55 protein-coding genes and 1 tRNA gene (2 of these 56 cut by a window edge) are annotated in these 55,622 nt (G+C 70.7%); 15 read left to right on the top strand and 41 right to left on the bottom strand.

What is annotated here, in order from left to right:
• Together CSIV_RS10270 and CSIV_RS10265 are read right to left on the bottom strand one after the other, a co-directional pair.
• Positions 1–1,910, bottom strand: the 5' portion of a protein-coding gene (locus CSIV_RS10270; protein ID WP_077051255.1) for an ABC transporter ATP-binding protein. The gene continues 115 nt to the left of window position 1, outside the view; only the first 1,910 of its 2,025 coding nucleotides appear in the window; the start codon lies at positions 1,908–1,910; its stop codon lies beyond the left edge, outside the window.
• The gene (locus tag CSIV_RS10265; RefSeq protein ID WP_077051416.1) at positions 1,907–3,634 is read right to left on the bottom strand and encodes an ABC transporter ATP-binding protein; all 1,728 of its coding nucleotides are present in this window, start codon (positions 3,632–3,634) and stop codon (positions 1,907–1,909) included. The genes CSIV_RS10270 and CSIV_RS10265 overlap by 4 nt, the downstream gene beginning before the upstream one ends.
• A gap of 141 nt (positions 3,635–3,775) precedes the next feature.
• Between CSIV_RS10265 and CSIV_RS10260 the strand changes: the two genes are divergently transcribed.
• On the top strand, positions 3,776–4,369 hold the full coding sequence (locus CSIV_RS10260) for a hypothetical protein (protein ID WP_077051254.1): 594 nt from the start codon (positions 3,776–3,778) through the stop codon (positions 4,367–4,369).
• 37 nt (positions 4,370–4,406) lie between these two features.
• Here CSIV_RS10260 and CSIV_RS10255 read toward each other — a convergent pair whose 3' ends face one another.
• Entirely contained in the window at positions 4,407–5,129 is a 723-nt protein-coding gene (locus CSIV_RS10255) for a potassium channel family protein (protein WP_083735097.1), read from the bottom strand.
• Between the two features lie 179 nt (positions 5,130–5,308).
• Here CSIV_RS10255 and CSIV_RS10250 point away from each other — a divergent pair, with 179 nt between their 5' ends.
• Complete coding sequence (locus CSIV_RS10250) at positions 5,309–6,316, top strand: GlxA family transcriptional regulator (protein WP_077051252.1); 1,008 nt, start codon at positions 5,309–5,311, stop codon at positions 6,314–6,316.
• 7 nt (positions 6,317–6,323) lie between these two features.
• Here CSIV_RS10250 and CSIV_RS10245 read toward each other — a convergent pair whose 3' ends face one another.
• Positions 6,324–7,220, bottom strand: coding sequence for a helix-turn-helix transcriptional regulator (locus CSIV_RS10245; protein WP_077051251.1), 897 nt, complete (start codon positions 7,218–7,220; stop codon positions 6,324–6,326).
• A 142-nt stretch (positions 7,221–7,362) separates the two neighbouring features.
• Here CSIV_RS10245 and CSIV_RS10240 point away from each other — a divergent pair, with 142 nt between their 5' ends.
• On the top strand, positions 7,363–7,959 hold the full coding sequence (locus tag CSIV_RS10240) for a TetR/AcrR family transcriptional regulator (protein WP_077051250.1): 597 nt from the start codon (positions 7,363–7,365) through the stop codon (positions 7,957–7,959).
• A 25-nt stretch (positions 7,960–7,984) separates the two neighbouring features.
• Here the strand turns inward: CSIV_RS10240 and CSIV_RS10235 are convergent, their stop codons facing one another.
• The 7 genes from CSIV_RS10235 to CSIV_RS10205 form a co-directional block, all read right to left on the bottom strand.
• Entirely contained in the window at positions 7,985–9,031 is a 1,047-nt protein-coding gene (locus CSIV_RS10235) for a helix-turn-helix domain-containing protein (RefSeq protein ID WP_077051249.1), read from the bottom strand.
• Between the two features lie 144 nt (positions 9,032–9,175).
• The gene (locus CSIV_RS10230) at positions 9,176–10,012 is read right to left on the bottom strand and encodes an alpha/beta fold hydrolase (RefSeq protein ID WP_077051415.1); all 837 of its coding nucleotides are present in this window, start codon (positions 10,010–10,012) and stop codon (positions 9,176–9,178) included.
• A gap of 192 nt (positions 10,013–10,204) precedes the next feature.
• Complete coding sequence (locus CSIV_RS10225) at positions 10,205–10,648, bottom strand: heat shock protein transcriptional repressor HspR (protein WP_077051248.1); 444 nt, start codon at positions 10,646–10,648, stop codon at positions 10,205–10,207.
• A 67-nt stretch (positions 10,649–10,715) separates the two neighbouring features.
• Positions 10,716–11,708, bottom strand: coding sequence for a DnaJ C-terminal domain-containing protein (locus CSIV_RS10220; RefSeq protein WP_077051247.1), 993 nt, complete (start codon positions 11,706–11,708; stop codon positions 10,716–10,718).
• Between the two features lie 8 nt (positions 11,709–11,716).
• Positions 11,717–12,325, bottom strand: a complete 609-nt coding sequence (gene grpE / locus CSIV_RS10215) for a nucleotide exchange factor GrpE (RefSeq protein ID WP_077051246.1) — start codon at positions 12,323–12,325, stop codon at positions 11,717–11,719.
• Between the two features lie 12 nt (positions 12,326–12,337).
• The gene (gene dnaK / locus CSIV_RS10210) at positions 12,338–14,206 is read right to left on the bottom strand and encodes a molecular chaperone DnaK (RefSeq protein ID WP_077051245.1); all 1,869 of its coding nucleotides are present in this window, start codon (positions 14,204–14,206) and stop codon (positions 12,338–12,340) included.
• A gap of 321 nt (positions 14,207–14,527) precedes the next feature.
• The gene (locus CSIV_RS10205) at positions 14,528–16,273 is read right to left on the bottom strand and encodes a DEAD/DEAH box helicase (protein WP_077051244.1); all 1,746 of its coding nucleotides are present in this window, start codon (positions 16,271–16,273) and stop codon (positions 14,528–14,530) included.
• 138 nt (positions 16,274–16,411) lie between these two features.
• On the opposite strand from CSIV_RS10205, the gene CSIV_RS10200 reads away from it, so the two are divergent.
• A complete protein-coding gene (locus tag CSIV_RS10200) occupies positions 16,412–17,794 on the top strand; it encodes an MFS transporter (protein WP_077051414.1) in 1,383 nt (460 codons plus the stop codon).
• Positions 17,795–17,947: 153 nt separating this feature from the next.
• Here the strand turns inward: CSIV_RS10200 and CSIV_RS10195 are convergent, their stop codons facing one another.
• A complete protein-coding gene (locus CSIV_RS10195) occupies positions 17,948–18,463 on the bottom strand; it encodes a MarR family winged helix-turn-helix transcriptional regulator (RefSeq protein ID WP_077051243.1) in 516 nt (171 codons plus the stop codon).
• Between the two features lie 111 nt (positions 18,464–18,574).
• Here CSIV_RS10195 and CSIV_RS18400 point away from each other — a divergent pair, with 111 nt between their 5' ends.
• Entirely contained in the window at positions 18,575–19,324 is a 750-nt protein-coding gene (locus CSIV_RS18400; protein ID WP_077051242.1) for a MarR family winged helix-turn-helix transcriptional regulator, read from the top strand.
• A 201-nt stretch (positions 19,325–19,525) separates the two neighbouring features.
• Here the strand turns inward: CSIV_RS18400 and dcd are convergent, their stop codons facing one another.
• Complete coding sequence (gene dcd, locus CSIV_RS10185; RefSeq protein WP_077051241.1) at positions 19,526–20,131, bottom strand: dCTP deaminase; 606 nt, start codon at positions 20,129–20,131, stop codon at positions 19,526–19,528.
• A 181-nt stretch (positions 20,132–20,312) separates the two neighbouring features.
• Here dcd and CSIV_RS10180 point away from each other — a divergent pair.
• Positions 20,313–20,386 (top strand) — tRNA-Gly (locus tag CSIV_RS10180).
• Positions 20,387–20,392: 6 nt separating this feature from the next.
• Here CSIV_RS10180 and CSIV_RS18395 read toward each other — a convergent pair.
• On the bottom strand, positions 20,393–20,641 hold the full coding sequence (locus CSIV_RS18395) for a hypothetical protein (protein ID WP_175627592.1): 249 nt from the start codon (positions 20,639–20,641) through the stop codon (positions 20,393–20,395).
• A gap of 134 nt (positions 20,642–20,775) precedes the next feature.
• Here CSIV_RS18395 and CSIV_RS10170 point away from each other — a divergent pair, with 134 nt between their 5' ends.
• On the top strand, positions 20,776–21,456 hold the full coding sequence (locus tag CSIV_RS10170; protein WP_077051239.1) for an SGNH/GDSL hydrolase family protein: 681 nt from the start codon (positions 20,776–20,778) through the stop codon (positions 21,454–21,456).
• A 24-nt stretch (positions 21,457–21,480) separates the two neighbouring features.
• On the opposite strand, the gene CSIV_RS10165 is transcribed toward CSIV_RS10170, so the two are convergent.
• From CSIV_RS10165 to CSIV_RS10145, 5 genes are read right to left on the bottom strand one after another with little or no spacing between them, the layout of a single operon-like run.
• Positions 21,481–22,743, bottom strand: coding sequence for a metal-dependent hydrolase family protein (locus tag CSIV_RS10165; protein ID WP_077051238.1), 1,263 nt, complete (start codon positions 22,741–22,743; stop codon positions 21,481–21,483).
• A complete protein-coding gene (locus CSIV_RS10160) occupies positions 22,743–23,540 on the bottom strand; it encodes an ABC transporter ATP-binding protein (RefSeq protein ID WP_077051237.1) in 798 nt (265 codons plus the stop codon). Before CSIV_RS10160 ends, CSIV_RS10165 begins: the two co-directional genes overlap by 1 nt.
• Entirely contained in the window at positions 23,537–25,234 is a 1,698-nt protein-coding gene (locus CSIV_RS10155) for a dipeptide/oligopeptide/nickel ABC transporter permease/ATP-binding protein (protein ID WP_077051236.1), read from the bottom strand. The genes CSIV_RS10160 and CSIV_RS10155 overlap by 4 nt, the downstream gene beginning before the upstream one ends.
• Entirely contained in the window at positions 25,221–26,249 is a 1,029-nt protein-coding gene (locus CSIV_RS10150) for an ABC transporter permease (RefSeq protein WP_077051413.1), read from the bottom strand. The genes CSIV_RS10155 and CSIV_RS10150 overlap by 14 nt, the downstream gene beginning before the upstream one ends.
• A 17-nt stretch (positions 26,250–26,266) precedes the next feature.
• Complete coding sequence (locus CSIV_RS10145; protein WP_077051235.1) at positions 26,267–27,826, bottom strand: ABC transporter substrate-binding protein; 1,560 nt, start codon at positions 27,824–27,826, stop codon at positions 26,267–26,269.
• 127 nt (positions 27,827–27,953) lie between these two features.
• Between CSIV_RS10145 and CSIV_RS10140 the strand changes: the two genes are divergently transcribed.
• From CSIV_RS10140 to CSIV_RS10130, 3 genes are all read left to right on the top strand, one after another.
• Positions 27,954–28,976 (top strand): Lrp/AsnC family transcriptional regulator, encoded by a 1,023-nt coding sequence (locus CSIV_RS10140; RefSeq protein ID WP_077051234.1) that lies wholly within the window; start codon positions 27,954–27,956, stop codon positions 28,974–28,976.
• A gap of 173 nt (positions 28,977–29,149) precedes the next feature.
• Positions 29,150–29,401: a helix-turn-helix domain-containing protein gene (locus CSIV_RS10135; protein WP_238592364.1), complete on the top strand. Its 252-nt coding sequence runs from the start codon at positions 29,150–29,152 to the stop codon at positions 29,399–29,401.
• Positions 29,394–30,578 carry a type II toxin-antitoxin system HipA family toxin gene (locus tag CSIV_RS10130; protein ID WP_083735094.1) on the top strand — a complete coding sequence of 395 codons (1,185 nt, stop codon included), beginning with the start codon at positions 29,394–29,396 and terminating at the stop codon, positions 30,576–30,578. The genes CSIV_RS10135 and CSIV_RS10130 overlap by 8 nt, the downstream gene beginning before the upstream one ends.
• A gap of 16 nt (positions 30,579–30,594) precedes the next feature.
• On the opposite strand, the gene CSIV_RS10125 is transcribed toward CSIV_RS10130, so the two are convergent.
• The 14 genes from CSIV_RS10125 to CSIV_RS10060 all read right to left on the bottom strand — a co-directional run bounded on the left by CSIV_RS10125 (position 30,595) and on the right by CSIV_RS10060 (position 43,928).
• Positions 30,595–31,035 carry a BLUF domain-containing protein gene (locus CSIV_RS10125; protein ID WP_077051231.1) on the bottom strand — a complete coding sequence of 147 codons (441 nt, stop codon included), beginning with the start codon at positions 31,033–31,035 and terminating at the stop codon, positions 30,595–30,597.
• Complete coding sequence (locus CSIV_RS10120) at positions 31,035–31,316, bottom strand: hypothetical protein (protein WP_077051230.1); 282 nt, start codon at positions 31,314–31,316, stop codon at positions 31,035–31,037. Before CSIV_RS10120 ends, CSIV_RS10125 begins: the two co-directional genes overlap by 1 nt.
• A gap of 84 nt (positions 31,317–31,400) precedes the next feature.
• Positions 31,401–31,799: an ester cyclase gene (locus CSIV_RS10115; protein ID WP_202401110.1), complete on the bottom strand. Its 399-nt coding sequence runs from the start codon at positions 31,797–31,799 to the stop codon at positions 31,401–31,403.
• A gap of 75 nt (positions 31,800–31,874) precedes the next feature.
• Complete coding sequence (locus tag CSIV_RS10110; RefSeq protein ID WP_077051228.1) at positions 31,875–33,440, bottom strand: GMC oxidoreductase; 1,566 nt, start codon at positions 33,438–33,440, stop codon at positions 31,875–31,877.
• A 33-nt stretch (positions 33,441–33,473) separates the two neighbouring features.
• The gene (locus tag CSIV_RS10105; protein ID WP_077051227.1) at positions 33,474–34,973 is read right to left on the bottom strand and encodes an MDR family MFS transporter; all 1,500 of its coding nucleotides are present in this window, start codon (positions 34,971–34,973) and stop codon (positions 33,474–33,476) included.
• Between the two features lie 130 nt (positions 34,974–35,103).
• Positions 35,104–35,880 carry an SDR family NAD(P)-dependent oxidoreductase gene (locus tag CSIV_RS10100; protein ID WP_077051226.1) on the bottom strand — a complete coding sequence of 259 codons (777 nt, stop codon included), beginning with the start codon at positions 35,878–35,880 and terminating at the stop codon, positions 35,104–35,106.
• Complete coding sequence (locus CSIV_RS10095; protein ID WP_077051225.1) at positions 35,877–36,878, bottom strand: fumarylacetoacetate hydrolase family protein; 1,002 nt, start codon at positions 36,876–36,878, stop codon at positions 35,877–35,879. Before CSIV_RS10095 ends, CSIV_RS10100 begins: the two co-directional genes overlap by 4 nt.
• Positions 36,875–37,885, bottom strand: coding sequence for an amidohydrolase family protein (locus CSIV_RS10090; RefSeq protein WP_077051224.1), 1,011 nt, complete (start codon positions 37,883–37,885; stop codon positions 36,875–36,877). Before CSIV_RS10090 ends, CSIV_RS10095 begins: the two co-directional genes overlap by 4 nt.
• Positions 37,882–39,015 (bottom strand): FAD-dependent monooxygenase, encoded by a 1,134-nt coding sequence (locus tag CSIV_RS10085; protein WP_077051223.1) that lies wholly within the window; start codon positions 39,013–39,015, stop codon positions 37,882–37,884. The genes CSIV_RS10090 and CSIV_RS10085 overlap by 4 nt, the downstream gene beginning before the upstream one ends.
• A gap of 36 nt (positions 39,016–39,051) precedes the next feature.
• On the bottom strand, positions 39,052–40,044 hold the full coding sequence (locus CSIV_RS10080) for a cyclase family protein (RefSeq protein WP_077051222.1): 993 nt from the start codon (positions 40,042–40,044) through the stop codon (positions 39,052–39,054).
• Positions 40,041–40,988, bottom strand: coding sequence for a fumarylacetoacetate hydrolase family protein (locus CSIV_RS10075; RefSeq protein WP_077051221.1), 948 nt, complete (start codon positions 40,986–40,988; stop codon positions 40,041–40,043). Before CSIV_RS10075 ends, CSIV_RS10080 begins: the two co-directional genes overlap by 4 nt.
• A gap of 34 nt (positions 40,989–41,022) precedes the next feature.
• Positions 41,023–42,039, bottom strand: a complete 1,017-nt coding sequence (locus CSIV_RS10070) for a VOC family protein (RefSeq protein WP_077051220.1) — start codon at positions 42,037–42,039, stop codon at positions 41,023–41,025.
• A 105-nt stretch (positions 42,040–42,144) separates the two neighbouring features.
• Positions 42,145–42,885 (bottom strand): hypothetical protein, encoded by a 741-nt coding sequence (locus CSIV_RS10065; RefSeq protein WP_139340667.1) that lies wholly within the window; start codon positions 42,883–42,885, stop codon positions 42,145–42,147.
• On the bottom strand, positions 42,882–43,928 hold the full coding sequence (locus tag CSIV_RS10060) for a Gfo/Idh/MocA family protein (protein ID WP_077051218.1): 1,047 nt from the start codon (positions 43,926–43,928) through the stop codon (positions 42,882–42,884). The genes CSIV_RS10065 and CSIV_RS10060 overlap by 4 nt, the downstream gene beginning before the upstream one ends.
• 110 nt (positions 43,929–44,038) lie before the next feature.
• Here CSIV_RS10060 and CSIV_RS10055 point away from each other — a divergent pair, with 110 nt between their 5' ends.
• From CSIV_RS10055 to CSIV_RS10035, 5 genes are all read left to right on the top strand, one after another.
• A complete protein-coding gene (locus tag CSIV_RS10055; RefSeq protein ID WP_077051217.1) occupies positions 44,039–45,313 on the top strand; it encodes an ROK family protein in 1,275 nt (424 codons plus the stop codon).
• A 43-nt stretch (positions 45,314–45,356) separates the two neighbouring features.
• Complete coding sequence (locus tag CSIV_RS10050; RefSeq protein WP_077051216.1) at positions 45,357–45,770, top strand: hypothetical protein; 414 nt, start codon at positions 45,357–45,359, stop codon at positions 45,768–45,770.
• Positions 45,767–46,759 carry a restriction endonuclease subunit R gene (locus CSIV_RS10045; protein ID WP_077051215.1) on the top strand — a complete coding sequence of 331 codons (993 nt, stop codon included), beginning with the start codon at positions 45,767–45,769 and terminating at the stop codon, positions 46,757–46,759. The genes CSIV_RS10050 and CSIV_RS10045 overlap by 4 nt, the downstream gene beginning before the upstream one ends.
• A gap of 86 nt (positions 46,760–46,845) precedes the next feature.
• Complete coding sequence (locus tag CSIV_RS10040; RefSeq protein ID WP_077051214.1) at positions 46,846–47,805, top strand: sugar phosphate isomerase/epimerase family protein; 960 nt, start codon at positions 46,846–46,848, stop codon at positions 47,803–47,805.
• Positions 47,802–48,773 carry a sugar phosphate isomerase/epimerase family protein gene (locus CSIV_RS10035; RefSeq protein ID WP_077051213.1) on the top strand — a complete coding sequence of 324 codons (972 nt, stop codon included), beginning with the start codon at positions 47,802–47,804 and terminating at the stop codon, positions 48,771–48,773. The genes CSIV_RS10040 and CSIV_RS10035 overlap by 4 nt, the downstream gene beginning before the upstream one ends.
• A gap of 82 nt (positions 48,774–48,855) precedes the next feature.
• Here the strand turns inward: CSIV_RS10035 and CSIV_RS10030 are convergent, their stop codons facing one another.
• The 8 genes from CSIV_RS10030 to CSIV_RS09995 all read right to left on the bottom strand — a co-directional run.
• Positions 48,856–49,842 carry a Gfo/Idh/MocA family protein gene (locus CSIV_RS10030; RefSeq protein ID WP_077051212.1) on the bottom strand — a complete coding sequence of 329 codons (987 nt, stop codon included), beginning with the start codon at positions 49,840–49,842 and terminating at the stop codon, positions 48,856–48,858.
• 145 nt (positions 49,843–49,987) lie between these two features.
• The gene (locus CSIV_RS10025) at positions 49,988–50,851 is read right to left on the bottom strand and encodes a ThuA domain-containing protein (protein ID WP_238592363.1); all 864 of its coding nucleotides are present in this window, start codon (positions 50,849–50,851) and stop codon (positions 49,988–49,990) included.
• Positions 50,852–50,854: 3 nt separating this feature from the next.
• Positions 50,855–51,859, bottom strand: coding sequence for a sugar phosphate isomerase/epimerase family protein (locus CSIV_RS10020; protein WP_077051411.1), 1,005 nt, complete (start codon positions 51,857–51,859; stop codon positions 50,855–50,857).
• Between the two features lie 11 nt (positions 51,860–51,870).
• A complete protein-coding gene (locus tag CSIV_RS10015) occupies positions 51,871–53,061 on the bottom strand; it encodes a Gfo/Idh/MocA family protein (RefSeq protein ID WP_077051211.1) in 1,191 nt (396 codons plus the stop codon).
• On the bottom strand, positions 53,058–53,474 hold the full coding sequence (locus tag CSIV_RS10010) for a C-glycoside deglycosidase beta subunit domain-containing protein (protein ID WP_077051210.1): 417 nt from the start codon (positions 53,472–53,474) through the stop codon (positions 53,058–53,060). The genes CSIV_RS10015 and CSIV_RS10010 overlap by 4 nt, the downstream gene beginning before the upstream one ends.
• Positions 53,475–53,482: 8 nt before the next feature.
• Positions 53,483–54,265, bottom strand: a complete 783-nt coding sequence (locus CSIV_RS10005; RefSeq protein WP_077051209.1) for a nuclear transport factor 2 family protein — start codon at positions 54,263–54,265, stop codon at positions 53,483–53,485.
• Positions 54,266–54,291: 26 nt separating this feature from the next.
• Entirely contained in the window at positions 54,292–55,326 is a 1,035-nt protein-coding gene (locus CSIV_RS10000) for a sugar phosphate isomerase/epimerase family protein (RefSeq protein WP_077051208.1), read from the bottom strand.
• Between the two features lie 13 nt (positions 55,327–55,339).
• On the bottom strand, positions 55,340–55,622 hold the 3' portion of the coding sequence (locus tag CSIV_RS09995; protein WP_077051207.1) for a sugar phosphate isomerase/epimerase family protein. 818 nt of this gene lie beyond the right edge of the window; the window shows 283 of its 1,101 coding nt (coding positions 819–1,101); its start codon lies beyond the right edge, outside the window — the gene reads right to left on this strand; it ends in the stop codon at positions 55,340–55,342.

Raw genomic sequence — 55,622 nt, 5'->3', positions numbered from 1 at the left:
GATCCCTGCTCGACGATGTCGCCGTGCTCCATCACCAGGATGAGGTCGGCGTCGCGGATCGTCGACAGGCGGTGCGCGATGACGAACGATGTGCGCCCCTCGCGGAGGGCCGCCATCGCCTGCTGCAGCAGTAGTTCCGTTCGCGTGTCGACCGACGACGTCGCTTCGTCGAGGATCAGCACGGACGGCCGCGCGACGAACGCGCGCGCGATCGTGATGAGCTGCTTCTCGCCCGCGGAGACGTTCGCGGCATCCTCGTCGAGGACCGTGTCGTACCCCTCGGGCAGGGAATGGACGAACTGTTCGACGCGCGTCGCGACGGCGGCCTCGACGATCTCTTCGTCGGTGGCCGACTCGCGCCCGTACCGGATGTTGTCGCGGATCGTGCCGGCGAAGAGCCACGGGTCCTGCAGCACCATGCCCGTGCGCGAGCGCACGTCGTCGCGGCGGAGGTCGGCGATGTCCTGCCCGTCGAGGAGGATGCGTCCGCCGTCCAGCTCGTAGAACCGCATGATGAGATTCACGAGCGTGGTCTTGCCCGCGCCGGTCGGCCCGACGATCGCCACCGTCTGGCCGGGCTCGACGCGGAACGACAGGTCGCGGATGAGCGGCCGGTCGGGCGTGTACGAGAACCGCACCGACTGGAACTCGATGACACCGCGGCCCTCGACATGGGCCGGGGCGTCGTCGGCATCCGGGTCCTGCTCGTCGGCGTCGAGGAGCGCGAACACGCGCTCGGCCGAAGCGGTGCCCGACTGCACGACGGCGGCCATGCCGCCCAGCTGCGACAGCGGCTGAGTGAACTGCTGCGAGTACTGGATGAAGGCCTGCACGTCGCCGAGGCGGATCTGTCCTCCGGCGACCATCAGGCCGCCCAGCACCGCGATGCCCACGTAGGTGAGGTTTCCGACGAACATCATGCCGGGCATGATCATGCCCGAGAGGAACTGCGCCTTGAAGCTCGCCTCGAACAGCTCGTCGTTCTCGACCTCGAACTTCTCGCGCGCGTCCTTCTCGCGGCCGTACACCTTCACGAGCGCGTGGCCCGAGAACGACTCCTCGATGCGGGCGTTGAGGCGGCCGACCTTCTTCCACTGCTCGCCGAAGGCCTTCTGCGACTGGGGTCCGATGACGCCGAAGATCACCGCCATGAGCGGCAGCGAGACGAGGGCGACGAGGGCCAGCTGCCACGAGATGCTGAACATCATGATGAGCACGCCGACCACCGTCAGCACCGAGGTGAGGGCGCTGGAGAGCGATTGCTGCATCGTCTGCGTGATGTTGTCGATGTCGTTGGTCACGCGCGAGATGAGCTCGCCGCGCTGCACCTTGTCGAAGTACGACAGCGGCAGGCGGTTGATCTTGGCCTCGACGTCTTCGCGCAGGCGCCACATGGTGCGCACCATGATCACGTTGATGACGTAGCCCTGGATCCACGACAGCAGCGACGAGCCGACGTAGATCGCGAGGACGGTGACGATGACGATGCGGAGCGCGTCGAAGTCGACCCCGGCCCCGACCTGGAAGTTGTCCATGGCGGAGACGATGTTGGCGACGTCGCCCTGCCCGGCGGAGCGGAGCGCCTCGACGACGGTGTCCTTCGGGGTGCCCTCGGGGAAGCCCTGGGCCAGGGACTTCGAGACGACGCCCTCGAAGATGATGTTCGTGGCGTTGCCGAGGACGCGCGGGGCGAGCACCGCGAGCACCACGCCGATGGCCCCGAGGAACGAGACGAAGGCGAAGGCCCACGCGTAGGGCCGCAGCAGACCGATGAGACGGCGGAAGCTCGGGCCGAAGGCCGCGGCCTTGCCCGGTGCGACGCTGTTCCAGTCGCCGGAACCCTGGCGGGCCTGCTCGGCGAGTTCGAGCTCGGCGCGTTCTTCCTCGGTGAGGGCGTCGGGCGTGCTCATGCTTCCACCCCCAGCTGCGACTCGACGATCTCGCGGTACGTGGCACTGGTCTGGAGCAGCTCGTCGTGGCTGCCGAGCCCGACCATGCGCCCGTCTTCGAGCACCACGATGCGGTCGGCTCCGGTGATCGTCGAGACGCGCTGCGCCACGACGATCTTCGTCACGTCCGGCAGTTCCTCCCACAGGGCTCTGCGCAATCGCGCGTCGGTGGTGAGGTCGAGGGCCGAGAACGAGTCGTCGAAGACCAGGATGCGCGGGCGGTGCACGATCGCGCGGGCGATGGCCAGGCGCTGGCGCTGCCCGCCGGACACGTTCGTGCCACCCTGGGCGATGCGGGCTTCGAGGCCGCCCTCCATCTCTTGCACGAAGTCGCGGCCCTGCGCGATCTCGAGCGCGCGCCACAACTCGTCGTCGGTCGCGTCTTCCCGACCGAATCGCAGGTTCGAGGCGACCGTGCCGCTGAAGAGGAACGGACGCTGCGGCACGAGCCCGATGCCGCGCCACAGCTCGTCGAGGTCGGCCTCCCGCACGTCGACGCCGCCGACGCGCACGGAACCGTCGGTCACGTCGAACAGACGCGGGATGAGCGAGACGAGCGTCGTCTTCCCCGCTCCCGTGGATCCGACGATCGCGACGGTCTCGCCGGGAGCCGCGGTGAAGCTGATGCCCGAGACGACCGGCGACTCGGCCCCCGGGTACGCGAACGCCACGTCGTCGAAGACGACCTCGCCCGGAGCGGGGAAGGCTGCGACGGGGTTCTCGGGTCGACGGAGGGTGGAGGTGCTGTCGAGCACCTCGGTGATGCGCTCGGCCGAGACCGCGGCGCGCGGGATCATCACCGTCATGAAGCTGGCCATGAGCACGCCGCCGAGGATCTGGGCGACGTACTGGATGAAGGCGAAGAGCGTGCCGATCTCGACCCCGCCGGCGTCGACCTGGATGCCGCCGAACCAGATGACCCCGACCACGGTGACGTTCAGCACGAGCATCGCGAGCGGGAACAGCAGGACGAAGAGCGAGCCGACCTTGCGACCCACGACGAGGATGTCGGTGTTCGCTCCGCGGAAGCGCTCTTCTTCGATGCGCTCGCGCACGAACGCGCGCACCACGCGCACGCCGGTGAGCTGCTCGCGCATGATGCGGTTCACCGCGTCGAGCTTGGTCTGGTAGCTCCGGAAGAGCGGCACCATCCGCGCGATGATCAGCGCGACCAGGACCAGCAGCACCGGCACCGCGACGCCGATCAGCCAGCTGAGGCCCACGTCTTGCTGCAGGGCCATGATTATGCCGCCGATCGCGAGGAGCGGGGCGCTGACGAGCATCGTCGCGCCCATCATCGCGAGCATCTGCACCTGCTGCACGTCGTTCGTGTTGCGCGTGATGAGCGATCCGGCACCGAACTGCGAGAGCTCCCGCTCCGAGAATCCGCTCACGCGCTCGAAGACGTCGCGACGGATGTCGCGCCCGGCGGCCATCGCCGCACGCGCGGCGAAGTACGTGGCGATGACGGATGCCGTGATCTGCCCGAGCGAGATGACGAGCATGATCGCGCCGCGCGACCAGATGTATCCGGTGTCGCCCTGGGCGACGCCGAGGTTGATGATGTCGGCGTTCAGGCGGGGCAGGTACAGCGTCGCGACGGCGGACGCGGCCTGGAACGCCAGGATGGCGACGAGGAGCCAGCGGTATCTCGAGAGATACCGGATGAGGAGCTTTCCGAGCACGACGTTCTCCGGGAGTCCGATCGGGGCGGCACGACCACCGCGGATCAAGAGTGGCACGAACCTCCGACATCGCGGGAGCGCTTCCGCCGTGGGCGTACGACGACCCCGGCATCGTGGCATCCGGACTCGTAGGCTGGAGCCATGCCCCGACTCCAGGCAGACGCCCCCACCGACCTCTGGGTGCCCGTCACCGGCTCGCTCGGGCTGCGCGGCAGACGGCATCGCAAGGCCGCGATCCGGATGCTGCTGACGCAGGCGAACCGCGCGGTCGGCGCGACCGAGCGCCCGGGCAGCGGGCTTTTCGCCTGGGTGGCGAGTCAGGCCGCGCCGCTCCTCATGCGCCGCGCGGCCGGCCGCGTGCTGGTGTGGGTGTGGCGCAGCGACCCCGACCTGCTCGTCGTCATGGCGCAGCTGCAGGAGGCGACGTCGCAGCTGCGCGCCGCGCGCGCGATGATGCCCATGGAGTACGACGACACCGAGTCGTTCCCCAACCCGCACCTCGGGGTCGGCGAGAAGCTCGCGATGCCGCTGCCCGCCGACCCGCGCACGCCTCCGTTCGCGACCTACACGTGGGACACGGGCGCGCACTTCGTCACGGTCACCGCCGTGTGCGCCGACCGGGAACGGTTCGGCACCGTGATCGCGGCCGTCGACGACGTCGCGCGGACGCTCCGGGTCGTGGACGACCTGCGCGTGGGCGAATCGGCCACGGTGCTGCGGCTCGGTCCGGCCTGACGACGCGACCCCGTCCGACGGTGCGGACCGCGGGCCCTCACCGGTCGGGGTGCGCGCGATCGACCGCGTCGTCGGGCTGAACCCGACGCCGGTCGTGCGCCTGGGCGACGCGCTCGCTCGCCCACGACGAGATCGTCGCGACGATGAGACCGACGAGCACCACTCCCCCGGCCATGAGCACGACGGCGGCGAGCCGACCGACGACCGTGACGGGCGCGTAGTCGCCGTAACCGACCGTCGTCACGGTGCAGACGGCCCACCACAGGGCGTCGCCGAACGTCCGGATGCTCGCCCCCGGGGCGTGCCGTTCGGCCTGCAGCACCACGAGGGCGACCTGCCAGATGAGCAGCAGCACGCTACCGAGACCGTAGATGATCAGCTGCGCGCGTACCGAACTGCCGGCCGTGCGGGTGAAGCTCGTCAGCCGGGTCAGGGCACCGAGCAGCCGCACCGGCCGGAGGATCGGCACGAACACCACGGCGAGATCGAGCAGATGGCTCCGGAACCAGACCCCTCGCGGCCGCGCCCACAGCAGTCGCACGAGGTAGTCGCCGGCGAAGACGATCTGCACCGCGAGCATGAACGTGAAGGCGATGCCCTCCCAGCTCCCGCGGATGTCGCCGATCACCTGCGCGGTGTAGACGACCACCCACAGCAGGGCGAGGACGGTGAGCGGCCAGTAGGTCCAGGCCTCCCACCGCCGCGTCGCGGCGCTCTCGCCGCGCTGGCCCACCGGGGGAGGAACGGTTGCGAGCGTCATGCTCGCACTCTAGGACCGGCGATCACGCGCTGGCGAGGAGCGCCGGGCGCGCCCCCACCGAGCGCGAGCGCCTCAAGCGGCCGCTGCGACACCTGTCGGAAGAGATCGCCGTGTGCCGGAGCCCGATCGGTGGAAGGGTGGGGGCATCCCTCGCCCGTGCATCACCCGGAGGACACGACATGGATGCCGAACGCCGCCGCATCGGCTTCCTCCTGTTCGACGGGCTGAAGGCGTTGGACTTCGTCGGCCCGGCCGAGGTGTTCTCCGAGGCGAATCTCGCGACCGACGCGTACGAGATCCTGTTCTTCTCGCCCACCGGCGAAGGCGTCGAGGCGTTCATGGGGCTGCGCCTGGGCGTCGATGGCGCGGCCGCGGACAGCGGGCCGCTCGACACGGTGATCATCCCGGGCAGCGAGCTGGCTCCCGCCGTCTTCGACGACCCCGAATTGCGCGCGGCGATCCTGTCGCTCTCGCAGAGATCGCGGCGGGTCGCCTCGATCTGCAGCGGCGCGTTCGGACTGGCGGCGACGGGCCTGCTCGACGGCTTCCCCGCGACCACGCACTGGAAGTTCGCCGACATGCTCGCCGACCGGTACCCGCTCGTCGCGGTGGACTCGGAGCGCATCTACACGCGGCAGGGCGACATCTACACGTCGGCGGGCGTGGCCGCCGGGATCGACCTCGCGCTCGCCCTGCTCGAGGAGGATCTCGGCACCGACGTCGCGCGCAGCGTCGCGCAGCACCTCCTGGTGTACATGCGCCGCTCGGCGGGGCAGTCGCAGTTCTCCGCGGCGCTGAAGCTCCCGGCTCCGCGGACGCCCCTCGCGCAGGCGGTGGCCGAGTACGTCTCGAACGATCCGACCCGGCCGACGATCGTGACCGGACTGGCCGCGCACGTGAATGTCAGCCCGCGGCATCTGACCCGTGTCATCCGCGAAGAACTCGGCGTCACGCCGAGCGCCTACATCGCGTCGCTGCGGCTCGAGCTCGCCGTGAACCAGCTCGAGAACGGGCGGACGGTCGCCGAGTCCGCCGCGGCGGCGGGATTCTCGTCCGCCGCCGCGCTCCGCCGCGCGTTCGTGGACCGGTATCGGACGACACCGTCGGCGTATCAGCGGCGGTTCCGCGCATCGAGCGTCACGGACGCACCGTCCCCCGTGGAGGACGACCTCCCGTCCCCCGCCTGACCCGGGGTCAGAGCGCCTGCCGCCGGGGCACCCCGGACGCGGACGCGAGGGACGGGGATGCCACGTACTCGGCATCCCCCTCTTCCTCCGCCCGCGCGCGGGCGACGAGGTCGCGAAGAGCCGCGACGCCCGGGGTGCGCGGTTCTGCGAAGAAGACCGTGACGGTGTAGCCGGACGTGCCGGGGACGGCGAGGGTCTCGCTGCGGAGGTGCACCCAGCCGTGCGGCTCGATGTGCACCATCGGCCGTGAGCTGCGGTGCGGGCGGATCTCGCACCGGCTCCAGATCTCCGCGAAGCGCGGGTCGCTCGCCGAGAGCCCCGCCACGAGCTTCCGCAGGCGCGGGCTCCGGGGATCGGCGTAGTACCGCAGAGCAGCGGCGAGCGTCTCGGCCGTCCGACGCCAGTCCGGCTCGGAGTGCGGGTCGGGGAAATGCTCGAACACCGAGACCAGGAGGTTGGAACCGACGCGCAGCTGGTCGGGTGCGAGCAACCGGCCGGGGGCGTTCACGGCGACGACGTCGAGGGTGCCGTTGAGGGCGTAGGCGGGGGTGTCGGCGTACAGGTCGACGAGCGTCGCCACGCCCTCCGGGAGGTCGTCCTCCTCGGCCGACGGTCGGCCCTCGCCGGAAAGATCGGCGATGCGGTGGAGATACTCCTCGCCGGGGCCGTCGAGGAGCAGCGCACGGCCGAGCGCCGACAGCACCTGCCGTGACGGCTGGTGCCCGCGGCCCTGCTCGAGCCGCAGGTAATAGTCGCTGCTGATGCCGGCGAGATCGGCCACCTCGGTGCGCCGCAGGCCCCGCACGCGTCGGCGCGGCTCCCGCGCGATCCCCACTTGCTCGGGCGTCAACGACTCGCGGCGGTCGCGAAGGAACACGGCCAACGGCCCCGCGGTGTCGTTCACATCAGCCTCCGGCGAGTAGTGGAATGCTCCCTCCAATTCTCCGTGGGAGCGGTTCCTCTCGTGCTGCACGAACGGACACGAGTACGTCGCAACCGGACGAGTGCATTGAGGGCCCCCGGGGGCGACGGGATAGCGTTGGCTCATGGGTCGGCCTCGGCAGTACGACGAGCAGAATCTGCTCGACACGGCGCAGGAGCTGTTCTGGACGCGCGGGTACGACCGGACCTCGCTCGAGGAGGTCGCCCGTGCGTCCGGCGTCGGCACGAGCAGCCTCTACGCCCGCTACGGCAGCAAGCTCGGACTCTTCCTCCGGGTCTTCGGCCGCTACTGCGCGGCCCGCGTCGAGCTCGCCTCGGGCGGTCCGGCGGGACCCAGCGCCGACCTCGAAGCCGCCGCCTCCGAGTACCTCGACCGCGTCGTCTCCGACTGCCTCTCCTACGCGGACCGACGTGGATGCCTCATGCTCAACAGCATCGCCGAGCTCGGCGACCGGTTCCCCGAGGTCCTCGCGGTGGCGGATGCCGCGATCGACGAGATGGAGTCCGCGCTCACCGCACGGCTGTGCGAGACCGCTGCCGCCCACCACATCGCCCTCTCGCCCGCAGACGCACGGCGCGCGGCCGAGACCACGGTGCTCGCCTCCCAGGGCATCGTGCAGCTCAGCCGCCTGCGTGTGCCGCCCCGGCGGTTGCGCGAGCTCGCGGCGCGTTCGTCGCGGCTGGTCGCACGCCCGGCCTGACGCCCGGGCGCCCGGGCCGTCGGTTCTACGCCAACAGACGCTCCGCGGTGCGCTCGCGCGGCAGCGGCACCGGCGTCGCCGCGGCCGGCTGCTCGCGGCGCAGCTCCTCGTCCCACAGCCGCAGGAGCTTGAGGGTCAGGTGCAGCGTGCTCCGCTGCAGGCCGTCGGCCAGGGCCTCGCGGACGACCTCCGGCATCTGCTCGAGCCGGTAGTACAGCGTCGTGCGGTGGATGTGCAGGCGCTGGCAGGCGACGGAGGCGCGCCCCGCGGCATCCAGGTACGCCTCGACGGTGTCGCGCTGCGTCGAGTCCTCCGACGACGCCAGCACGAAGGCCGCCGGGCACGCCTGCACGAGGAGCGAGCGCGAACGGGGCAGCGTCTGCACGAGCGCCCAGCCGCCGAGGTCCTCGGCGCGCACCGAGGTCACCTGGTCGGGGAGGGTCGCGCGCAGGTGCGCGGATCGAATGGCGCGCGAGACCGCGTCATCCACGTCGCCGTCGTCGAGCGACCCCGCCGCCAGCGCGAACCCCCGGGCGGTCATGCCCTGCGCGGCGGCCTCGGCATCCACCGTCCTGTTCAGGGCGTCGAGGTCGAGGGTGCGGGATGCCACGAAGATCGCGGCCCCTCGGTGCGCGCCGACGAACTGCACGGCACCGTGGAGGACGGTCGCCAGGCGGCGCCCGAACGCGACGATGCCCAGTTCCGGTGCCGGGTCGAGCACCACGGCGAGCAGCTCGATGCCGTCGGCGCGGCCGTCGATCCAGCGGCGGGAACGGAGCTCCCACAGCGCATCGCGACGCACGCTCGAGTCGTCGTCGATGAGGTTCGCGAACACGCGGTCACGACGCGCCGCGGGACTCGCGCCGGAGGCCGTCTCGAGCAGGTGAACCGCGGCGTCGACCACGGCCCACTCGCGCGGCGAGAGGTCGGCGCGCGCCGTCCCGCCGATGCGCAGCGCACCACCGCCGAACGCGATGTCGGCGTCGGCATCCGCGGGCTCGTCGGCGCGGCGGAGGGTCACGCGTCGCCCGAGGGCGTGGGACAACTGATCGATGATCTGCGGCGGGTGCATCGTGCGGCTCCTCACGTGCGGTCCGGGGTGGGTACGGCCCACCGTACGGACGCCCGCCGCGACGCGCGTGGCCCTCTGAGACCCACGGTGGAACGACGACGGCGCGCCCCGGGCGGGAGCGCGCCGTCGGATGCGGAGGACCGATCACTCCTGGATGAACGCCAGGATGTCGGGGTTGATCACGTCGGCGTGCGTCGTGAGCATGCCGTGCGGGTAGCCCTCGTAGATCTTGAGGGTCGAGTTCTGCAGCAGCTCGTGCTGCAGAAGCGCGGCGGCCTTGTACGGCACGACCTGGTCGTCGTCGCCCTGGAGCACGAGCACCGGGACCGTGATGGCCTTGAGGTCTTCGGTCTGGTCGGTCTCGGAGAACGCCTTGATGCCGAGGTAGTGCGCCTGCGCGCTGCCGGTCATGCCCTGACGCCACCAGTTGTCGATCACGGGCTGCGAGGGGGTGACACCCTCGCGGTTGAAGCCGTAGAAGGGGCCGGATGCCACGGCCTCGAAGAACTCCGCACGGTTGGCGGCGAGCGCCTCGCGGAACCCGTCGAACACCGACAGCGGGGTGCCCTCGGGGTTGGTGTCGCTCTGCAGCATGATCGGCGGCACGGCGGCGACGAGCACGGCCTTGGCGACGCGACCCTGCGGCTGACCGTACTGCGCGACGTAGCGGGCGACCTGGCCGCCACCGGTCGAGTGACCGATGTGGATGGCGTTGTGCAGGTCGAGGTGCTCGACGACGGCGCTGACGTCGCTGGCGTAGTGGTCCATGTCGTGGCCGGTGCCGATCTGCGACGAGCGGCCGTGACCGCGGCGGTCGCTGGCGATGACGCGGTAGCCCTTGTCGAGGAAGTACAGCAGCTGGGCGTCCCAGTCGTCGGACGACAGCGGCCATCCGTGGTGGAAGACGATGGGCTGGGCGTCGGTGCTGCCCCAGTCCTTGTAGAAGATCTCGGCGCCGTCGGTCGTGGTCACAAATGGCATGTCAGCCTCCGCTCGGATGTTCGACGAGCGCCCTCCGGGGGTGTGTTCCGGGGCGTCGCCGGTGAACACGCCTCACTGTAGGAGCGGGTGGGGGAACCGGCATCCGACAATCGTCCGAGAATCGTCCGACCGGCGGCGAGACGCGGGTCACGCGTCGCCGCGCACCCTCAGCGCGTCCCGGCGCGTCGGCCGTCAGTCCTCGTCGTCGAGCAACCCGCCCGGGCGCCAGAGCACCACGTCGGTCGCCCGCCGCACGCGCGCCCCGTGGCGCAGCGTCACCACCGAACCCGTGGCCCCCGCGGCGAAGACCCGGGCGCCCGGACGCGACTGGCGCTCGGCCATCAGCTGACGCTCCAGGTCGGTGACGCGCCGCGCGAGTTCGTGCACCCGCTCCTCGAGCGCCAGGAGACGCGCGATCGCGGGGAGGCTCATCCCCTCGCTCGACAGGCGCGCGACCTCGCGCAACTGCTGCACGTGACGGCTGGAATACCGCCGCGATCCGCCCTGCGTGCGGGCGGGCACGACCAGGCCGAGCCGGTCGTACTGCCGCAGCGTCTGCGGGTGCATGTTCGACAGCTCGGCGGCCACGGCGATCGCGAAGATCGGCGCATCCTCATCGAGTTCCTTGTCGGACACGGCCTCTCCTCTCTCGTGGATCGCGTGCTCCTGGCATCCGATTGTGGCGGATGCCAGGAGCACGGCGTCACTGACGCGCCTTGGCCATCAGGTCGGCGCGGGGATTCTCTTTCGGTTCGAGCGCGTGGAAGCGCTCGAGGGCCTCGCGGGCTTCGTCGCTGAGGTGCTGCGGAACGGCCACCTGGACTTCGGCGAGCAGGTCGCCGGTGCCCTTGGACGAATGGATGCCGCGCCCCTTGACCCGCAGGACGCGCCCGGAGGGGGTGCCCGGTGCGACACGCAGCCGCACGGGCTCGCCCCCGAGGGTGGGCACCTCGATCGTGGCGCCGAGGGCCGCCTCGGTGAAGGTCACGGGGACCGTCAGCCGCAGGTTGAGCCCCTCGCGCGAGAACACCGGGTGGGGCCGGACCGCGACCGTCACGACGATGTCGCCGTTCTCGCCGCCGTCCGGAGACGGACGGCCGCGACCGCGCAGTCGGATCTTCTGGCCGTCGGCGACCCCCGCGGGGATCTTCACCTTGAACGGGACACCGTCCTCGCCCTGCAGGGTGATCGTCTCCCCCTTGGCTGCGGTGACGAAGTCCAGCGTCGTCCGGGCGGTGACGTCGGCTCCGCGCTGCGGTCCGCCGAAGCCGCGGTAGCCGCCCGTGGTCTGACCGAACCGGCCGGAGCCGAAGCCGCCGCCCTGCTGGTCGAACATCGAGAAGAAGTCCTCGAAGCCACCGCCGGGAGCGGACGCGCCTCCGCGCTGCTGCCCGAACCGGCTGAAGACGTCGTCGAAACCGCCGCCCCCGCCGGCCCCGGGTGCCGAGAAGCGCGCCCCCGAGCCCATGGCCCGGATCTGGTCGTACTCCTCGCGCTGCTCGGGGTCGTTGAGCACCGCGTAGGCCTCGCTGATCTCCTTGAACTTCGCCTCGGCCTTGGCATCACCCGGGTTCGAGTCGGGGTGGTACTGGCGCGCGAGCTTGCGGTACGTCTTCTTCAGATCGGCAGCGCTCACGCCCTTGTCGACACCGAGGACCTTGTAGAAGTCCTTGTCGAACCAGTCCTGACTCGCCATGTGTCCTCCTACTCGACCGGCACGGCGACGACGACCTTGGCCGGTCGCAGCTCGACGGAGCCGAGGCGGTACCCCACCTCGACGACCTCGAGCACCGTGGCCTGGGTCACGCCCGGGGTGGGCGCTTGGAAGATCGCCTCGTGCTGCTGCGGGTCGAAGGGCTCGCCGGCGGTGCCGTACGAGACCACGCCGAGTCGCTCGGCCACGGCCCGCACCTTGTCGCCAATCGCCGCGAAGGGCGTGCCCTCGACGAGGTCGCCGTGCTTCTCAGCACGGTCGAGGTCGTCCATGACGGGCAGGAGGCCCTTCACGGCCTCGCCCTTCGCGCGTTCGATCTCGCGCTCGCGCTGCTCCTCGGTGCGCCGACGGTAGTTGGCGTACTCGGCCTGCAGGCGCTTGAGGTCGATCAGGAGCGAGGCCTCTTTGTCGGAGGACGCCCCCTCTGCGGCGGCCTCGGGGGTCTGCTCGGCGCCGAGGATGTCCTCGATCGTGAGGCCCTCGGCATCCGGGGTCTGCTCGCCCGACGGCGCGGGGCCGGAGGTGTTCTCCTCCGGCCCCGTCGTCTCGTCAGGACCGGCGCCCGAGCCCTGGGGCTGTTCGTCGTCCTTGTGTGCCATCAGTTCTGTCGCTTACTTCTTCTCGTCGGTCTCGTCGTCGACGACTTCGGCGTCGATGACGTCTTCCTCGGGGTTCGGCGTCTCACCGTTGCCGGGCTGGCCGACGTTCGGGTCGGCCTGCTCGCCCTGGGCCTGCGACGACGCGTAGATCGCCTCGCCGAGCTTGCCCTGGCTCGCGTTGAGCTTGTCGAACGCGGTCTTGACCGCGTCGTCGTCGTCACCGGCGAGCGCCGTCTTGAGGGCGTCGACGTCGGCCTGGACCTCGGTCTTGACCTCTTCGGGCAGCTTGTCCTCGTTGTCCTTGATCAGCTTCTCGATCGAGTACGACAGGGTCTCGGCCTGGTTGCGGGTCTCGGCGGACTCGCGGCGCTTCTTGTCCTCCGCCGCGTTCTCCTCGGCCTCGCGGACCATGCGCTCGATATCCTCCTTGGGCAGCGACGAGCCGCCCGTGATGGTCATCGACTGCTCCTTGCCCGTGCCCTTGTCCTTCGCGGACACGTGCACGATGCCGTTGGCGTCGATGTCGAAGGTGACCTCGACCTGCGGGATGCCACGGGGAGCCGGGGCGATGCCGGTGAGCTCGAAGGTGCCCAGCGGCTTGTTGTCGCGGGTGAACTCGCGCTCGCCCTGGAAGACCTGGATCGCGACCGACGGCTGGTTGTCGTCGGCGGTGGTGAAGGTCTCGCTGCGCTTGGTCGGGATGGCCGTGTTGCGCTCGATGAGCTTGGTCATGATGCCGCCCTTGGTCTCGATACCGAGGCTCAGGGGGGTGACGTCGATGAGCAGCACGTCCTTGCGCTCACCCTTGAGGACACCGGCCTGGAGCGCTGCGCCCACGGCCACGACCTCGTCGGGGTTGACGCCCTTGTTCGCGTCGCGACCGGTCTCCTTCTTCACCAGCTCGGCGACCGCGGGCATGCGGGTCGAGCCACCGACGAGCACCACGTGCGCGATGTCGTCGACCTTGACACCGGCCTCGCGGATGACGTCCGAGAAGGGCTTGCGAGTGCGGTCGAGGAGGTCCTTGGTGAGGTCCTCGAACTTCGCGCGGGTGAGCGTCTCGGACAGCGAAACGGGGCCCGAGTCGGTCAGCGAGAGGTAGGGCAGGTTGATGGAGGTCGAGGTCGAGCTCGACAGCTCCTTCTTGGCCTGCTCCGCGGCCTCCTTGAGGCGCTGGAGGGCGATCTTGTCACCCGAGACGTCGACACCGGTGGTGTCCTTGAACTGCTTGATGAGGTAGTCGACGACGCGCTGGTCCCAGTCGTCTCCACCGAGGCGGTTGTCACCGGCAGTGGCGCGCACCTGGATGGTCGAGAAGTCGTCGTCCTTGCCCACCTCGAGCAGCGACACGTCGAACGTTCCGCCACCGAGGTCGAAGACGAGGATGAGCTCGTCCTCCTTGCCCTTGTCGAGGCCGTACGCGAGAGCGGCGGCGGTGGGCTCGTTGATGATGCGCAGGACGTTCAGGCCCGCGATCTCGCCGGCCTCCTTCGTCGCCTGACGCTCGGCGTCGTTGAAGTACGCGGGCACCGTGATGACGGCATCCGCGACGCTGTCGCCCAGGTACTCCTCGGCGTCGCGCTTGAGCTTCTGGAGGATGCGCGCGGAGATCTCCTGCGGCGTCCACTTCTTGCCGTCGACGTCGAACGTCCAGTTCGTGCCCATGTGGCGCTTGACGGACGAGACCGTGCGGTCGACGTTGGTGACGGCCTGGCGCTTGGCGGTCTCGCCGACGAGCACCTCGCCGTCCTTGGTGAAAGCGACGACCGAGGGGGTCGTGCGGAAGCCTTCGGCGTTGGCGATGACCTTCGGCTCGCCGCCCTCGAGCACGCTCACGACGGAGTTGGTCGTCCCGAGGTCGATTCCCACTGCACGTGGCATATGTGTCTCCTTGATCATGAGCCGGGCGGATGCCACGACTCGGGGTTTCGTAAAGTCTGCTGCGCGGGTTGAGCCGCGATGACTCAAGGCTAACGCAGGCGACTCGAGGCGTCAAGCAGACTTGATATGAATTGGCTCAACTTCTGCACTGGCGGGTCGGGACGTCTGGAGCCGGCATCCACGGGTTTGGGGCGCGTTTGTGCGGTTGGGGCGCGAAAATCCACGCCCCGAACGCACAAACGCGCCCCAAAGCGGCCGCGAACCACGACGCCCCCGCGACCGGGCAGGTCGCGAGGGCGTCGAAGGAGGGATGCCGCGGGCTCAGTCGCGATCGTACGAGCGGCGCTGCGGACGCTCGGTGCGCTTCGCGGACCGGCCGCCCTGATCCAGGCGCAGGTCGATGAGGACGCCGGAGATGCGGGTGTCGGTGAGCCGGTTGAGGGTGTCGCGCGAGAGGTCGGCCGGAAGCTCCACGAGCGAGAAGTCCTGGCGGATCTGGATGGCGCCGAAGTCGTTGCGGCGGAGGCCCCCCTCGTTCGCGAGCGCCCCGACGATCTGGCGCGGCTCGACCCGCTGCCGACGCCCGACGGCGATCCGGTACGTGGCGAACCGGCCGTCGCTGTCACGGCGTTCGCGGCGCTCCCCGCCCTCGCGGGGCGCGCGGTCGCGGTCGCGATCCCGGTCGAAGCGCGGCTGCGAGATCGTCTCCTCCTCCATCAGCAGCGGCGTGTCGCCCTGCGCGACCACGGCGAGCGCCGCGGCCACGTCGGCCTCGGGCACGTCGTGGTGCGCGACGTAGTGGGCGACCACGTCGCGGAAGGTCGCGATCGCGGCGGTGTCCTCGAGCGCAGTGGTGATCGCGTCGTCGAACCGGGTGAGGCGCGTGGCGTTGACGTCGTCGACGCTCGGCAGCGACATCTCCGTCAGCGGCTGGCGGGTGGCCTTCTCGATCGCGGTCAGCATGCGACGCTCGCGCGGGGTCACGAAGCTGATGGCATCCCCGGTTCGTCCGGCACGTCCGGTGCGGCCGATGCGGTGCACGTACGACTCGGTGTCGATCGGGAGGTCGTAGTTGACGACGTGGCTGATGCGCTCGACGTCGAGGCCGCGCGCGGCGACGTCGGTCGCGACGAGGATGTCGAGCTTGCCCGACTTCAGCTGGTTGACCGTGCGCTCGCGCTGCACCTGCGCGACGTCACCGTTGATGGCGGCGGCGGTGTAGCCGCGGGCACGCAGCTTCTCGGCGACCGTCTCGGTCTCGTTCTTCGTGCGGGTGAAGACGATCATGCCCTCGAAGTTCTCGACCTCGAGGATGCGGGTGAGCGCATCGATCTTCTGCTGGTACGACACGACGAGGTACCGCTGCGTGATGTTCGCCGAGGTCGTGGTCTTGGTCTTGACCGTGATCTCTTCGGGGTCATTGAGGTACTGCGCCGAGATGCGGCGGATCTGCGCCGGCATCGTCGCCGAGAACAGCGCGACCTGCTTGGTGGACGGGGTGTCGGCGAGAATCGTCTCCACGTCCTCCGCGAAGCCCATCTTCAGCATCTCGTCGGCCTCGTCGAGCACGAGGTACTTCAGCTCGCTGAGGTCGAGGGTGCCCTTGTCGAGGTGGTCCATGATGCGACCGGGCGTGCCCACGACGATGTCGACGCCGCGGCGGAGCGCCGACAGCTGCTGACCGTAGCCCTGACCGCCGTACACGGGGAGCACCGAGACGCCCTTGATGTGCGCGGCGTACTTCTCGAACGCCTCGCACACCTGTAGCGCGAGTTCGCGGGTCGGGGCGAGCACGAGGGCCTGCGGGTTCTTGTGCCCGGTCTCCATCTGCGACAGCACCGGGAGGGCGAACGCGGCGGTCTTGCCGGTACCGGTCTGGGCGAGGCCGACGACGTCGCGCCCCTGCAGGAGGACGGGGATCGTGGCGGCCTGGATGGCCGACGGGGTCTCGTAGCCGACGTCCTTGAGGGCCTTGAGCACGGCGGCATCCAGTCCCAGGTCGGCGAAGGTGAGCTGCTCGGGGGCGGTGTCCGCCTCTTCGGAGGGGACGGGGTTTTCGGATGCCATGACTCCACGGTAGTGCGCCACCCCGGGAAACCCCCGTTCGAGGCCGCACGAGGGTCTACCCTGAGCCCACGCGCCGCCGACGGCGCGTCCGCGCCGAACGTCTCCGCGCGTTCACCGAAGGGTCCTAGCGTGAGCGACATGTCCACTCCCGGCGCCGCCCCCGCGGCATCCCTCCCCTCCACCGACGGCAAGCGCCCCGTCCTGGCCTGGGCGCTGTGGGACTGGGGTTCGGCGGCGTTCAACGCGGTCGTCACGACCTTCGTCTTCAGCACCTACCTGTCGAGCTCGCTGTTCGTGGACCCCGCGATCGTCGCGGCCGCCGGCGACGACGACCGCAACCCCGCGCTGGTGAAGGCGCTGGCCGAGAACGCGAGCCTCGTCGGCACCGCGCTGATGATCGCGGGCATCGCGGTCGCGCTCCTCGCCCCGGTGCTCGGTCAGCGCAGCGACGGCTCGGGTCGGCGCAAGCTCTGGCTCGCCGTCAACACCGGCGTCATCGTGCTGGCGATGGCGGCGATGGTGTTCGTCCAGGGCACTCCGCAGTACCTGATCCTCGGGGCGACGCTGCTGGCCGTCGGCAACGTCTTCTTCGAGTTCGCGAGCGTCAACTACTACGCGATGCTGTCGCAGGTCTCCACGCGCGAGAACATCGGCCGCGTCTCGGGCTTCGGCTGGGGCATGGGTTACGTCGGCGGGATCGTGCTCCTCCTCCTGCTGCTGATCCTGTTCATCCAGGGGTTCGGGAACCCGGATGCCGCGGGCCTGCTCGCCGTGCCGAAGGACGGCGGCCTCAACGTGCGACTGGCGGTGCTGGCATCCGCGGTGTGGTTCGCGGTGTTCGCCATCCCGGTGCTCGTGCGCGTGCCCGAGATCCCGGCGCAGAACCGGAAGGTGCGGGTGGGCTTCTTCCAGTCGTACGTGCTGCTGTGGGGGACGCTGCGCTCGCTCTGGAGCGACAGCCGCCCGGTGCTGCTGTTCCTCATCGCCAGCGCGATCTTCCGCGACGGCCTGGCCGGCGTGTTTACGTTCGGGGCGATCATCGCGGCGCAGGTGTTCGGGTTCTCGTCGACCGAGGTACTGTATTTCGCCGTCGCCGCGAACGTCGTCGCCGGCATCAGCACGATGTTCGCCGGACGCCTCGACGACCGCTTCGGCCCGAAACGCGTCATCGTCGTCTCGCTCGCCGGACTCATCGTGCTGGGCTGCGCGATGCTGCTGATCGGCACCTCGCAACCGCTGTTCTGGGTCGTGGGCCTCGGCCTCGGCCTCTTCGTCGGCCCCGTCCAGTCGGCGGGCCGCACCTATCTCTCGCGGGCGACGCCGGAGGGCCGCGAGGGTGAGATCTTCGGCCTCTACGCCACGACCGGCCGCGCGGTGTCGTTCCTCGCGCCCGGGCTGTTCGCGCTGTTCGTCGGGCTCACCGGCGACACCCGCCTCGGCATCGTGGGGATCGTGCTGATCCTCGCCGTGGGCCTGGCGCTGATGATCCCCGTGCAGAACCGCGGCGCCGAGATCCGCTGACACGCGGCCTGCGGGCGGCCTGGGTTTGAGCTTCGGCGTCGGCGTCGGCGTCGGCGTCACGAGAACAGGCCATGCGCCGAGAACAGGGCGATTCCGTCGAGATCGGCCTGTTCCGGCGGCATCCCCTGTTCTGGTGTCTGGGATGCCGCGGAGTCAGTCCTGCGGCCAGGCGTCGGCGAATTTCGCCAGGAGGCGGGCGAAGTCGGCGCGCTCGGCGTCGGTGAAGGACTCGAGCGCGGAGCGCACGGCATCCCGCCGCCTGCCCCGGAGGCTCGAGACGAGGCGCTCGCCCTCGGCGGTGAGCCGCACGCGCGTGCGGCGAGCGTCGTCGGGGTCGGGCTCGCGTTCGACGAGCCGCATCTGCACGCCCTGCTGCACGAGGCGTGACGCGCGGGGCTGATCGACGCCGACGGCGTCGGCGATCTCACTGACCGACAACGGACCGGATGCCGAGACGAGGGCGTCGAGCATTCGCAGGCGTGCGACGCCGGCGAACCGCCCCTGGCCGGGGTCGGCCCACGGCGGGCCGCCGTGGAACGGGTGCGGACCGTGGCCCCGGTGTTCGTGGGCGTGGGGGCCGCCGAAGCCTCCGGCGAACGGGGGGCGCGGCCGCCGACCGCGGAGTTTGGCGAGGGCAGCGGCGATCTCGTCGGCGGGGTCGGCGATCATGGACTCGATTTTACATGTCGCTTGACAAGCATCCGGAATACATGTCACAGTACATCCGTTGTCACATGACATGTAAGCGGCGGATCTCCCGTCACACGAAAGGACCACCCCATGAACACCTCCACACCTCTGGACCCCCGCAGCCTCGCCCATCGCCTCACCACGGTCGGGCACGCGCTGCACCACCGCCTGTTCGCGCAGCTGCGCGACAGCGACCTGCACCCCAAGACCGTCCTCGTGCTGCGCGCGATCGACGGCCGCATCGACGCTCCCTGGATCGCCGAGCGCCTGGCCCGCGGCGGCAAGCGCGTCACCGCCCTCGCCGAGCGGGGATGGATCGAGCGCGCCGACGACGGCTGGTCGCTGACCACCGAGGGTCGCGAGATCCTCGACCGCCTGGATGCCGACCGCTCGGCGCTCCTCGCCGACGTCCCCGCCGAAGAGCTCGAACGTCTCGTCGCCGCCCTCGACGCCGTGTCGGCGGCGCTCGGCCTCGACGACTCGGACGCGGCGCCGTTCGGCCCCCGCGGACGCGGCGGGCGTGGCGCGGGCATGCGCGGCTTCGGCCCGTTCGGGCGCGGCTTCGGCCCGGGCTTCGGCCCCGGCGCGCGCGGCGACGCGGACGGCTTCGGCCCCCGCGAGCGCGGCACCGAAGAGCACGACCGTCCCCACCACGGACGCGGATGCGACCCCCGCCACGGCGGGCACGCGCACCACGGACGGCACGGGCACGACGACCGGGGCCACCGGGCGGCGCAGCGCGCCTACGAGCGCGGCTTCGACGCCGGGTTCAGCCGCGGCCGCGAAGGTTCGGCATCCGCTGAGCCCGCGGCATCCGGTGAGCCCTCGGCATCCGAGTGAACCGGCGGCATCCGGCGAATCCGCGGCATCCGAGTGATCGGCGATAAACGCCCTCCGCGACGAGAAACACGTGGACGTCGCGTTTCTGCGCGGGAATCGCGTTTATCGCCGCGCACGGCGCCGCGCGCACTAACCGCGCCGCGCCAACACGACGGAACAGCCCCGTCGAGGTCACCTCGACGGGGCTGTTCCGCGTGCGCTTCAGCGTCCGGCGGAGCCGGCGTCGGTCGTGCCGACGTTCGTGCGGTGGAAGTTCAGCGCCGAGCGCGATGCCGTCGGGCCGCGCTGGCCCTGGTAGCGGTTGCCGTAGGGCCCCGAACCGTACGGATTCTCGGCGGGGGAGGTCAGGCGGAAGTAGCAGACCTGCCCGATCTTCATGCCCGGCCAGAGCTTGATCGGCAGGGTCGCGACGTTGGAGAGTTCGAGCGTGACGTGCCCCGAGAACCCCGGGTCGATGAACCCGGCGGTCGAGTGGGTGAGCAGCCCCAGGCGTCCGAGCGACGACTTGCCCTCGAGACGCGCGGCGACGTCGTCCGGCAGCGTGACGCGCTCGAACGTCGATCCCAGCGCGAACTCGCCCGGGTGGAGGATGAACGGCTCGTCCGGCTCGACCTCGATGAGGCGGGTGAGCTCGGGCTGCTCCTCGGCGGGGTCGATGAACGGGTACTTGTGGTTGTCGAACAGCCGGAAGTATCGGTCGAGGCGCACGTCGACGCTCGACGGCTGCACCATGGCCGGATCGAAGGGGTCGAGCCCCAGGCGTCCGTCGGCGAGTTCGGCTCGGATGTCGCGGTCGGAGAGCAGCACGCGCCCAGCCTAGGGCGTGGGGTCGGCGCGCACCGTCGAGTGCACACGTTCCGTGCGAACGCACACGTTCCGTACGACCCTGACGTGTGCTCTCGCACGGATCGTGTGCACTCGACGCAGAACCCCGACCCGGATGCCACGGGAGACGCTGTTATGCTGGCGGAAGTGCCTCACGGCGCTCGGGGCTGTAGTTCAATGGCAGAACTTCTGCTTCCCAAGCAGACAGCGCGGGTTCGATTCCCGTCAGCCCCTCCACAGCCCTCACGGGCGGTCATCGGCCGCACGCGAGGGCTTTCGTGTCCCGGCGCGCGCGGCGGCTTTCCGGTCGTTGACGGACCACGCACATGCGATGACGACGAGCACCACGAGAGGCGCGATAGCGGAAAGCGCCATCATTCCGAGTCCGACGGCGACGCCTTCCCTGACGAAGACGGGTGCCGCCGCGATGGCCAAGATGAACAGCGCCGCAGCCGCGGCCATCGTCAGGCGCCTGCGGTGTCGAGAGGTCACCCCTCCGACGCTGCCCCGTCAGCCGGAGATGCGCCAGCGAACTCAGGGGTTGTGGAGGCAATGCCCACCCGCCGGGTGCCCGGCAGGAGCCCCGGTCCGGCCCGATCTCCCGGGTCGCCACCGAGAATGGACGCATGCGTCGCTCGCTCGGCATCCTCCTCAGCGCAGTGCTCGCGCTCGGGCTCACGGCGTGCGGGCCGTCCGCGCAGCCGGAGCCCACGACGGAGCCCGGCGAGACCACCGTCGCGTTCTACGGCGACTCCTACACCCGCGGCACCGGCGCGAGTTCGTCCGACAGGCGCTGGTCCACGATCATCTGCGCGGAGCGCGGGTGGACCGAGATCAACCGCAGCGAGAACGGCCTGGGGTTCGTCAACCGGCGCGCGAGCATGGGGCCGGGGCTCGATGACATCCCCGCCCAGATCATCCGTGACGACCCCGACATCGTGTTCGTCACCATGGGACTCAACGACAACTTCAGCTACGACGGCGCCGCCGCCGAGATCCGGGCGACGATCGACAGCGACCTCGACCGGCTGCGCCAGGGCCTTCCCCGCGCGCGCCTCATCGTGGTCGAACCGTTCTGGTACACCGCCGACCGGCCGGCATCCGTCGACGTCATCATCGGGTGGGTGCACGACGCGGCCGAGCGGATCGGCGCCGATTACATCGCCGGAGCGAGCCGGTGGCTCGACGGTCACTACGCCGACGACGACGACAGCTGGATGGCCGGCGACGGACTCCACCCCGACGACGTCGGCTACGCGCACATCGCCGAGCGAATGGATGCCGAGCTCCAGACGCTCGGCCTCTGACACCGCCGCGACGCGAGCGGGACGTCAGGCCCCGACCGGCACGCGCTCCGAAACCAGGAGATCCTTGACGATCCGGCCCGCCTTGGCCACGACGACCACGTTCTCGGGGGAACCCAGTGCGGACATGTCCGCCAGCGGGTCGACGTCGGCGACGACGAAGTCGGCGATCTTGCCGGCTTCGAGCGTGCCCAGTCGGTCGCCGACGCGAAGGAGCTCGGCCGCGTGCGCCGTGCCCGCGCGCAACGCGTCCATCGGTGACATCCCGAGCTCGACGAGGTGCGAGAGCTCGGCGAGGTTGCGCCCGTGCGCGCAGATCCCCGAATCGGTGCCCATCGCGAAGCGCGCCCCCCGCTCGATGGCGCGGGCGATGTTCACGCGCGTGATCTCGACCCAGCGCACCTTCTTCTCGTAGTGGAACGGCCGCATGCGCTCCTTCACGAGCGGCGTGAAGACGGTCGAGAGCGTCGGCACGAGGAACGTGCCGTTCTCACCGGCCAGGTCGATCCCCTCGTCGTCGATGCCGTAGGCGTGCTCGACGCTGTCGACGCCGCCGCGCAGCGCCGCGAGGATGCCGGCGGTTCCCTGCGCGTGCGCGGCGATGGGCCGACCGCCATGACGGTCGACCTCGTCGCGGATGGCGCGGATCTCGTCCGCCGTGATCCCCTCGTCGGTCGGCTGGTCGTGAGGACTGGACATCCCGCCCGTCGTGCAGACCTTGATGACGTCCGCGCCGTCGCGCAGCAGGCGGCGGGTGGCCGTCCGCACCTCGTCGACGGTGTCGGCGATCTCGTCGGCCGCGGAGACGTGGTACTTCACGTGACCGCCGGGAAGGTGAAAGTCGGAGTGCCCTCCCGTGTGACTCATGATGCGGACGGCCGTGTGCAGGCGCGGCCCCGCCACGAGCCCCTGCTCGACCGCGGCCTTGTGGCCCAGGGTCAGCCCGGCGAGGTCGCGTGCCGTGGTCACCCCCGCGTGGAGGGTCTGCTCGAGTCGCCGCCCGGTCTCGAACACCACCTGCACCGGGTCGGTGGTGAGGTCGTGGAAGGGGCCGTTGCCGGCGTCGAAGCCGAGGTGCACGTGCGCATCGATGAAGCCGGGCAGGAGCGTGCGTCCCCCGAGGTCGCGCGTGACCGTCGCCGCAACGACGGGCGCGTGGGCGGCGGGGCCCGCGAAGAGGATGCGTCCGTCCTCGTCGACGTGCAACTCGGCGTCGGGCACCGGGCCCGCACCGGTGCCGTCGATCAGCCGGGCACCAGTCAGGCGGAGGGAGACGGAGGAGATCGTCATCAGTGGATCCTTTCGAGGGCGGTCTCGAGCGTGAAGTCGGGGGAACCGGGGACGGAAGCCAGCAGCTCGCGGGTATAGGGATGCCGCGGTGCCGCGAAGACGTCGCGGACGGGCCCGCTCTCGACGACGTCGCCGGCGCGCATGACCGCGACCTCGTCGCACACGACGTTGACCACCGCGAGGTTGTGGGAGATGAACAGCATCGTCAGCCCCAGGTCGCGTCGGAGTTCCGCGAGCAGGCGCAGCACCTCGGCCTGCACCGAGACGTCCAGTGCCGACGTGACCTCGTCCGCGACGAGGACGCGCGGCTCCACGGCGAGGCCGCGCGCGATGGCGATGCGCTGACGCTGACCCCCGGAGAACTCGTGGGGGTGACGCCCGACGGCGTCGCGCGGGATGCGCACGCGATCCAGCAGTTCGTCGATCCGTGCGCGCGAACCTCGCACCGACGGGCGGACGGGGTCGATCGCCTCGGCGAGGGCCTGGCCGATGGTCCGGCGGGGATTCAGCGACGAGTACGGGTCCTGCGGAATCAGCTGGACGCTCCGGTGCAGCCTCCGGCGGCTCGCGCGATCGGCCGCGCCGACATCGATGCCCGCCACCTCCACGACACCCGACGTGGGGGCGACGGAGCCGACGAGCACTTTGGCGAGCGTCGATTTGCCCGAGCCGGACTCGCCCACGAGACCGACGGCGGAGCCGGGTGCAACGTCGAGATCGACGCCGTGCAGCACTTCGGTCCGACCGAACGAGACGCGCAGATCCCGCGCGCGGACGATGGAGCCGACATCCGTCATGCGGACACCTCCGGGCGGGCGACGTCGAACGCAGGATCGGCCTCGAGCAGGCTTCGCGTGTAGGGGTGGCGGGCGTGCTCCAGGTCGAGATGTCCGGCCGACAGCTCCTCGACGATCTCGCCGTCTTTCATCACGAGCACGCGGTGGCAGAGGGCGCGCACCACGGCGATGTCATGGGAGATGAACAGCAGTGCGCACCCGTTCTCGATGCTCACCCGGCGGAGCTCCCGCAGGATCTCGCGCTGAACGGTCACATCGAGGGCCGTCGTCGGCTCGTCGGCGATGATCAGTTCGGGCGTGGCGGTGAGGGCGGACGAGAGCATCGCCCGCTGCCGCATCCCCCCGGACCACTCATGAGGACGTTGGCGCATGCGCCGCGGCGCGTCGGAGACCCGTACCGCCTCCAGTGCTTCCCTCACGGCGGAGTCGGCCTGCGAGCGGCTTCGGCCGAAGTGGGCGCGAAGAACCTGACCCAGTTGAGCGCCCATCCGCAGAGCCGGGTTGAAGGTCGTTCCCGGATCCTGGTACACCAGCGCGATCGCCCGTGCCATGACCGCGGGCGGCTGCCGCCGGAGCAGGTCCTTCTCCCCCAGCGTGAGCCGCCGGGCACTCGCTTCCAGACCGTCGGGGAGGAGGCGGGCCACGGTCAGGGCGGTGAGCGACTTGCCCGACCCCGACTCCCCGACGATGCCGAGCGTCTCGCCTCGCCCGATGCTGAACGAGACGCCCTTGACCAGCGCGACGCCGTCCGCGCGCGAGACCACGACGTTCTCGGCGTGCAACAGCGCGTCGCCGGGCGCGTGCAGCTCGGTCGGCCGCACGGGACGGACACGACGCGGCACGGATCGGCGCGGATCCGCGCGAGCGGCGAGGCCGTCGCCGATGAGCATGGCCGCGACACCGGCGAGCACGATGAGCGCCGCGGGACCGACCACCTGGTACGCGCGACCCGCCAGGAGCGAGGGAAGCGCCTCGTTCAGAAGCTTGCCGTAGTCGTAGGCGGGCGATTGGACGCCGAGCCCGACGAAGGACAACGCGGAGATGGCCGTCAACGACGCGGCGAAGGTGGAGGCCGTCAGCACCAGGATCGGCTCCGCGATGTTCGGCAGGACGTGTCGGCGCAGGACGGCGAGCGGCGGTGCACCGAGCAGCCGGGCGGTCTCGACGTAGTCGCGATGCAGGACGGATCCGGCGAGGTTGGCGGCGAGCCGGGCGAAGTACGGGATGCCGGAGACCCCGATCGCGACGACGGCCGAGGGGGCGCTCGCACCGAGGATCGCGGCGACGACGAGAGCGAGCAGAAGGCCCGGGAAGGCGACGAGGCTGTCGATCGCGCGCAGGGCGAGCTCCCGCGGCCGTCCGGGCAGGAGCTGCACGACTCCGCCGAACACCACGCCCCCGACGACGGCGATGAGGGTGGCCCCCGCGGTCATCAGCAGCGTGAGACGGGTCGCCACCAGGCTTCGGGCGAACATGTCGTGCCCCACGGCATCCGTCCCCAGCCAGTGCTCGGGGCTCGGTGGCTGCGACCGCGCACCCAGGGCATCGGCTTGGCTCTGGAGAACGAGGGGAGCGACCACGGCGATGATCAGCAGAATCGTGGCGAGCACGAGCCCGGCGAGGAGTCCGGCGCTGCCGGCATGTCGTCCGGGGGCGCTGCGCGGCGTGGATGCGACAGGGTCAGGAATCTGCATGACGTCCTCCGAGGGTGCGCGGGTCGACGATGCCGAGCAGGACGTCGACGAGCAGGTTGACCAGAGCGGCGACGAGGCCGATGACGAGCACCATCCCCTGGATGACGGGGAAGTCGCGGTTCAGGATGGCCTGGATGATGCCGGTACCGAGGCCCGGAAGCGCGAAGACGCTCTCGATGACGAGGGCGCCCCCGAGCATGCCGCCCAGGATCAGGCCGCTCAGGGTCAGGGTCGAGGTGAGCAGGTTCGGGAGCGCGTTGCGGAGGTACAGCGCGGCGGTGCCCAGACGCCAGCCGCGCGCGGTGCGCATGTAGTCCTCGGCCAGCGCCACCGCCGTCTCCCGGCGCACGAGACGCGACACCATGCAGATCGGCCCGACCGAGAGGGCGAGCACGGGGAGGACGAGCGAGGCGACCGGGGCCGAGGCGAGGTATGCCGGCGGGAGAAGCCACAGGACACCCACCCCGGTGCCGAGGAGCACGACCAGGAGCGTCGCGAAGATGTAGCCGGGGAGCGAGTCGAGCAGACCCGTGACCGCGCCGAAGCCCGTGTCGAGCCAGGAACGTCGTCCACCCCGGGTGAGCACACCGATCGTCAGACCGAGGGGGATCGAGACGAGCAGCACGAGGACGATGCTCGACAGCGCTATCGCCGCGGTGAAGGGGAGGCGCGCGGCGATCAGCTCCGCGACCGGGCGCCCGTACATGAACGACTGTCCGAGATCGCCCTGGAGGAGTCCGCCGACGTATACGGCGAACTGCTCGCACACCGGCAGGTCGAGTCGCAGCCGCGAGCGGAGCGCCTCGATCTGCGCGGTCGTCGCGTCGGGACCGGCCAGTGCCACGGCGGGGTCGCCGGGGATGAGCTGGACGATGAGGAAGGACGCCACGACCAGCACAGCGATGGTCGCCGCCAGGCCCGCCCCGCGGCGTACGGCGAACCCGATCCAGGGTGAGGTCGCGGTCCGACGTGGCGACGGCGCTGTGGCCGGCCGAGCGTGCGCGAGCTGTGCCATGGTGTCCTCCCCCGCCGTCACTTGGTGATGCGCATCGTCGACACGTCGAGGTAGTCACCGAAGGCGCGGATGCTGAATCCATCGGCCATGAAGACGATCCCGGGCGTGCTCACCAGCGGTACGGCGTCGACGCGCTGGAGGATGCTCTCCTGCGCCTCGCCCAGCGCGGCGCACTTCTCGGTGTCGTCGGTGGCGCTCATCGCCCGCAGCAGGGCCGCGTAGCCCGCGTCATTCGCCGCGCCCGTCTTCGAGCGGCCGCCCTCCTCCGTCACCGGACCCATCGCCCGCAGCAGCGACGAGGGCAGCGTGCCCATGATGTTCACGTCGCCCTGCAGCGTCATGTCCCAATCCGACCCGCCCGCACCGGTGGTGGAGGACCAGGTGGCGTTGTCCAGCGCGTTCACCTCGACCGTCGCCCCCTGCGCGCGCAGAACCTCGGCGATGTAGTCGTTGGCCGCGCCGAACCCGGTGGTCCCGATGAGGCGGATGGTGACGCCCGACAGTGTGCCCGTGGCATCCGCGTCGTACACGATCGCGTCCGCCGGGTCGTCGACGACACAGGCCAGGGCGTTCGAGGCGAGCGTGTGCAGCACCTCGCCGCGTCCGTTCGTCACGACGTCGTTGACCGCACTGGGGTCGATGGCACGGGCCACGGCGAGGCGCAGATCGCGGTTGTCGGCGAAGATCGTGCCGGGGCGCTCGTTGAAGACGAGGTAGCTCGTGGAGTTGGTGTACGTGACCGAACTGAATCCGGTCACGCCCTCCATGCGGTCCACGGCGTCACCGAAGACCGGTGCGAGGTCGAGCGCTCCCGCCATGAGCTGCGTGGCCACGGTGGCGTCGTCCGCGATGGGCGTGAGCACGACCGTGCCGGCCGGGCGGCCCTCGAGAGGCGTCGCGAACTCCGGCCACTGGTTGTAGCCCTCGCGCAACGCGAAGGTGTACGACACCGCGGGCTGCGCCGCGGCCAGGGTGTAGGGGCCCGTGGTCGCTCCGGCGACCGTCCCCGCCGCGAGTCCGTCGAGATCCGCCAGGCCGGGAGCGCACACGATGCCGGCCTGCGGCAGGCTGACCCCCACGGGGAGGTCCGACCAGGGCTCGGACAGCGACACCGTCACCGTACCGGCCGTGTCATCCGCGGTGACCGTCGCCGTCCCGGCGCCGATGGCCAGGCTGCGCGCCGACGAACCCGTCTCGGGGTCCAGGAATCGCGCGAGGGACGCGGCGACCGCATCGGGGGTGAGGGGCGATCCGTCGGAGCAGGTCGCGTCATCGCGCAGCGTGAAGACGTAGTTGCTCGCGTCGACGGCCTCCCACGAGCTCGCGAGCCCGCCCACGAGCACGTTGCCGTCGTCGCGGCGCAGGAGGGTGTCGTAGAGCAGCCGCGCCGTCGTGTAGTCGTCGGTGGCGCGCGAGAGCGCCGGGTCGAAGGTGCTCGGATCGGTGAGCAACGTGGTGCGGATGGTATCCACATCGCTGCCGTCGCCGTTCACCTCCCCGCTCGCCGCGCAGCCGGCGGTCGCGAGCACGCCCACCACGGCCAGGGTGGATGCGAGAAGACGATGCGATCGCGCCACGATTCCTCCAAATTGGATACAAGAATTAGTTTTCGGGATACTTTCGTCCATGATGCGGCATCCGCGCGAATCGGTGACCCCATCGACCAAGACCGCACGAATCGTTCGATCGGAAGGAACCGAGCGCATGGATATCCCCGAGCTCGACGCGCTGGATTACCGCATTGTTAACGCGCTCCAGCTGCACCCGCGCGCCTCGTGGGCCGAGCTGTCGGGCATCCTGTCGTCGGATGCGAGCACGCTCTCGCGCCGCTGGAGCCGCCTGGCCGACTGCGGAGCTGTGTGGTCGAGCTGCTTCTACATGCCGCTCGAGCGACGGAGGCGGCAGCCCCTCGCGTTCGTCGAGGTGCTCTGCCACCCGGCCGGGCTCGACGAGACCGTCGACGCCCTCGCGGTGATCCCCGAGGTGTTCAGCGTGCACGGCACCTCGGGCGACCGGCAGGTCTACGTCACCGTCGGAGCGGCCTCCCTCGCGGAGATCGATCACTGCGTGCGCACGCGCATCGCCACCGTGCCCGGTGTCGCGACCACGCGCGCGCACTATGTCCGACGGGTCTTCCAAGAAGGCGGGCAGTGGCGCCTGGGCGTGCTCACCGACGCGCAGACCGCGGCGATCGCCGCCCGACGACCACAGCCCGCGTCCGACCTCGCGGCGGAGCCGACCCCGGAGGAGTGGAGCGTGCTCGAAGCGCTGGCCGAGGACGTCCGCCGTCCACTCGCCCAGATCCGGGAACGCACCGGCGGCTCACTGGCGGCGGTGTCCCGACGGGTCACGACGCTGCTGGGTGCGGACTGGGCGCATTGGCGCATCGACGTCGCCCACCGCGCGCTCGGTTACGAATGCGCGGTGATGCTGTGGGTGCGCGCTCCCCAGGAGAATCTCGAGCAGATCGCCACGTCCTTCCGGCTCCTGCCGGAATCGCGCCTCATCGCTTCGGTCACCGGACCGGCGAACCTCGCGATCTCCCTCTGGCTGCGGGACCTGGCCGACCTCGACGACCTGGAACAGCGCGTGGCCAAGGTCTACCCCCAGCTGTCGTTCACGGACGTGTGGGTCGTCCCCCGGGTCTACAAGCGCGCGGGCCATGTCCTCGACGCGAACGGGATGCAGGCGCGGCACGTGCCCTTCCGCGAGAACGGCGGGGACTGAGAATCCAGCGGCGGAGCGGACTGCCCCCGCGGCACCGCATACCGAAGCCGTTTACGATCTGCAATGACAAATCTTAAAAGCTTTTAGATCTGCAAGCATCGAACTAAAATCAGTTCATGTCTACTCCGACCCCGGCCCCCGTTACACGCGGCCTGCGAACAATCGGACAGAACGTGGCCGATCAACGGAAACTGCTGAATCTCACGGCCAAGATGGTCGCCGAGCGGGCAGGTGTCAGCCCTCAGACGATCAGCAAGCTCGAGAACGGCGAGGGCACGACGCTGGAGATCGCCTTGCGCGTGCTGCGCGTCCTCGGCCTGCTGGATGCCGTCGTCACCGCGACCGATCCCTTCCAGACTCCGCGCGGACGGCTGATGGCCGACGAGAAGCTGCCGCAACGGGTGCGAGTCCGCGGCGATGCCTGACAGCTGCACGGTGACGACGACGCTCGGACGGGAAGAGGTCGTCGCCGGGACCCTGTACCGGGCACGCACGTCGGGGACGTTCGTCTACGACACCGACTACCTGCGCCGCCGCGACGCCTTCGCCCTCGTTCCCGCTCTCGGGCTGTTCCCGGGCCCGCAGAGCCTCGGGCCGCCGAACCCGTTCAGCGACTCCGCACCCGACACCTGGGGACGAAAGGTGCAGAATCGAGCCGCGGGCCGGCGCCTCGACGACCTCACACTCATGCTGGGAGTGAACGACGAGGGACGCCAGGGCGCGACACGCTTCTGGCACGACGAGACGGCCGTCGCCGACGGCGACGGGGTGCCCGCCGAGGCGGACCTCTCCGAGATCATCCAGGTTGCCGACCAGATCGAACGCGACGATCCAGACATCGACGAGGTCGCACTGCGGCGCCTGTTCCGGGCGACCGGCTCCCTGGGCGGGGCACGGCCCAAGGCCAATGTCCGACTCGGCGACGAGTTGTGGCTCGCGAAGTTCCCCAAACCGCGCGGCGATGACTGGAATGTCATGGCTTGGGAGGCATCCATGCTCGACGCGATGGACCGATGGGGGATCGACGTTCCCGCTCGGAGAACGAAACAGATCACGGTGGAGGGCACCGTCCGGACGATCCTGTTCCTGCGTCGGTTCGATCGGGGGGCCGGCGGGACCCGGATCCCCTACATCTCGGCGATGACGGCACTCGAGGCCCAGGACGGCGACGGGGGTGATTGGCTCGACCTCACCGATTTCGCGCGCGCCCACGGCGCGGACGTCCGGCAGTTGTGGCGGCGCGCGATCTTCGGCGTCCTGGTCGGCAACCTCGACGATCACCTGCGCGACCACGGCTTCCTCCGTCGAGGGGGCGGTTGGGCGCTCTCACCCGCATTCGACGTGAACCCCGAACCCCTCGGCCACGGAGATGATCATGAGCTCGCTTTGTTCGGCACCACGACCCTGGACGTCAGCGCCTTCCTCACGAAGGAGGCCCTCTCCATGTTCGGGCTGAGCGCCGCCGAGGCTCGAACTCACCTCGCCGCGCTCGTCCCCCTTCTGGGTGCCCTGCCGCGGTCCGCCGAGCATCACGGTGCCGACGCGCGAAGCGTTCGGCTCATGCAGACCCGCCTCGACGCGGCTGCGGCCCGGCTCGGGTGAGGTCGCGGAGGAACCCCTAGGCCGCGCGCCGGCCCGACCGCACCCGGAACCACAGCGTCAGCTCGGCGAGCGCCCGCGCGGTCACCGTGGCATCCCCGGAGTCCAGGTCGTCGAAGCTGTCGCGGAACCCCTCCGGCGGTGCCGACGCCGACGTTCCGAGCGGTTCGTAGCCCATCGTCCAGTCGGGGAACCGGCGTTCCTCGACGGGCTCGGACACCAGGATCCGCACGTCGCGGTGACGGGGGTCACGACGGATGCGGTCGATGGCATCCCGGACCGCCGATTCGGGACCCTCGAGCACCTGCAGGAATCGGCCGCTGCGGTAGAGCAGCAGACCCGACAGGTCGGTGCCGACGTTGGCGACGCGGCTGGACTCCAGCAGCCGGGCGAGCTCGTCGTCACCGAACGGGGCGACGGCGGTGCTCGAGTAGGTCAGCGAGAACAGGTCGTCCGTCATCACTGCATCACCGACCCGGGGAAGACGTCGGGGACCTGGCGCAACTCGATCTCGGGCACGGCGTTCGTGGCATCCGCGTGCGCTTGGGCGACGGCCGCCATCCCGGCGACCAGTCCGGGGAAGCGGCCGACGAGACGCGAGCGTCCGTTGTAAGCCAGATAGCTGCCGTCGGCTTCGCGGTCGATGTACCCGAGGAAGACCCCGCGCGCACTGGCGACGTGGAATCCGTCCTCCACCCGCGCCCACACGACACCCGCACCGGGTCGATCGTCACCAGTCATGCGCGCTTCCTTCCGCCCCGGCAGGGTCCCCCTTCGAAAGTACACATGCCCGAAAGGCGCTCCAGCCGCTTGACAGGAGGACGGTCAGAGCACTGCGGCGAGGATCGCCTCGGCGTCGTCGGTTCCGGATGCCTCGACGATGCGCCCGCGCGCGAGCCGGTACATCGCGAACGAGGCGATGCTGACGCGGCGACGCGTCGCCGACACGTGCCGGAAGATCCCGGTGTGCGCGCCGCTCCCCCACAGGTGGACGGCGAGGCGATCCTCCTCGACGACGATCTGGATGCGGCGCCACTGCCAATCCGGGAAGCCGCGCACCAGGTCGGCGTATTCGTCGAGCCACGCATCCGCCCCGGCGGGGAGGTGCGCGCGGCGCACGTCGGGGGCGAGGAACTCCCGCAGCGCCTCCGCGTCGTGACGGTTCAGCGCGTCGAGGAACTCCTGGAACCACTCGCGCGTCTCCCAGGCCTCCACCCGCCCCATTATCCCCGCGCGTGAGTCGCCAGGATTTGTCGCCTCGGCTGGCAGAGAAGCGACAAATCCTGGCGACTCACGCGTTCAGGCGAGCTCCTCCGCCAGGCGACGGGCGCCGCGGACGGCGATCGCGACGCTCGTGAGCGTCGGGTTCATCGTGTTCGCCGTGGGGATGAGGCCGTTGCCGCCGACGAACAGGTTCTCGAACCCCCACACGTGGGAGTACGGGTCGGCGACCGAGGTTGCGGGCTCGGTGCCGGCGCGCATCGTCCCCATGAAGTGGAGGCTCGAGCCGTTCGGCAACAGCCGCGGCTCGGCGATGAACGAGCCGAGCGCCGCGCCCGCGCGCCGCAGCCGCTCGGTCGCCTCGGCGATCTCGGCATCCTCCCGCTCGGTCAACGCGTACTCGATCGTGAAGTTCGGCAGCCCGCGGTAGTCGAGCTCGTCGTCGCTGAAGGTCGCGCCGTCCTCGACGCGCGGGAACTTCCGCACGCCGAAGCCCATGTTGATGTACCCCCAGCGGTTCCCCGCGGCGGGGTGCGCGGGGTCGAGAGGGAACGGCGGGGTCTCGGCGTACATGATCTGCGCCGAATACGGGTGGTCGGGCTCGGAGAACGGGATGCGGTTGACCGCCGCGACCGGGTCGGCGGGGTTCAGCGCGCGCCGGTCGAGCTCGGCCTGCAGCTCGGCGTCGGACACGAGCTCGCTCATCCGCTCCCCGTCGAGCACGACGGTGCCGATGACGACGTGGTGCTCCGTGAGGTAACGACCGAGGGGAGCCGGACGGATGCCGGAAGCCCACAGCAGCTGCGGCGAGCGGAACGCGTCGGCGGCGACGACGACGGCATCCGCCGGGACGAACGTTTCCTCGTGCGTGCGCAGGTCCTCCACCACGACGCCCCGCACGCGCGCATCGTCGTGCTCGATGCGCCGCACGAGCGAGAGGTCGCGCAGCTCGAACCGCCCCGCGGTGTCGGTGCCCGGCTCGATGAGCGGCCCCAGGACCGTATCGGTCCCGGCCCACCGCATCGTGCCGTTGGGCTGCGGATCGCCGGCGACCGGCAGCGTGCTCACGCCGTAGCCCTCGGGGAGCTCGGCCCCGAACTCGCGGTCGAGGAGCGTGCGGATCGCGGCGCCCACGGGCGAGTCCGAGAAAGCCGCGCTCTGCTTGTGCAGCAGGTCCTCGGCGGTCGAGATGAGGTCCTCCCACTCGTCGTCGGGAATGAAGTCCAGCTTCTCGCTGAACGCCGGACGCGGGATCGCGCAGGTCCAGTGCGCGCCCTGGCCCCCGACGTTGGTGGCGGCGGCCGCCGCCGGGAAGCTCGGGGCGTGCGCCGACCCTGCGCCGCCGAAGTCCAGCAGGTGCGTGCCCTGGCGCGCCGTGAACATGCCCTCGACGATCGTGCCGGACGGGATGCCGAGCGAGTCGCGGAACTCCCCCGCCTGCGGCCCTTGCGACCTCTCCCGGGCGCGGGCCTTCTCGTCGGGGTCGGCGATGTTGCGCACGCTCTCGCCCGGGCGCTCGGTGACCTGTGGCCCGGCTTCGAACATGATCACGCGCGCCTGCGGAAGCGACTCCAGCAGCACCCGCGCGTAGGCGGCGCCGATGGGTCCGCTGCCGACGACGGCGATCGTGGGGGTGTCGGACATGGTCTCTCCTTCGAGATCAGGCGGGCTGAGAGATCAGACGGGCTGGCGTTCGGCGTCGGTCACGGCATCGAGGGGTGCGGGCGCCTCGTCGGACAGACGCCCGCCGGGGAGCAGCAGCGCGAAGACGATGCCGCAGGCGTAGACGAGCGCGAGACCGGCGAACACCGGAGCGAAGGTGTCATGGTAGATCACGGCAACGGCGTCCTGAACCTCGGGGGACGCGGCGCGGACCACCGCGGGAGTCAGGGTGTCGGCATCAAGACCGACCGGGAGGGACGCGGCCACGCCGAAGCCGACCACGCCGCCGACGATCGCCGTGCCGACGGCCGACCCCACCTGGCGCACGAGGTTGGTGGTGGCGGTGACGGCTCCGAGGTCGGAGCGGGCGGCCGCGCTCTGCACGACGGCGAAGATGAGGTTCGTGAACGAGCCGGTGCCGATACCGACCGCGGCCATCACGACCATGGGCACCCACAGCGGCGCCCCCGCCGGAAGCGCGGCCATGGTCGCCAGCCCCGCGGCCCCGAGCACCGTGCCGAAGACGGGGTAGAAGCGGTAGCGGCCCGAGCGGCTGACCAACCACCCGGTGAGCAGGTTGCTGACGAGCATGCCGAGCACGGTCGCGATCGGCACGAGACCCGACACGGTCGCGGTCGTGCGATAGGCCATCTGGATGTACGTCGGCACGTACGCGACGACGGCGAAGAGGCCAGCGCCGACGATGAGCGAGAGACCGAGGCAGGCGAGGATCGTGCGGTTGCGCAGGATGCGGGGCGGCAGGATCGGCTCGACCGCCCGTCGTTCGATGGCGACGAGGGCCAGGATGCCGACGACCGCCGCCGCCGCGCACGCGAGCGCCGCCGGGCGCAGGGCGTCGTCGCCGATCCAGGTCACGGCGAGCACGAGCGCGACGAGCGTGCCGGTGAAGACGATCGAGCCGGGGATGTCGAAGCGGGGATGGGCGCCACCGGGGAGACGGGGCACGGCGACCAGGGCGAGCGCGAAGGCCGCGAGACCCACCGGGATGTTGATCCAGAACACCCACGACCAGCCCCAGAAGTCGGTGATGAGTCCGCCGACGACGGGTCCGACGACGATCGCGACCGGGAAGGCCGTGCCGATCACGGCCATGTAGCGGGGACGCTGGCGGGGGCTCGTGACGCGGGCGATGATCGTCTGCGACATCAGCTGGAGCCCCGCGGAGCCGAGGCCCTGGACGACGCGGGCGGCGATCAGCCAGCCGAGGTCGGGGGCGAAGCCGCACGCGAGCGAGGCGACGAGGAACAGGCCGAGCGACACGAGGAAGACGCTGCGCGGCCCGACGACGTCGCCGAGCTTGCCGAGCACGGGCAGCATCACGGTGGCGGCGAGGGTGTAGCCGACCATGATCCAGCTCATGTGCTCGAGCGCGCCGAGGTCACCGGCGATCGTGGCGAGCGAGGTGGAGACCACCGTGTGGTCGAGGGCGCCGAGGAACGACACCGCGAGAAGGGCGACGACGAGGATGCGCACGCGCGCGGGGGAGAGAGTCATACGTGGGGCGCCCGTACGACCGGGCGATCGACGCGACCGTATGTGCCGCTCCGGCTCCCTCACCGGGCGAACGGACCCGCGGGGCCCCGACGTCGGAGCCATCATACCCGACTTATGTCGATTTTCAACATTAGCGGAGGGCGTCGGAGAGCACCGACGCCGCCCCCGACAGGGCCTGCCCGCCGTCGACACCGATCTCCGCTCCCGTGAGGAACGCCGCGGCATCCGAGAGCAGGAAGGCGACGATCTCGGCGACCTCGACCGCCTCGCCGACACGGTGCAGCGGAATGATCGCGGTGCTCGCCTCGGCGAACGCGGGCGACGCCGACGCCGTCATCGGAGTGCGGATGAAGCCCGGATGCACCAGATTCACCCGGATGCCGCGGGGCCCGAGCTCCGTGACGCTCGCGTGCGTGAGCCCGCGCAACGCCCACTTGCTCGCGGTGTACGCGGCCGTGTAATGCCCCGTGAGTCCCGCGACCGAGCCGATGTTGACGATCGAGGAGCCGGCATCCATGAGCGGGAGGAGCGCTTGGATGCCGAGCATCGCGCCGGTGACGTTGACGGCGAACACGCGGTCCCAGTCGGCGCGGGCGAGCTCTCCGATGCGCGCGCGGTGCGTGATGCCGGCGTTGTTCACCAGCCCCCGCACGCGCCGTCGGTCCAGCGACGCGGCGAGTGCGGCCCAGTCCTCCCCACGGGCGACGTCGAGGCGTCGGTAGGCGAGCGATCCCCTGAGGGGCGCCGCGCGCTCGCGCAGCTCGGGCGCGTCCTCGGCCAGGTCCACCGCGACGACATCCGCCCCGAGCGAAGTCAGCGTCAGCGCCTCCTCCGCGCCCTGGCCGCCTCCGGCACCCGTCACCACGAACAGGTGATCGGCGATGCCCGGCAGACGCAGATCGGTCATCGCCCGGCCGGGGATCCCGCGACATCGGTGCGGTACCGCGCCCGCGAACGCTCCCGCGCCCGCGGCACGGGCGGCGCGGCGACCCGCTCTCCCACGACGTTGACGATCTCGCCGACGCCGTCGATGACCATGCGCACCTCGTCGCCGGGTTCGAGAGGCCGCGGGTCGAGCGCACCGCGGCGCCCCCACAGCTCGCCCAGGCATCCGCCGTGGCCCACCGTGCCCGACCCGAGCACGTCGCCCGGCACGACGACGGAGTTCCGCGCGGCGTACATCACCAGCTCGGGGAACGGCCAGCCCATGTTCGCCACGAGGTCGTCGCCGATGAGCTCGCCGTTGATGAACAGCTCCGCCCGCACGGCGAGGAAACCGTCGGCGCCGAGGTACGGCTCGAGCTCGTCGGCCGTGACGATCCACGGCCCGAGCGTCATCGCGAAATCCTTGCCCTTGGCAGGGCCCAGCCGCACCTTCATCTCGCGCGATTGCAGGTCACGCGCCGACCAGTCGTTCATCACGGTGTAGCCGAAGATGTGGGCGGCCGCGCTCGCGGCATCCAGGTTCTCCCCGTCCGAACCGGGCACGCCGCCGATGACCGCGGCCAGCTCCAGCTCGACGTCGAGCCGCTGCGTCTCGGGGATCGCCACGACGTCGCGGGTCGCCCGGACCGTATGCGGGTTGGTGAAGTAGAAGGTCGGGGCCTCGTACCACTCGGGCACGACCTCGCTCTTGCCGTCGACCGACGCGCTCACCCCCTCGACGTGCTCCTCGAACGCGACGAAGTCACGGATCGTCGCCGGCACGAGCGGGGCGAGCAGACGCACGTCGGCCAGGGGCCGCGCCGCCGCGAGGTCACGTCGTCCGAACAGCGCCGAAGCCGCGTCGAGCCCCTGCGCGAGCACCTCGGCGACACGCAGCCCGTCGGGGAACGGGATCACCGTGGCCCCGTCGACGAACCCCTCGCCGATGTCGGCGCCGTCGACCCACCGCGCGATCCTCACGCGTGCACCCGCGTGCGTAGCAGCGCCTCGGCGTTGCCCCCGAGGATCGCCGTCGCCTCGGCGTCGGCGAGCCCGGCCCCGCGGACGAACCCGACGGGGTCGTCAAGCCCCATGTCGAACGGGAAGTCGCTGCCCAGCAGCACCCGATCGGCTCCCGCGACCTCGACGAGCCACCGCAGGGCGCGCTCGTCGTGCACGACCGTGTCGAACCACAGCTTCGCGAGGTAGGTCGAGGGCGCGTGCGCGCACCCGTGCGCCTCGGGCCGCACCTTCCACGCGCGGTCGGAGCGGCCGATCGCGGTGGGCAGGTACCCGCCGCCGTGCGCCGCCACCAGACGGAGGCCCGGATGCCGGTCGAGCACACCCGCGAAGATGAGGTGCGAGAGCGCGACGGCGTTCTCGGTGGGCTGGCCGACCGTGTTCGAGAGGTAGAACCGGTCGAGGCGCTCGTCGAGCGAGCAGCCGAACGGGTGCAGGAACACCACCGCCCGCAGCTCCGCGGCGCGCGCCCAGAACGGCTCCAACCGGTCGTCGCTCAGCTCGACGTCGCCGGCGAAGGAGGAGATCTCCACCCCGGCGAGCCCGCGCCCGAGCACCGCGTCGTCGAGCGCGTCGACCACGAGCTGCGGGTGCTGCAGCGGCACGGTGCCGAGACCCACGAGACGATCCGGAGCCTGGGCGACGTGCTCGGCGATGAGCCGGTTGGCTTCGCCGGTCGTCCACGTCGCGAGACCCTCGTTCGCCCACGGGTAGAAGTGGTTCGGCGACGGGCTGACCCACTGCCGGTCGACGCCCTGCGCGTCCATCGCGGCCAGACGCGCCTCGACGGAGGTCAGGCGCGGGAACCGCTCGCCGATCATGCGCCCCGACGCCTGCAGGCTCGCGAGCCCGTTGCGGCGCAGCTCGAGATCGGCCGCGGCCTGCACCTCCTCGGGCACCCGCCGCTCGACCTCGGCGTGCAGGCCCGGCATGAGCAGGTGGGCGTGGACGTCGACGACCTCGCTCATGCGGGCACCGAGGTGATCTGCGCGACGCGGAACATCAGGCCGCTCGCGTCCGCATCGCGGACGCCGTCGAGCTGCCACTGGGCGAGCTGCGCCGACGCGTCGACGATCGCCTCGGCCCGCGCCACACGACGCTCGTGGAAGGCGTCCCACAGCGTCTGGTCGACGGCATCCCCGTCGATGAGGAGTTCCGTCAGCACCGCGGCGTCCTCGAGTCCCTGTGCGGCACCCTGCGCGATGGTCGGCGGGCAGCTGTGCGCGGCGTCGCCGATGACGACGACGCGGCCACGGTTCCAGGGCGCCTCGACGAGGTGTCGGGTGAACCAGGTGTAGTTGGCATCCGCCCCGGCTTCGATGTCGGCGCGGATGGAGTTCCACGGACCGTCGTACGCGCGCGACTGCTCGACCATGATCCGGCGCGCCTCCTCGGGGGAGGCGCCGGAGCGGTCTTCGGCCTTCTCGACCAGGAACGCGTACATCGTGTCGGCACCGGTGGGCGTGTACCCGGCGATGTACACCGGACCGCCGTAGTACAGCTCGGTGCGGTCGACCCCCTCGGGAAGCGACACGAACGTGCGCCAGATACCCATGCCGTTGCGCTCTGGAGACACGTGGATGCCGACGAGCTCGCGCACCGTCGAGTGCAGGCCGTCCGCACCGATGACCAGGTCGTAGCTTCCCGCCGGCGCGCCGTCGACCTCGACGTCGACCGCGTCGCCGGACGGCGTGAGACCGGTGACCCGCCGGCCGAAGTGCACGCGGGCGCCGTGCTCCTCCACGGCGGCGAGGAGGATGCGGGCCAGGTCGGGTCGCGACAGCCCCATGGCCGAGGGGTAGTCCGCACCGCCCGTCTTGAGATCGGGGAGCGCTGCGACGATCGGGGCCCCGGGCCCCGGCGCGCGCAGGTTCAGGCCCTCGAACGCGTTGCCGGCCGCGGCGATCTCGTCCCACACCCCGAGCGCGTCGAACACGCGCAGGGCGTTCCCCTGCAGCGTGATGCCCGACCCCCGGGTGGGCAGCGACGGTTGCGCGTCGAAGACGTCGACCTCGACGCCCGCGCGGGCGAGGAAGATGGCGGATGCCAGGCCCGCGACGCCGGCTCCGGCGATCGCGACTTTCTGAACGGCGGTCATGTCAGAACCTCTCTGTTCTTTCCACGGGGATCAGGTTTACAGCAGGGCGACGGGATTCACCGGCGACCCGACGGCGCCGGTGATGGGGAGCGGCGGCGCGGAGAGCAGGAACTCCCAGCGCCCCGCCGACGCGCACGCCTCGGCGAGCGCGTCGAGGTTCCACATCTCGCCGATCGTGAGCCCGAGATTGGGGATCACGACCTGGTGGAGGGGCTGGAAGGCGGGCACGTCGAACTCGTTCGGCCGCACCTCGAACCCCCAGGTGTCGGTGGCGATGGCGGCGATCTCGGTGCGGTGCAGCCACCCGGCGGTCGTGAGCGACAGCCCCGGCGCGGGGCCGCCGGCGTAGTCGCCCCAGCCCTCGCGCGTGACGCGGGCGAACTGCCCGGTGCGCACGAGCACGATGTCGCCGCGACCGACGGTGACGCCCTCGGCGGCCGCGCACGCGTCGAGGTCGGCGGCCGTGATGGCGTAGCCGTCGGCGAGCTCACCGCTCTCGGGCGCGAGGTGCCGGCCCACGTCGAGCAGTACGCCGCGCGACACGATGACGTCGGCCGCGTGCTCGATGCCGGTGACGAGGTCGCCGTCGCTCGTGACGACGTCGCCCGCCCGGCGCCCGTTCCAGGCGAACCCGTGGTCGAAGATGTGCCCGAGGCCGTCCCACTGGGTCGAGCACTGCAGGGGCATCGCGATGACGTCGTCGGCGCCGCCGATGCCGTGCGGGAAGCCCTGGTTGCCGCGCTCGGCATCCGTTCCCGTGTCGGTCATCGTGTGCACGGGGTTGGTCCGGCGGCGCCAGCCCTTCTGCGGCCCGTCGGTGTCGAAGCGCTGCGAGAGCGAGATGGAGCGCCCCTCGCGCACGAGCGCGGCGGCCTCGCGACGCTTCGCGGTGTCGATGAAGTTGAGCGTGCCGAGCACGTCGTCCTCGCCCCACCGCCCCCAATTCCGGTGGGCCTCGGCGCGCGCGGCGATCTCCGCCTCGGGGTTCTGCCGGTCGAGGTCGGCCGGATCCTCCGACGGCGCGCTCACGCGTTCTCCTCCGCGACGCACCGCACGACCTGCGTGCCGAGCGCGCCGATGGTCCCCGTCATGACGTCGCCGTCGCGGAGGAACCTCTTCCAGTGCTGACCGTTTCCGGCGGGACTGCCGGTGAGCAGCAGGTCGCCGGGGAGCAGCGGGTGGGTCTGGGATGCCGCGGACACCAGCGCGGGGACGTCGAACAGGAGGTCGGAGGTCGAGGCATCCTGCATGACCTGTCCGTTGAGCTCGAGCCGCACCGGGGTGTCGGCGGGGTCGACGAACCGGGCGGGCACGAGGAGCGGACCCGTCGGGAGGAACCCGGGCGCGTTCTTCGCCCGGTACCAGTCGGTGCCGATCTCCTTCATGTCCTTGCGGAAGACGAGGTCGCGCGTGGTGATGTCGTTGACGATCGTGTAGCCGGCGACGTGGTCGAGCGCCTCCTCGCGCGAGACGCGGAACGCCTCGCGCCCGATGACGACGGCGAGCTCCAGCTCCCAGTCGTGCACGTCGCTGGAGGCCGGCAGCACGAGCGGCACGTCGTCGCCGACGACGCACGCCGTGAGCCCGATGAAGAAGTAGGGCTCGCCGGTGCGGGCGCGCTCGTCCATCATGTCGGCGGCGAAGGCGCGGGCCTCCTCCGGCGTGCGGTCGGTGTTCTGCGTCAGGCCCGCCGCCACCAGCTCGATCACGTGCTGGCGGTAGTTGGCGCCGGTCTGCAGCACCTGCCGCGGCTCGACGGGCGCGGTGAGGGTGACATCCGACAGCGGATGCCACTCCCCCGGCGCCGCAGCGAGAGCTTCGAGGCGATCCCAGTCGGGGTCGGCGAGGAACGCGTTCAGGCCACCGCCGAGCTCGTCGTCGGCGAGCGCACGGATGCGGTCGCCGGCGACGAGGCCGACGTGCACGGCATCCCCGTCACGGAAACGCGCGAGGGCGAAAGGTGCGGTGGTCATGGTGGTGCTCACTCTCCCCGACCGGGATCGACGTTCAGCCCCGGCCCTGGACGGCGTAGGGGTTGAGCAGGGCGTCCTTGATCTCGTCGGGCACGCCCTCTTCGGTGGCGCTGGGGCCGTCGGCGGGCGGGAACGACTCGGTCATCGACATGGGCATGGCGCCGTTTCGGTACAGGTTGTTCGAGCCCTGCGACGGCTTCCAGGTGTTCGCCTCCCAGTCGGGGACGTAGTTGCGGTAGCCGCCGGTGTTGAGCTCGATGCGCAGCGTCGAGGGCTCGCGGTAGTAGAGGAACGTCTGCTCGCCGATGCCGTGGATGTTGGGGCCGTACTCGATCGGGATGCCGTTCTCCATGAGGGTGTCGGCGGCGATGAGCAGCTCTTCGCGGGTGTCGACCCAGAAGGCGTAGTGGTTGATGCGGCCGGCGCGGGTCGAGCCGTCGAGGACGACGCCGAGGTCGTGCGACTTCTCGTTCGTGGTCAGCACCGAGAACACCGAGATGGGCGCCTCGTCGAGGACGGTGCGCGCCATGAAGCGGAAGCCGAGGGTGTCGACGTACCACTGCACGAACGCGTCGACGTCGGAGGTCGCGACGGTGACGTGGTCGAGCTGGCGAGGAGCGCCGGCGACCGAGCTGCGCTTCTCGGGACGGTCGGGGAAGATCGACGCGGTGTGGGGCTCGGGACGGTGACGCTCGACGTCCCAGTGCAGCGTCATGTTGTGGCCGAACGGGCCGGTGAAGCGGTAGGCGCGGCCGATGCCGCGGCCGTCGAACCACTCGCCCTGGATGCCGGTCGCCTCGACGCGCTTGGCCGCCTCTTCGAGGGCCTCGGCCGACGAGGTGCGCCAGGCCATGGTCTCGAGCGCGGGCTCCGCGCCGCGGACCACCACGACGGAGTAGGAGTAGTAGTCGCCCCAGCAGCGCAGGTAGACGCGGTCGTCCTCGCGCGCGACTTCGGTCAGACCCACCTGGTTGACGTAGAAGTCCACCGAGGCATCGACATCGGGCGTCGTGATCGCAACGAAGGACAGGTGCGAGAGAAGCTTGATCATCTTCGATCCTTTCGGTGAATCGGGCCGTTCCGACTCTTCTTCCACTATCCGACCGAAGTCGATATCAGGGAAGCCGATCCTGTGGATGCCGAGTATCGACCCGGTTTATTCCACTCCGAGGATGCCGTCGTCGTGGGCCAGCTCGTCGAGGTCACCGGGCCGCACGCCGGTGGCGACGGCATCCCGGAGCCTCCGGAGAGCCACGCGCTCGGCCGCCTCGCGTCTCGGAGCCGCGATGCGCCGGCCCTCGAGGTCGTCGATCTCGACGTGGATCGTCGCCGCCGCGGAGTCGGTCCGCACCTCCACGCGCCGCGGTCCGAGCGCGATCGCCGTCAGCGCGTCGCCCACCCCCGCGCCACCGAGCGCCCGGGTCACGCTGACCCCGATCCGCCCGCGGGCGAGGGCGAGGACGTCGGCCGTCGGCGTCGCGGCGTGCGCGACGACCTCGAGCGGCCCGCCGGCGAGCACGCGCGCCCAGCCGACGGCGTCCCTCAGCACCACCGCCGCTTCGGACGGCGCTCCCCACGCATCGACCACGACATGCGCCGCGGGCACCGGGGCGACCGTCGCGACGACATCGGCCCGCAGCCGGCGCCGGGCCACCACCACGTGCACGCCCAGCACCCGAAGCCGCTCGTGGGCGGCGGCCGGCGCGGGCTGCGGTTCGTCCACCACCACCCCGAGGGTGTCGGTGAGCCGCTCCACACGGTCCCACCACGCGCCGCGGCCGTCGACGACCCGCAGGACGCCGGCCTCATCGGCATCCGCGAGCCGCACGAGGGGCGCGAGTTCGGCCACGGCCGACCGGTAGGCGGCCAGGTCGGTCCCCACCGCCATCGCGCTCACGCGGCCACCCCCGCCCGCACGGCCGCGGCGGCGCCGTCGGCCACGGCGATGACGAACGCGGCATCCGCGCGCAGCTCGTCGTACTCCATCGCCGTCTCGCCGCGCAGCAGGGCCGCGAGCGCGCGCCACTCCGCGTCGTACCCGTCGCGCCGGTCGATCGGATACGCGGTCTGGATGCCGCGCCCGTCGCGAACCGTGGTGCGGGCGCTGCCCGCGTGCACGAACGGGGGCGGGAACTCGACGTCGATGCGCGCGCCGTCGGTCGCGACGTTCACCCGCCACAGCGAGTCCGCCCCGTGGGGCCCCATCACCGCGGTGAAACGCACGACCGCATCGGACGAGCGGAGGGCGAGGTCGAACCCGATGGGCGCGACCGGTCGCGCCCACACGACCTCGGTGGCATCCGGGACGAGATCGCGCACGAGCGGCAGATCGTGCACGGCCAGCCCGACGACCAGCTGCCGGACGATCCGCGCGCTCAGCTCGCGGTCGTCGGGGTCGATGGGCGGGCGAGCGGGCCCCGGTGCCGAGGGAAGGGGCGCGCCCGTGACGAGCTCGTGATACCTCCCGTTAGGCGCGAGCGACAGCGTCACCGACACCGACCGCACGCGATCGCGCGTGGCGTGCAGGTGGTGAGTGGCCCGCGACCACGCCGGGTCGAACAGGTGATTCGTGCCCACCACCAGGAGGGCGCCGGCGTCGGCGCACTCGGCGACGATCCGCTCGGCGTCTTCGAGGGTCGTCGCGAGCGGCTTCTCGCAGAAGATGGCGCGGCGCCCCGCGGCGAGGCTCGCGCGCACGTGCGCGGCGTGCTGCTCGGGCGGGCTGCACACGGCGACGACCTCGACCTCGGCGTCGGCCAGCAGCGCCTCCACGCCGGTCGAGGAGCGTGCGCCGAAGCGCTCGGCGATCGCGGCGGCGCGCCCGCTGCCGCCGTCGCTGACGTGCACGAGGCGGAAGTCGCCCGCGGTCCGCGCCAGCGTCGGCGCGTGCAATGCCGCCACCCCGGGACCGGCCCCGATGATGCCCACTCCCCAGGTCATGACGCTCCTTCGCGGCCACTTCGGCACGAATGGCGCCGAAGTTCGAGACTAATGAACCATAGATGACGCGAAACCGGGAGCGGGAGGCCGCCCTTGTGTGAAGATCGAGCATGGCCAACGTCTCCACGCTCCGCTTCGGCGCACAGACCGACGAGGTCACGAGCCTGCTGCGGATCGTCAACATGGTCCGACTCGGCGAGGCGGTGACGCGTCCCGAGATCGGTCGCGTCACGGGACTCGGCCGCGGCGTCGTGACGCAGCGGGTCGATCGCGCCGTCGAGATGGGCTTCCTCGAGGACGCCGAGTACGCCCCCTCCTCGGGCGGGCGGGCTCCGCGCACCCTGCGCTTCCGCTCCGAGCGCGGACGGATCGTCGTGTGCGCGCTCGGCGGACTGCACATCCATGTGGGCGTCACCGACCTCGACGGCGAGATCCGCGCCGAGGCGCACCGGGCGTGGGACATCGCCAGCGGCCCCGACGAGACCCTCGCGGTCGCGACGTCGATGGTCGACGAACTCCTCGAGAGCGACGGAAACCCCGCGGTCTGGGCCGTGGTCGTGGGCCTCCCGGGCCCGGTCGACTTCGAGACCGGCCGGCCGGTCGCCCCGCCGATCATGCCCGGGTGGAACAACTTCGACGTCCGCTCGCGCTTCGAGGAGCGCTACTCGGCGCCGGTCTGGGTCGACAACGACGTGAACATCCTCGCCGCCGGGGAGCGCGCGCGTCGGCGCGAGGACAACCCCGACCTCATCTACTGCAAGGTCGGCACCGGCATCGGCGCGGGGCTCGTGTCGCACGGGCGCCTGCACCGCGGCGCGAACGGCGCCGCCGGTGACATGGGCCACGTCCGGGTTCCGGGGGCGGAGCAGCAGTGCCGGTGCGGGAAGATCGGATGCCTCGAAGCCGTCGCCGGCGGCTGGGCCCTCGTGCGCGACGCGCGCGAGGCTGTCGCGGCCGGGGGCACGGGTGCGATCGCCGACATCCTCGCCTCGGGCACCGAACTCGCCCCCGAAGACATCTCGAAGGCCGCCGAGCGGGGCGACGCGCTCGCGATCTCACTCATCCAGGCCTCCGCGCGGCAGATCGGCGAAGCGGTCGCCGCTCTCGTGAACATGTTCAACCCGAGCGTCATCGTCATCGGCGGAGCCGTGGCGGCCGCGGGCGAGCTGTTCCTCGCCGAGGTGCGCCACCGGGTCTACGAGCTCTCCCTGCCGCTCGCCACGCGGGACCTGTCGATCGTGACCAGCGTCAACGACGCCCGCGAGCCGTTGCGCGGCGGGGTGGACCTCGCCCGAGAGCAGCTGTTCGAGGCGGTGTTCCCGCGATGGTTCGCCGAGGGTCGCCCGACGCTCGCGGCGATCCGCGGCGCGGCGATCCCCGCCTGACACTTCTTCCTATTTGCGACATTAGTCGGTAGATTCGGGACTTATGGTCCTGACCGCGCTGCGCGACGATGCGCTGCACACCCTCCCCGACGGGTACGTCCTCCGCCTCTCCCTGCCCTGGATCCGCTCCCTGCCCCTCGCCGGTCTCGTCGACCCCGAGGTGCGCATCGACGGGCGATCCGCCCCCGCGACCGTGGAGCTCGGCGACCGCCGCGTCGACCCCGCCGACCTCGAGGCCGAGCCGCTGTGGTGGCACGTGCAGGACCGCGTCGCCCTGCACGTGACGGATGCCGCGAGCCCTGGCATCCACGAGGTGTCGGTGTCGTTCCGGCTGGAGGTGCCGTACCTCGACGGCGGGCCCGACGGGCCCCTCCGTCTGCCCTTCTTCTTCACCCGCGAGCTGGACACCGAGACGCCGACGACGGGTGTCTCGCGAGACGTCGGGAGCCGCGCATGAGCGCGCTGCCGGCGGGCTGGACGCTGTCGGCGAGCGCGTTCAACCTCACGCCCGAAGTCGTGCGCGCCGAACGCACGGCCCCGGATCTCGCGGTCGCCCTGGTCGAACGGGGGCTCGCGTCCGCGATCGAGGTGGAGCTCGGGCAACTGTGGCGCGGCTACCCGGCGGCCACGCTCGCCGAGGCGCACGACCTGCGCGATCGCCTCGACGCGGTAGGCGGGCGAGTGAGCATCGTCGGCGTGAGCATCGACGAGTGGGACGGTCACCGCCGCCGCACCGACGACGAGCGCCTCGCCTTCCTCGAGCCGCAGCTGCGCACCTCCGCGGCGCTCGGCGCGCAGGGCGTGCGCCTCCCGATCGGCCAGGCGGGCGCGGTGCTCGAGCGCGCGCTGCCCCTGCTGGAGGAACTCGACCTCGTGCTGTACGAGGAGGCGCAGGGGCACCAGACGCCGGCCGCGTCGCCCGAGGCCTTCGCGCGGATCGCCGAGATCGACAGCCCCCACGTGCGCCTGCTGCTCGACATCAGCATGCTCATGCCGGCGCTCCCCGTGACGTACCTCGACGCCCTGTCCCGCGGGGGTGTCGACCCGGCACTCGTGACGCTGCTCCGGGACCACTGGCGCGAGCCCGGAACCCACGGCGCGGTCGTCGACCACCTGCGGTCGGGCCGCGTGCCGGGACCGGTGCACACGCTGTACATGAACCTGCTCGTGCGGTTCGGGCGCTCGGACGTCTCGGACGTGGCATCCGTTCTGCCCCTCATCGGCGGAGTGCACCTGAAGTTCTGGGACCTCGACGACGCCGACCACCGACTTTCCGACCCCCTTCGCGACGTGGGCGCCGCCCTCGCCGCGACGGGCTACACCGGCACGCTCTGCAGCGAGTGGGGCGGCCAGGAGTGGCTCGACGACGACCCGTGGGAGATGACCTCGCGTCACCTCGCACGGGCCGCCGCTCTCCTCTCCGACCGTCCATCCCCTCACGCGTGAGTCGCCAGAATGTGTCGCCCGGAGCCCGCTCGCAGCGACACATATTGGCACCTCAGGCGCTCGCGCATCAGAACAAGGAGCACCCCATGACCGACCGCCCCATCAAGTGGAGCTACATGGACCACTGGCGGGCCCAAGGACCCGCCGGACCCTACGACCAGTGGCAGTCGAAGCTGGCGATGAAGCGATTCCTCCAGCAGGTCGCCGCCGTCGGATTTGACGCGATCGACACGTTCGACTTCCGGATCTGGCAGATCTTCGAGCAGTACGGGTCCGTCGCCAACTACCAGGAGTTCGTGCAGGAGCAGGGCCTCGAACGGATCGTCAACACGTTCCACGGGGTCTACTACTCCCCCGACCGCTACGCCCCCGAGGTGCCCGCGACCCACGCCACGATCCTGGAGGACTTCCAGCGGACGCTGGACATGTGGTCCGGCATCCAGCTCGACAACATCATCGTGATGCCCGGGTCCCGCTACTTCGACGAGGCCGGCGTGCCCGACGACGGGCTGAAGCACGCGGCCGACATCTGGGGGAAGGTGGGCGAACTCACACAGCAGTACGGCGTCAACCTCACCTGCCACCACGAGTTCTACGCCGGCATCCGCACGCGCGACCAGATCGACCGCTTCTACTCCTACGCCGACCCGCGCTACGTGAAGTTCTTCGTCGACACCGCGCAGCACTGCATCGCCGACGTCGACCCGGTCGATGTGTACGAGAAGCACCACGCGCGCGTGACCGGTTTCCACTTCAAGGACACCCGCCACAAGGACGTCAACGACGATTACCGGATGTTCCCGGATGCCGAGGTATCGGCGAAGACGACCGAGAAATGGTTCTACGAGATGGGCACCGCTGAGGGGCTCGTCGACTTCGAGGCGATGATGCGCTCGGTGCGCGACAACGGCTACACCGGCTGGATCAGCGTCGAACACGACAAGGCCGACAAGCTCGGCGGCGACTACGCCGAGAGCACCGCGATCTCGCGCTGGTACGCCAAGAACGTGCTGGACGGCATCTACAACGAGGAGGTCGCGCGATGAGCGACGTGCGCTGGGCCTACGCCGTCAACCAATGGGACACGAACATCGACTCGTTCGTCCGCAAGCGCGAGCACGAGCGGGCGTTCAAGACCGTGTCGATCAGCGGCTTCTCGGGCATCGAGCTCACCGCCGTGAGCTTCGGCGCGTGGGAGCCGCTCGGGACGCCCCAGCAGATCGCCGACCTCTACGGCTCGCTCGAGGCGTTCCGCGAGGTGCTGTCCGCGTGCGCGCTCGACGCCGTGAGCAGCTACGTGTACGACCCCTCCGTCGGCTTCGAGGTCGAGATGGGCCGGGGCCCCGACCCGCTGGATCCGGCGTCGGTCGGCGAGATCACCCGCACCGCACGCTGGTTCGCGGATGCCGTCCGCCGCCTCGGCGGGAGCGTGCTGGTCGTGCGCGCCGCCCCCTCGGCGTGGCAGACGGGGCCCCTCTCCGACGAGCAGATCGGTGTGCTCGCCGACCTGTGGAACACGGTCGGCTCGGCCGTTGCCGAGGATGGCATCGCCCTCGGTCTGCACGTCGACTTCCTCTCGGCGCTGCGCCTGGGGGATGGCATCCATCGCCTGCTCGCCGCCACGGACCCGGCGAAGGTCGGTCTCGCGATCGACACCGCCGAATACGCGATCGCGGGGATCGATCCGGTCGCGCTGTACCGGCGGTACGCCGACCGGGTCGTCCACGTGCAGCTGAAGGACGCCCGCGAGACGGTCGACGACGCCGAGGCGTCGACGCCGCACGCCGAGCAGTTCGTCCGCACCGAGGGCGGCCCGCGCAAGATCCTGCGGTGGTTCTACGAGCCGAGCGACGAGCGCGCGTTGGTCGACTTCGAGGCTTTCGTCGGCGCCCTGGCCGAGCACGGCTACCGCGGCTGGATCGTGGTGGAGTCCGACCAGAGCCCCCACCCCGCCGAGAGCACGATGGTCGCGGGCTGGTACGTGCAGAAGGTGCTGCAGCCGCTGCTGGGCTGAGGCTGCGCCCTTCGCGTGAGTCGCCAGGATTTGTCGCCTCGGCATGCCGAGAAGCGACAAATCTTGGCGACTCACGCGCTCGTCAGCGCGGGAGCAACCTGGCCGCGCGGTAGATCTCGTCCACGACGCGCATCGTGCCGACGGCGCGGCGGGCGTCGAGGATGCTGGGCGCGCCCGTGGTCAGCACGTCGCGCAGGTGCTCCAGCTGCCGGGCGTAGCTGTTCTCGGCGGGGTCGACCGCGACCTCGCGCAGCACCGTGCCGTCGGGGGTCGTCACGCGGAGGGTCGCGCCCCACTGCGGCACGATGACGCTCGTCGCACGCAGCGTGGCCGCGCCCCCGAAGACCCGCACCTCCATCGCCCCGGCGTCGTCGCCGAGGAACGACGCCCGGACCGCGGCCGGGATGCCACCGGGCAACAGCAGTTCGGCGTCGGTCTGCAGGTCGATGCGGGGGTCGACGTCGTACGTCCGCGCCGACGCCGAGACGACCTCGGGCTCGCCCCACGCCGCCCGGAGCAGATCGACCGCGTAGCAGCCGACGTCCATCACGGCGCCGCCGGCGAGGTCGCCGTCGAGGCGGATGTTGCCGGGCTTCACGACGAAGTGCGGGATGCTGAAGTCCACCTCCACGCGCCGCACGTCGCCGAGGGCCCCCGACCCGATCGTGGCGAGGAGGTCCGCGATGAACGGATGCGAGCGGTAATGGAAGCCGACGAACGCGCGTCGGGCGTTGGCATCCGCCGTGTCCGCGATGGCCGCGGCGGTCGTCCCGTTCGCCGACAGGGGCTTCTCGCACAGCACGTGCTTCCCGGCCTCGAGCGCCCGCGTCGCCCACTCGGCGTGGACGATCGGCGGTAACGCGAGGTAGACGAGATCGACCCGGGGATCCGACAGCACCGCGTCGTAGTCGCCCCACGCGGGGAGGTCGAGCCGGTCGGCGAACGCGCGCGCCCGCTCCGGATCCCGCGCGCCGATGGCCACGACCTCGACACCGTCGACGGTCCGCGACGGCTCGACCATCGCGCGTTCCGCGATGCCGCCCGCCCCCAGGATGCCGATCCCGATCATGCCTCTCCCTCACTCATAAACGCGATCCGCGCGCATAAACACGGTGTGCTCGCGTTTCTGGGCGCGAATCGCGTTTATGCGTGACACGGCCGCGGCCCGGACGCCGCCCCGCCCCGCCCCGCCCGCGCCCCGCCCCGCCCGGCCCTCACCCCTCGCCGTTGTAGTACGGCCAGGGGTTGATGCGGCGGTCGCCGCGGCGATCGGGGCCGGTGAGCGTGACTTCGCCGGTCGCCGCCCACTCGACACCGCGTGGGAACATGCGGATGAACTCGATGCGCCGGAACGTGTCGATGTCGTGCCCGATCGTGATCGTGAACGACCGGCCCGCGCCGTACTCGTTGATCCACGCGAGCGGCTGGTCGGTGTTGATGCCCGGCAGCGCCGCGATACCCTCCGGCGGGATGTCGACCGGGTAGTGCGACATCGGCCACACGGGCGCCTTCTCGTACGCCTCGAGGTCGTCGAAGGTCGTCAGCAGCACCTGGGCGCCCTCGTACATCTGCACGCCGACGAGGATGTCGTCACCGGTGACGGTCCACGTCTCGTTGATGCCCTCGGTGATCGGATGCCGGGGCTCGGCGGTCCGCAGCAGGGCCTCGCCCCATGGACGCGGACGCAGCCCCGTCTCCCACGCGCTGAGCTTGGCTCCGCGCATGACGTTGTACTCCTCGGGGTAGCCCCAGCGGTCCTCCTGGGCGGCGGAGCCGTGGAACCACACGATGCCCTTGCCCTCGTCGTGCACGAAACGCAGGATCGCGGCATCCGTCTCGGCCCCGAACCCGGTCGCGATGTCGTGGTAACCGTCGCGGCCCTCGAACACGACGATCAGCACGTCGTACTTGGCGATGACGCTCGCGGGCAGCCCGCGCGGGTCCTCGACGACCCGCACGTGGAAGCGCCCGGTGTCCTCCAGGAGCGTCGTGATCCACTGGTTGTGCAGGCGGAAGCTGCGGTGGGCGTTGTCGTGCTCGACGGTCATGTGCCCCGAGAGGATCAGCACGTTCAGCACGGCTCAGTCCTTTCGCGAGAACGCGGCGTCGAACAACTGGTGGGGCGGGGTGATCTCACCGAGCTTGCGGACGAAGGCGAGCGCTTCGGGGCCGCCGACGAGCCGGTCCATGCCGGCGTCCTCCCACTCCACGCTCGTCGGACCGTCGTAGCCGATCGCGTTCAGCGCGCGGAACAGCGGCTCCCACGGCACGGCGCCGTGCCCGGTGGAGACGAACGTCCAGCCGCGCCGCGGGTTGTCCCACGAGAGGTGCGAGCCGAGCACGCCGTTGCGGCCGTCGAGGTTCGTGACCGACTCCTTGCAGTGCACATGGAAGATGTGCTCGGCGTAGTCGAGGACGAAGGCGACCGAATCCAGCTGCTGCCAGACGAAGTGCGACGGGTCGAAGTTGAAGCCGAAGCTCTTCCGGTGGCCGATCGCCTCGAGCGTCTTCTTCGCGGTCCAGTAGTCGTACGCGATCTCGGACGGGTGCACCTCGAGCGCGAAACGCACCCCGACCTCTTCGAACACGTCGAGGATCGGATGCCACCGGTCGGCGAAGTCGCGGTATCCCGCGTCGATCATCGCTTCGGATGCCGGCGGGAACATGGCGACGTACTTCCAGATGCTCGACCCCGTGAAGCCGGTCACCGTCGAGACCCCGAGCTTCGCGGCGAAGCGCGCCGTGTTCTTGAGGTCTTCCGCGGCGCGCTGCCGCACGCCCTCGGCATCCCCGTCGCCCCACACGCGCGACGGCACGATGTCGTGGTGCCGCTCGTCGATGGGGTCGTCGCACACGGCCTGGCCGACGAGGTGGTTCGCGATGGTCCAGACCTTCAGTCCGTGGCGCTCGAGGATGTCGAGACGCGACTGGACGTAGTCGGCGTCGTCCCAGCGCGAGACGTCGATGTGGTCGCCCCAGCAGGCGATCTCGAGGCCGTCGTAGCCCCACTCGCCCGCGAGACGCGCGACCTCTTCGAAGGGCAGGTCGGCCCACTGGCCGGTGAACAGGGTGATCGGGCGTGCCATGACGAAACCTTTCAGGAGACCGGAACGGGGGATGCCACGCTCGTCCACGCGGCGGCTGCGGCGGAGCTGCGCTCGACCGCGTCGAGCACCTGCTGGACGCTGAGTCCCTCGGCGAACGAGGGGTGCGGGTCGGTCCCGCTGTCGATCGCGTCAACCAGGTCGACCACCTGGTGGGTGAAGCCGTGCTCGTAGCCGAGCATGTGACCGGCCGGCCACCACGCGGCGACGTACGGGTGCACGGCCTCGGTGACGAGGATCTGGGTGAACCCCTGGCGTCCCTCGGGTGCCGTGCGGTCGTAGAACCGCAGGCTGTTGAGGTCTTCCAGGTCGAACGCGAGCGCCCCGCGGTCGCCGGACACTTCGATCGTGAGCGCGTTCTTGCGGCCCGTGGCGAACCGCGTCGCCTCGAACGACGCCAACGCGCCGTTGGACAGCCGGCCGGTGAAGATCGCGGCGTCGTCGACCGTGACGTCGCCGACGCCCTCCCCCGCCGAGCCCGAGAGCCCCGATCCGGCCGCCTGCAGCGGACGCTGCTTCACGATCGTCTCGAGCGTGCCGGTGACGCTGTCGATGTCGAGCCCCGTGACGAACCGGGTCATGTCGATGATGTGCGCGCCGATGTCACCGAGCGCCCCCGACCCGGCATGCTCCTTCTGCAGGCGCCAGGCGAGCGGCATCCCGGGGTCGACGAGCCAGTCCTGCCGGTACGCCGCGCGCACCTGCTGCACCGCTCCCACCGCCCCCTCGGCGATCATGTCGCGCAGCAGCGTCACCGCCGGGACCCGCCGGTACGTGAACCCCACCATCGACCGGATGCCGCGCGCCCGCGCCCGCTCCGCCGCCTCGGCCATCGCCTCGGCCTCGGCCACGGTGTTCGCCAGCGGCTTCTCGCACAGGACGTGCTTGCCGGCCTCGAGCGCCGCGATCGCGATCTCGGCGTGGGAGTCGCCCGGAGTCACGATGTCGACGATGTCGATGTCGTCCCGGGCGATCACCTCGCGCCAGTCGGTGGCCGATTCCGCCCAGCCCCACTTCGCGGCGGCGGATGCCACGGCATCCGCGTTCCGACCGACGACGACGGTCATCTCCACCGGGCGCGCCAGATCGAAGACGTGCGGCGCCTGCCGCCACCCGACCGAATGCGCCGCCCCCATGAAGCCGTAGCCGATCATCGCCACGCGCAGGGGCCGGGCGGATGTCATGCCAGCACCAGCTCGCGCTCGACCGGCACGCGGTTCGTGACGTAGCGGCCGGGGCCGCCGTCGACGCCCGGCATGATCTGCATGTAGAGCAGACGCATCGTCAGCACCACCTCGACGGTGATCGTCTCGCCCGCCGCGGGCGGCGTGTCGAGGTGGATCCGCACGTCAGGGCGGTCGGCGACGAACCACAGGGTGTCGGACTGCTCCGGCAGCTCCTCGACGCGGTACTCGCGACCCTCGAGGACGAACCGGAGGTCTTCCGTGGGGATCGCGACGCCGTTCACGGTGGCGGCGACGCCGTCGACCGCCGACAGCCAGAGGCTGCGGTACCACGGCAGCTGTACCGAGACGGCGAGCCCGTCGTCGGTGCGACGGACGTCTTTCTCGGCGAAGAGCGAGTTGTGGGTGGCCACGGGGACTCCTAGGCGAAGGTGTCGACGAAGTGCTCGTGCGCGACCGGCGGCACGGGCTCGAGCTTCTGCGTCGTCTCGGGGCTGTAGGGGTGGTTCTTCGACGGCACCGGCTCGTCGGCCGGCGGCATGAAGACGGGCTTGCCGTCGTCGCCGAAGTACATGAGGTCGAGGTCGAACGCACCCTGGTTCTTCAGGCCGAAGCTGACCCAGTTCTCTTCGAAGGGGGCACGGGCGAGCTCGTAGCAGCGGAACTTCCAGAACTTCCACTCGCCGTCCTGCTTGAGGAAGTCGATGGCGTACTTGCACCACACCCAGTGCGCCCAGACCTTCTTGCCGAGCACCTCGTCGGGCGAGTACATGTCGGGGAACGCCTCGGCGACCCGGGGGTCGGTCAGGCCCGATTCGGTGCCGGCCATGAGCCAGACGCCCTTGGCGGTCTTGCCGTCGGCGGCGACCTCGATCACCGGGGTGTTCGTGGTGTGGAGGATCAGCTTGCCCTCGGGGTGGGGGCGGCCGCGGTGGTAGTCGGTGACGCTCTGCCACGTCGTGTACTGACCGGCGTTGGTGTAGCGCGCGCGGATCCCCTCGGTGCCCTCTTTCACCCACATCGGGATGATCTGCTCGTCCTCGAACGCGTTGTGCAGGTGCATGTAGCGGTTGAACAGGTTCTCGACCTGTCCGCGGTCCTCGGCGCGCTGCGCGAGGGACTGGGCGGCCTCGACCTGCTCGCGCAGGCGCACGATCTCGGCGACGAGGTCCGAGAGGGATGCCTCGGTGGTGGTGTTCGACACGGATACTCCTTCGTACGTGATGGGTGTCAGGCCGGCTGGTGCGCGGCGACGGTCTCTTCGATGGCGGTGCGCATGAGCGCGTGCTGCTTCTTGACGAGGTCGATGGGGTCGCTCTCACCGAGATCGCTGAACGCGTGGCCCTCCCATTCGCTGGAGAGGTAGCCCCGGTAGCCCCCGACGACGAACTGCTTCACGATGCGCGGGATGTCCATCGCGGGCTCCTGGCCGTCGGGCCCGATGTCGTAGAACTTCGCGTGGACGTGGAAGATCTGCGGCATGATGTCGAGCCACTCCTCCGGCGGCACCAGCCCGTGCATGTTGAACGCGAGGCGCGTGAACGGTCCGAAGCGCAGCGGGTCGACGCCCTCGCCCGAGAGGTAGTCCTCGAAGGTCTGGTTGCGCACGTGCATGGGGGCCGGCTCGTGCCAGATCTCGTCCATGACCGGGAAGTGCTTCTCGTCCATGCCCATCTGGCCGAGCGTGCGCAGCAGCGTCGGGGAGAGCGAGTGCATGGTCGAGGAGAAGTCGGCGGTGAAGCCGAGGCGGTCGCTGCCGAGCTCCTCGTACACCTCGCGGATCTCGAGCACCTTCGGGTCGTTCGGGCCGGAGGGCGCGTGGATCTCGTAGGCGAGCTTCTGGTCGTACTTCTCGGCGAGGGGCAGCAGACTGCGCAGCAGTTCCTTCCCCGCCGAGCGGATGACGACCGTGCGGAAGCCCAACGTGTGCGCCGACTTCAGCTGGCGGGCGAAGAACTCGTGCTCCTCGTCGGGCGTCATGTCGCGGTCCTTGCGGCGCCCCATGTCGAGGTTCGTGCCGACCGCGCTGGCCTCGAGGCCGTATCTCTCGAGCGAGTCGAACCACAGCTGCACGAAGTCGTCGTCCACGTCGGGGTACGACCGCAGCAGCTGCGCGAAGTTGAACTCGACGCCCGGGCCGATGCCCTGGTCGTGGACCTCGCGGATCAGCGTCTCGGGCGTGTACAGCCCCGCGGCGAACTCGCTCGTCATCGAGTAGAGGGTGGTCCCGAGCTGGATGCCGGTCCCGGCGATGCCGTCACTCATGGCGGGTGTCCTTTCAGGCGCGCACGGCGTGCGACAGGTGGGTGTCGAGGGTGCGCCGGGCCTCGGCGGCATCCGTGATCATGCGCGAGCCCGCGGCCGCGGCGGCCGTGCGCTGGATGACCTGCTCGGCGCGGATGATCTCGAACGGGCTCTGCCAGTGGTTCCAGTGCCAGCCCTCGTACTCGCTGGACACGGCGCCGCTGTAACCGTTGTCGACGAGAAGGGTGATGAGGTCGGCGACGGGCACCGAGGGCTCCTGGCCGTTCTCGTCGATGCCGAAGAACTTGCCGTGCACG

The sequence above is a fragment of the Microbacterium sp. CSI-V genome, from assembly GCF_001984105.1.
Taxonomy (GTDB): domain Bacteria; phylum Actinomycetota; class Actinomycetes; order Actinomycetales; family Microbacteriaceae; genus Microbacterium.
Note: the sequence above shows the minus strand (reverse complement) of the source record. Positions and strands in the feature narration are given on the sequence as shown.

Excerpts from the sequence above, each read along its gene's own strand:
- CSIV_RS10260 (WP_077051254.1), top strand. The coding sequence starts at position 3,776 with ATGCCCCGACTCCAGGCAGACGCCCCCACCGACCTCTGGGTGCCCGTC.
- CSIV_RS10255 (WP_083735097.1), bottom strand. The coding sequence starts at position 5,129 with ATGACGCTCGCAACCGTTCCTCCCCCGGTGGGCCAGCGCGGCGAGAGC.
- CSIV_RS10250 (WP_077051252.1), top strand. The coding sequence starts at position 5,309 with ATGGATGCCGAACGCCGCCGCATCGGCTTCCTCCTGTTCGACGGGCTG.
- CSIV_RS10240 (WP_077051250.1), top strand. The coding sequence starts at position 7,363 with ATGGGTCGGCCTCGGCAGTACGACGAGCAGAATCTGCTCGACACGGCG.
- CSIV_RS10235 (WP_077051249.1), bottom strand. The coding sequence starts at position 9,031 with ATGCACCCGCCGCAGATCATCGATCAGTTGTCCCACGCCCTCGGGCGA.
- CSIV_RS10230 (WP_077051415.1), bottom strand. The coding sequence starts at position 10,012 with ATGCCATTTGTGACCACGACCGACGGCGCCGAGATCTTCTACAAGGAC.
- CSIV_RS10220 (WP_077051247.1), bottom strand. The coding sequence starts at position 11,708 with ATGGCGAGTCAGGACTGGTTCGACAAGGACTTCTACAAGGTCCTCGGT.
- grpE (WP_077051246.1), bottom strand. The coding sequence starts at position 12,325 with ATGGCACACAAGGACGACGAACAGCCCCAGGGCTCGGGCGCCGGTCCT.
- dnaK (WP_077051245.1), bottom strand. The coding sequence starts at position 14,206 with ATGCCACGTGCAGTGGGAATCGACCTCGGGACGACCAACTCCGTCGTG.
- CSIV_RS10205 (WP_077051244.1), bottom strand. The coding sequence starts at position 16,273 with ATGGCATCCGAAAACCCCGTCCCCTCCGAAGAGGCGGACACCGCCCCC.
- CSIV_RS10200 (WP_077051414.1), top strand. The coding sequence starts at position 16,412 with ATGTCCACTCCCGGCGCCGCCCCCGCGGCATCCCTCCCCTCCACCGAC.
- CSIV_RS10195 (WP_077051243.1), bottom strand. The coding sequence starts at position 18,463 with ATGATCGCCGACCCCGCCGACGAGATCGCCGCTGCCCTCGCCAAACTC.
- CSIV_RS18400 (WP_077051242.1), top strand. The coding sequence starts at position 18,575 with ATGAACACCTCCACACCTCTGGACCCCCGCAGCCTCGCCCATCGCCTC.
- CSIV_RS10170 (WP_077051239.1), top strand. The coding sequence starts at position 20,776 with ATGCGTCGCTCGCTCGGCATCCTCCTCAGCGCAGTGCTCGCGCTCGGG.
- CSIV_RS10165 (WP_077051238.1), bottom strand. The coding sequence starts at position 22,743 with ATGACGATCTCCTCCGTCTCCCTCCGCCTGACTGGTGCCCGGCTGATC.
- CSIV_RS10160 (WP_077051237.1), bottom strand. The coding sequence starts at position 23,540 with ATGACGGATGTCGGCTCCATCGTCCGCGCGCGGGATCTGCGCGTCTCG.
- CSIV_RS10155 (WP_077051236.1), bottom strand. The coding sequence starts at position 25,234 with ATGCAGATTCCTGACCCTGTCGCATCCACGCCGCGCAGCGCCCCCGGA.
- CSIV_RS10150 (WP_077051413.1), bottom strand. The coding sequence starts at position 26,249 with ATGGCACAGCTCGCGCACGCTCGGCCGGCCACAGCGCCGTCGCCACGT.
- CSIV_RS10140 (WP_077051234.1), top strand. The coding sequence starts at position 27,954 with ATGGATATCCCCGAGCTCGACGCGCTGGATTACCGCATTGTTAACGCG.
- CSIV_RS10130 (WP_083735094.1), top strand. The coding sequence starts at position 29,394 with ATGCCTGACAGCTGCACGGTGACGACGACGCTCGGACGGGAAGAGGTC.
- CSIV_RS10125 (WP_077051231.1), bottom strand. The coding sequence starts at position 31,035 with ATGACGGACGACCTGTTCTCGCTGACCTACTCGAGCACCGCCGTCGCC.
- CSIV_RS10120 (WP_077051230.1), bottom strand. The coding sequence starts at position 31,316 with ATGACTGGTGACGATCGACCCGGTGCGGGTGTCGTGTGGGCGCGGGTG.
- CSIV_RS10115 (WP_202401110.1), bottom strand. The coding sequence starts at position 31,799 with ATGGGGCGGGTGGAGGCCTGGGAGACGCGCGAGTGGTTCCAGGAGTTC.
- CSIV_RS10110 (WP_077051228.1), bottom strand. The coding sequence starts at position 33,440 with ATGTCCGACACCCCCACGATCGCCGTCGTCGGCAGCGGACCCATCGGC.
- CSIV_RS10105 (WP_077051227.1), bottom strand. The coding sequence starts at position 34,973 with ATGACTCTCTCCCCCGCGCGCGTGCGCATCCTCGTCGTCGCCCTTCTC.
- CSIV_RS10100 (WP_077051226.1), bottom strand. The coding sequence starts at position 35,880 with ATGACCGATCTGCGTCTGCCGGGCATCGCCGATCACCTGTTCGTGGTG.
- CSIV_RS10090 (WP_077051224.1), bottom strand. The coding sequence starts at position 37,885 with ATGAGCGAGGTCGTCGACGTCCACGCCCACCTGCTCATGCCGGGCCTG.
- CSIV_RS10085 (WP_077051223.1), bottom strand. The coding sequence starts at position 39,015 with ATGACCGCCGTTCAGAAAGTCGCGATCGCCGGAGCCGGCGTCGCGGGC.
- CSIV_RS10075 (WP_077051221.1), bottom strand. The coding sequence starts at position 40,988 with ATGACCACCGCACCTTTCGCCCTCGCGCGTTTCCGTGACGGGGATGCC.
- CSIV_RS10070 (WP_077051220.1), bottom strand. The coding sequence starts at position 42,039 with ATGATCAAGCTTCTCTCGCACCTGTCCTTCGTTGCGATCACGACGCCC.
- CSIV_RS10060 (WP_077051218.1), bottom strand. The coding sequence starts at position 43,928 with ATGACCTGGGGAGTGGGCATCATCGGGGCCGGTCCCGGGGTGGCGGCA.
- CSIV_RS10055 (WP_077051217.1), top strand. The coding sequence starts at position 44,039 with ATGGCCAACGTCTCCACGCTCCGCTTCGGCGCACAGACCGACGAGGTC.
- CSIV_RS10050 (WP_077051216.1), top strand. The coding sequence starts at position 45,357 with ATGGTCCTGACCGCGCTGCGCGACGATGCGCTGCACACCCTCCCCGAC.
- CSIV_RS10045 (WP_077051215.1), top strand. The coding sequence starts at position 45,767 with ATGAGCGCGCTGCCGGCGGGCTGGACGCTGTCGGCGAGCGCGTTCAAC.
- CSIV_RS10040 (WP_077051214.1), top strand. The coding sequence starts at position 46,846 with ATGACCGACCGCCCCATCAAGTGGAGCTACATGGACCACTGGCGGGCC.
- CSIV_RS10035 (WP_077051213.1), top strand. The coding sequence starts at position 47,802 with ATGAGCGACGTGCGCTGGGCCTACGCCGTCAACCAATGGGACACGAAC.
- CSIV_RS10030 (WP_077051212.1), bottom strand. The coding sequence starts at position 49,842 with ATGATCGGGATCGGCATCCTGGGGGCGGGCGGCATCGCGGAACGCGCG.
- CSIV_RS10020 (WP_077051411.1), bottom strand. The coding sequence starts at position 51,859 with ATGGCACGCCCGATCACCCTGTTCACCGGCCAGTGGGCCGACCTGCCC.
- CSIV_RS10015 (WP_077051211.1), bottom strand. The coding sequence starts at position 53,061 with ATGACATCCGCCCGGCCCCTGCGCGTGGCGATGATCGGCTACGGCTTC.
- CSIV_RS10000 (WP_077051208.1), bottom strand. The coding sequence starts at position 55,326 with ATGAGTGACGGCATCGCCGGGACCGGCATCCAGCTCGGGACCACCCTC.